Here is a 57,671-nt window from a genome sequence, read left to right on the forward strand (position 1 = left end):
CTGTGGATTTATCTCATCCAGAGGAAAGCATTTCCAAGCAGTTCGGCGTTATTCCTACTCAATCGGAGGATCACTATGATCAGTGAAAACGTGGTGGACCTGTCGCGGCTCCAGTTCGCGATCACCGCCTTCTACCATTTTCTGTTCGTGCCTTTAACCCTGGGGCTGGCGTTTCTGCTCGCTATCATGGAGTCGGCTTATGTGATGACCGGCAAGCAGGTCTACCAGGACATGGTCAAGTTCTGGGGCAAGCTGTTCGGCATCAATTTCGCGCTCGGCGTGACCACTGGTCTCACCATGGAGTTCCAGTTCGGCACTAACTGGGCCTATTACTCTCATTATGTGGGCGACATTTTTGGCGCGCCGCTGGCCATTGAGGGGCTGATGGCGTTCTTTCTGGAGTCCACCTTCATCGGCCTGTTTTTCTTCGGCTGGGACCGCCTCAGCAAAGTTCAGCATCTGGCGGTCACCTGGCTGGTGGCGATCGGCTCTAATCTGTCCGCGTTGTGGATTCTCATCGCCAATGGCTGGATGCAAAACCCAGTCGGCGCCGAATTCAATTATCAGACCATGCGCATGGAAATGGTCAGCTTCAGCGAACTGATTTTCAATCCTGTGGCGCAGGTGAAGTTCGTGCACACGGTCTCCGCCGGTTATGTCACTGGCGCCATGTTCGTGCTAGGCATTTCCTCTTATTACCTGCTCAAGCAACGCGACCTCCCCTTCGCGAGACGCTCATTCGCCATCGCCGCCAGCTTTGGCTTCGCCTCTATTTTGTCCGTCATTGTGCTTGGCGATGAGTCAGGTTATGAGTTGGGCGATGTGCAGCGCACCAAGCTCGCGGCTATCGAAGCAGAATGGGAAACGGTTGAACCGCCGGCGGCTTTTACGCTTTTCGGCATTCCCGACAGCGAAAACATGAAGACGGATTACGCGCTCAAAGTGCCCGGCGCCCTGGGCTTGATCGCTACACGCTCCATTGATGAAGAAGTCACGGGCATCAAGGATCTGATCGCCGAGCATGAGCAACGTATTCGTCGCGGCATGCAGGCCTATGCGCTGCTGCAAAAACTCAAAGGCGGCGACCAGTCTGCGGAAACGCTGTCGACCTTCGACGCCCTGAAAAAAGACTTGGGCTATGGGCTGCTGCTGAAAAAATACACGGACAAGGTAGTGGATGCGAATGACATGCAGATCAAGCAGGCGGCGCACGGCACCATTCCCTCCGTGGGCCCCATGTTCTGGACGTTCCGCATCATGGTCGGCCTGGGGTTCGCCATGCTGATCCTGATCGGACTGGCGTTCTATCACAGCTCCCGTCATAACGTGGAACGTCAGCGCTGGCTGCTGAAGGCGCTGTTATTCGCCATTCCCCTGCCCTGGATCGCGTCTGAGATGGGCTGGTTCGTCGCCGAGTTCGGGCGCCAACCTTGGTCCATCGGCGAGGTGCTGCCGACGTATTTGTCCGCGTCAACCCGCTCAGCGACGGATTTATACATGAGCCTGGCCGGCTTCATCGGGTTCTACACCCTGTTGCTGGTGGCGGAGATGTACCTGATGTTTCGCTATGCGCGCCTGGGTCCCTCCAGTTTGCACACAGGGCGTTACGACCTCGAACAGCCGGCCGCCTCCGCAGCCGCCCACGCCTAAGCCCTTACGGATATCAGGAGTCACAGTATGTTTGATTATGAAACGCTGAAAATGATCTGGTGGGTGCTGGTCGGCGTGTTGCTGATTGGCTTCGCGGTGACCGACGGTTTCGATATGGGCGTGGGCGCGCTGTTACGCATCATCGGCAAAAACGACAACGAGCGGCGGGTGCTGCTGAATACCGTCGGCCCGCACTGGGATGGCAATCAAGTCTGGTTCATCACCGCCGGCGGCGCCATTTTCGCGGCTTGGCCGGTGGTTTACGCGGTCGCCTTTTCCGGTCTGTACTGGGCGTTACTGCTGGTGTTGTTCGCCATGTTCTTCCGTCCGGTGGGCTTCGAGTATCGCTCCAAAATGGACGATCCGCGCTGGCGCAACGCCTGGGATTGGGGACTGACCGCCGGCGGCGCTGTGCCCGCACTGGTGTTCGGCGTCGCCTTCGGCAATCTGTTTCTGGGAACGCCGTTCCAATTGGATGAGTTGATGCGCTCCGAATACACCGGCTCGTTCTGGGCGTTGCTGAATCCATTCGCGCTTCTGTGCGGGGTCGTCAGTCTGAGTATGCTGGCCATGCACGGCGCCGCGTATCTGCAAATGCGCACTGACGGGGAGCTGCGTCACCGCGCCAGCGGTTACACGCGCCTGCTGGCTTTGGTGGTGGCGGCCTGTTTCACCCTGGCGGGAGTCTGGTTGTACTTCGGCATTGAAGGATACGTCATCACCGCCAGCGCAGATGTCGGCGCCGCCATGACGCCTCTGCAGAAGTCCGTCGAATTGCAGGATGGCGCATGGCTGGCCAACTACAGCAAATATCCACTCACCCTGGCGGCGCCGATTCTGGCCTACGCAGGCTTGCTGCTGACGCTAGTCATGACCGCCGCCCAGCGCAGTGGACTGGCCTTTGTGGGAAGCTCCCTGGCGCTGACCGGCATCATCTGCACCGCCGGCTTCAGTCTGTTTCCCTTTGTGATGCCCTCCAACTTGACGCCAAGCCACAGCCTGACGCTGTGGGACGTCACATCCAGCGAGAAAACCCTGAACATCATGTTCTGGGTGGCGATGATTTTCGTGCCGATCGTGCTGTCCTACACCCTCTGGGGCTACTACAAGATGTGGGGGCGACTAAACACGGACTTTATCGAGAGCAATAAACACGGCGTGTATTGAACCTGCGATAGCGATTTGAAACGTCTTTTACGATTAGAGGAGAACCGGATATGTGGTATTTCACCTGGATTCTGGGCGTACTGTTGGCGTGCTCATTTGGGCTGATCAACGCCCTGTGGCTGGAAGTCACCGAGAACTTCGACCGCGAACCCGACATCAAGGATTAACCCATGAGCCATCCCGTCGACTACCTGGCCTACGGGCCGCTTTACGCCGGCTGGGCGCGGGGCCTGTCATTGCTGAGCGCCCTGGCGCTGGCCGCCATGGCGTTCGCCGCACCGCAGCTCATCGCCGCCAGCTCCGCGGAACTCAAACACGGCCTGCTGACGCTATGCCTGTGGGGCGTCAGCGCCGGCTTCGTCCACGGCGTCGGCTACGTACCGCGCCTGACGATCTGGCGCTGGACGCTGGGCCCCTACGTAGGCTGGCCGGTGATGGCGTTATGCGTGTATTTGTGGGTGATGTGAGCGTTTGGGCGTTCTTGCAGAGAGAAGCAGAAAAAGCCTGCGCAGGCGGGCTTTCCTCATGCGGAGGACTTACAGAAAAGCGTCGCCCCTTGTGGAGTCCCAATAGGCAACTTCGGACGCCTCAAACTTTCCCCACAAGGACCTTTATCCATGGGCTTTTTTGTATTCCAACTCGTTATCAAATAAAGGCGTCAGCTGAATAAATCGCACCCGCTTGGGAAGTCCCTCTTGTATCGGCGAAATAATATCGTCGCCATTTGAGAACATAAATGTCTTCGCCGTGGTTCCCTTCCACAATCAATAGGTCAGAGTCGTCGTATCGCCGCTGTTTGGAATGTCCCTGCTTCCATTGCCATGCAGAGCAGTTTCCGCCAACGCTTCAGCGATACTATCCACCTCAGGAGTCAGCCCGATGAAAAACTCACAGCCTTTATTCTGCGCGCCCAATACATTGCTTGCGCCTAGCGTCGCATAGATCGTAACGCCTTCATTCGTCTGTGATTCATCCCACTTCAACACAAAAATTTCTATTCCCTCGGGCGTCACATACTTCGCCTTCCTTGCTGGCTCCCCAAACCTGAAGTAATAGTAATCGGCAACCGTAGCCATATTTCATCCGCCAATTGAAAGATTCATTCACCTTCACCTGAACTCCCGCTGATTCTCGCACAAATAAACTATCGGTTTTGTGGAAATCGGCGAGGTACGAAGGCGCTCCACTCTACCACGAATGCCAGCATTTTCACCGTCAGCTACTTTGGAGCAACAGTAAAAAGCCCGCACAAGGCGGGCTATTCAGTTCTGAGTCCGCCTCCGGTTAAAGGGGCGGACTGGGTTGGTGCAGGTTAGAAGTTACACACCAGGGTCCAGCTGCCGTCGCTGCCTGGGGTGGATTGGGTCCACCAGCCTGCGCGGTAGACGACCTTGTTGTGGGACATCAGGTCGCCGGAGCCGGCGTGGCTGGGATTGCCCTGCCAATCGCTCTGGGTCCAGTTGGGATAGACGTTCACTTTGCTGGGATCGACGTTGGCGTCGGCGCATGAGCCGCCGTCGTTACCGCCATCATCGCCGCCGTTGTCTCCGCCATCGCCATTATCGCCGCCGTCCAGAGAGCCTGCGGGCAGTTCCGGATGCTCTTGTTTCAGGGCGAAGGTGGCGCCGCCGATTTTCACTCTCCAGCTGGAAGGCGTCGCCATCGGCAGATGGTAGTTAAGCGTGATGTCCATGCTCTCACCGTCCGCCAGGGCCTGATAGTTTTTCAGGGTGAACGCCACTTTGTGGTGATCGTTCTCCAGGCCGCCGATGTTGTTGCCGGAGCTGTTAGCGCCACTGGCGATGACTTTCAGACCCACGCCGCTCTGATCGCTGATGGTGTCAGGGATCGCCGTAGGCACGTTGAACTCAAAGGTGGTTCCACCTGGGATGGTCTGCCCTGAGTTGTTGGTGATCTTCAGTTTGGGATTGATCGGATAGTTCTGATCGCCCAATTTGAAGCCGCTGATGCTGTACTTGATGTCCAGACTGGTCGCCGGCACATCGGAGCCGACCTGATCACCGTAGGGCGTTGCGTTTTTGAACGCGTCATAGAACTGCGTAGTCAGGGTGTCGCCCATGAAGTACTCGCCCTTGTCCGCGTTCCAGTCGTAGTCGCCGGCCAGTTCCCAGAACATGACGCCGCCAATGCCGTTATCGACCACGTAACTGGCCTTAACGCCAATGGACTCTTCATCTTCGATGGACAGGAACACGCGTTTTTCCGCATTCCACAACCAGGGCGCCACCGCCGTCGCGTCATAGTGACGGCTGTAGGAGCCGGTCAGCACATCGGTAGGATCGTTAGCCGGGTCAAGACCGTAGTCCGCGATGTAGCTGCCCGCCACACCTTCCGCCAGGTTCTTGGCGTGCCACAGCGGGTTGGAGCCGGCGCCCATCTCATTGCCCTGCTTATCCAGGTCGTGCCAGATGTTGTCGATGCCCACGGCGCCGTGGCCGCAGTCATTCTTATCGCCGGAACCAGTGCCGGGAGGACAGTTGTTCTGATCCGGCGCGGAAGCGGTTCCCCACAGACCGTTATCGCCGCCGTTCACGCCCTGCCAGCCGCGGGTGTAATAGGGCACGCCAATATTGATGCGGCCCGCCTGCATGGTTCCACGGAAATACTTGTAGGCCCAGTCGGTATTGAGATAACCAATGCGTTGATACTGAGAGGTGTTGTAGTAGTTCCAGGCTTTCAACTCCACGTCTTCGCCGGTGTCATACAACGCCGCGTTGGGACCGACGAACTGATTCCAGGCGCCATGCAGGTCGTAGGTCATGATGTTGACGTAGTCCAGATACGGCGTGATCTGCATCACTTCCATGCCACGCAACAGGTATCCCGAAGAAGGCGAAGCGATGGTCAGCATGTAGTGCTTGCCGTCTTCCGCCGAAGCCGCGTCCAGCTTCTCACGCAGGGTTTTCATCAGCTCCACGTAGGACGCCATCAAACCGGCGCGACGGGCGTTGGCGATGGAGAAATCATCCGGGTTGCCGGCGTCATTCATGCTGGTGGGATATTCATAGTCAATATCCACCCCATCAAAGTCATAGGAGCGCAGGAACGCCACCACCGAATCGGCGAAGGTGTTGATGCCCTGATGGTTGATGCTGTTATCCGCGTTGGTGGTCATGGTGTAGAAACCGCCGCTGTCGACGCGCTTGCCGTCATCGTCGAAATAGCCGCCGGTTTCCGCCCAACCGCCAACGGAGATCAGGGTTTTCACGTTCGGGTACTGCTTCTTGAACTTGTTGAGCAGGTTGAAATGGCCCTTGTAAGAATAGCTTGGATCCATTTCGGCGCCTTCCACCCCATCCCAGGTGAGACCGGTGGCGGCGTTTTCCGGGTTATTCACATTGCCCACGGAAATCTTGTTGTTTCCATCCACATGAGCGAACGCATAGTTAATATGAGTCAGCTTCTCCCAGGGAATATCACTGGCCAGATAGGACGGCGCGCCATTCTTGCCGGTGCGCCAGGACGTGAAGTAACCGATGATGCGGCGGGGATGATCCGCGCCCATTTTTTCACGGCCGTTTTCGTCGTAGATGCTACAGTACGGCACATCGACGCCTGGGGTCTGATACAGGCCTTCCGGACGGCAGTCTTCACCGCCGGGATCGGTTCCGCCATTCACTTTGATGGCGACTGCTGGAGCCATGCCGCTCAGACCTTTGTCGTCAATCGCCTTGGCGGCGATGCGATGCGCGCCGGGCTTGGCTTTCCAGTCCATTTCATAAGGCGCTGCGTCGTCCTCGCCAATCAGGGCGTTGTCCACATAGAACTCCACCTTGCTGACGGAGCCGTCCGCATCCGCAGCGTCGACGCTGATATTGACGTTGTCATCCGCATTGAATTCTTCATCCGCCTTGGGAGAAGTGACGCTGGCCGTAGGAGCCTGATTATCCGGCGGCGTATCGTCGTCAGAGACTTTGATGCTGGCTTTGCCGGAGGTCGCGTCCGCATTGTCGTCATCCACTGCGGTGGCGCTGACGGTGTGGTCGCCCAACTCCGCCTTCCACTCTACGGAATAAGGCGCGCTGTCGTCTTCGCCGACCACTTTGTCATCCACCATAAAGGTGACTTTGGCGACGGAGCCATCCTCATCGGACGCTTGCGCGGATAGCACAACATTGTCGCCGACGGCGTATTCAGAGCCGGAGGTTGGAGCAGTCAGAGTCACGCTGGGCGGTTTGTTATCGACAGGACCACCGTCATCGCATTGACCCAAAGGCTTCCATTCCTGCCAGTCGCCGGAATGAGTTTCAGGATCGGCGCCCTGCGACCAATAGGCCGCCTCATAGGCGCTGTTTTTGTGCTTCACTTTCGCGCCGCCGGTGTATACGGCGCCGCTGTCCCAGTCGGAAAGTCCCGCGCAATCATAGGCGAACGCCGATTGGCTGAGGGCTCCCGCCGCAATCAAGGTGGCGGTCAGCAATTTCATTTTCATAATTTATAGTCCTTTTGCGGTCGCGGGCTTCATTGTCCCGCTGTTTGTTGTTTTTCATCAGTCACGACGGTGACGTCGAAAAAGTTCTCCACGCAGCGGCGATAGTCGCCTTGCGCCAGCGCGAAGTACGGGGTCTGATAGCCGACCAGCTTGCAGGCGAAAGATTTGCCTTCGGGCATGTCCGGGTAGTAACCCCAATCCTGATCCCAGTACACCTGCAATGCGCCGGAGCCTTGGGTATCGAAGCTTTTCTGATCTTTACATCCCAACTCTTCGTTGGCGCCGATGGCGACATTGAGCGCCTGGGCGTGGTTGCGGTAATAGTCGATGCGATTGACGGATTGCGGCTTCTCGTAGCCGTGGCCGCATTCGATGCCGCCATTGATGATATTGGTGGTGGCGCCGAAGCCGGGTTTGATGCCCAGTTGCGCATCGTGAGCGTTAGGCGTCCAGGTTCCGTCCACCACGTGCAACATGCTGGGTTTCGGAGACGCGGGATAGACAAAGAAAAACACGGCGGAAGCCAGGTTCAGCCAAGTGTCGGCGACTTTTTCCGGATCGTTCAACAACACGCTCACATCGCCATACATGGCCTGTGAAAAAGGGCCATAGTTGTAGTTGTAACTGAGCTGCTTGGCGCCGCGGCCAAAATACTTCAGATAGTCGCCACTGGCGTCTTTACCGCAAGGCCAGGTTTTGCCCTGCCAGGTGTCCGGACTGCATTCCGCGTTGTAACCGCATCCCGCGTTGTTCGCGTCACACCCGGCTTCTCTGACGAACACCAGGCCCTGACGCCACTGGGGAATGGAGGAATTGCCATCATGGCCGCCAGTTTCCTGCGTGAAGTGAGCGAACATGGTCGCCAGGGATTTACGGCAGATGGCGTCGCTGTCGCGGCCGTCATCATAGGTGGCGCAGAATCCCTTGAACTTACCGACGGCTCTCAGAAAGCGGGTGTAGGTGTAGGACTCATGACGCTGCGGGAAGGTCTCTTCGAACTGTGCTGAAGACATGATGCTCTCCACCCGCTTGACGTTCGCCGGATTAGACGCGGCGCCGGGAACGATGGCTTCGACTTGAGCGTTATCCAGGGTTTTGACGGAGTCTTTGACTTTGTTGAAGAGCGGCGTATCAGTGAGATTGGCTTCCGCAGCGTCCAGGGCAGAGGCTTTCATGCTGTAGCCGCCGCCCGGCAGAGGTTGCGGCAAATCACTGGCGCTGTCGTCGCCATCTCCCGGATTATCGCCGCCATCGCCGGGGCTGTCGCCACCACTGCAGGAGGCGTCGCACGGTCCTACTTGCTTCCAGGGGCCCCACTCTCCCGAGGCGGTGGGATCATCTCCCTGCGTCCAGTAGCGGGCCTGAAAAATCGTACTGGCGGTGTGCGCTTGCTCGCCGCCCTGATAAACGGCGTTGCTTTTCCACTCCGGCACAGCAGCCATGACCACTGCGCTGGATAGACAGAAAACAGAGGCTAATATCCCCATTCCGAATCTAAATTGAGTACGCATAGTTATTTCCTTGAGGCAAAACGTCCCGGTGTTTACGGGACTCCTTATTGGATTTTTGTAATAAGCGGCCCAAGCCGGTTTACTGGGCTGCGCCTTGTAGGCCTCGTTAGGGCTATATTGGACCGCCTATACCGTACCACTTATATCAATGGACCTACCTATCACATGAGATTACTTATTATTGGTATCTCAATGGTATATATTAGTACACGAATTGGTATCATCCAGAAAGGTATTTTTTCTATGCAATTTGGCGGATGAAGTGAGTGGCCGCCAAGGCCGAAAGGCAACACGCAACAGTTTGTTTTATTTGGTTTTAGCTTAGAGTAGGCGTTAATTTTCTGAGGGCGTCCAGCAGGAAAAACAAAGCGACAGGCATAAGAGGCCCCGCCTCTTATGCTTTTTTATTCTGAATAATGACACCTGAAACGCGGTGGAAAGGGTTTTTAGCTCGTCCGCGGCGGCCATGAGCATATCCTGCTTCTGCACCCCATGGGTCAGATAGCTGCTTTACCCGCCAGCACGACCATGTAGGTGAGATCGTCCGCTTGCCGGTACTCGCGTAGAGACTCGGAAATAATCACATAAGCCAGTATTAACAGGCAGGCGGCGGGCGCGACACCTGTAAGACAAGCTTTTGAAAGAAGTTGAGTTTCATGAGCAACTCCGTCCGTTGGGAAGGATATCCGTCAGGTCCATAGGCTGACGCGCGAGCGCTTAAAGCGTCCGCAACGTCTTTAACAATAGACTATCCGCTACGCTCATGCGGTTATTCAGCGCAAAAACGCAGGCAGCAACCATTTCTATTCAGCTTTCGTTAAGGCAGTGAAGATTACATTCCCCGCCCTAGCGGGCAGGAACATTCCTTTTTTCATTGGCAGAAGTGAACACGTCCGCAATTAGGCTTATATAACCGCTCTTGATTTTCAGCAGGAAGAAAATATGTCTGAACCATTTATACCAACAACCCGCAAAGCCTTACTGGCAATCTCGATGATAGCGCTATCCAGCTATTCCATTGCTGATCCCACCCCAGCCAAAGATCTTTTAAATAATGAAGCGATGAATACTCTGAACGGCGTTTTGGGTCGAGGTAAAGTATTAAAAACAGGAGAGCTAAAAGAGGTTTGCTTCAGCGGAGACCTGGTCGTACATGATATTAACGGAATCAAACAGCGTCCTATCCGCAAGTTGGACTTCACGCTACTCGATAAGGCGCCTGAAGAATTATTTCAAGCATCGATAGGCGAACTTCTTGGCGCAGATGAATCACAAGAAGAAATCAAGCAGTTCCTGGAGTTTATACATCCAACGCCCACCAGTCTGACATTCCTGGCGAGCGCAGAATATAACTCTAGCTGGATAAAACTAGAGGTTAATAGTTCATCGCCCAAGATTAATGAAATTGGCGAGCAGGCTCTGTTGCAGTCCAATGATGAGTTTGTGAACCACTGCGGCGATAACCTGATAAACTATGCAAAGCTCGGCGGTCGCTTCTACTTTGCAGTGCGTTTGGACTTTCCCAATCAAGAAATGGCGACTCATGCCAAAGCAAGTTCACCAGGGAATTATAGCTTTGTTGATTCTGACTATTTAAAAGGCTGGATAGACCAACAGACAACAGAACTCAGCCCTAATATAAATATCACCACAAGTGTTCTGCAACGAGGCGGAGACAAAGAACTACTTGCAGAAGTAGAGAATCTATTAAAAGAGTCAAACGACTGCCTGGTTAATGGCAGCAATACTAATAAGTGTCATGCACTGATTAATACCGCAGAGGAGTATGTCAAAGCCGGCGCATTGGATACTTTTCAAATGAAGCCAATTGTTACAGAAATTGACTCTGACCATTATTATAGATTTCCAGTCAATATTAAAATTGGAGGCAGCCTTCCAGAATATGACTTATATACAGCCCGTAGTAAACTAGCGACCAGCTGGAAAAAACAATTTGAATATAAGACGGCCCTCAGCGCTTTGCTTTATCAAAATATTGACGAGATAGTCAACGAGCACTGGGAAAGTTACTTTCAGGACTATGATCAGGCGCTAAGTGACGTCAACCATAATATAAACATGTTGAATGAAGCCATCTTGATATGCAAGGCAGCACAGGAAGCTTGCTACGCTTCATCCACCAACACTATCGCCAATCTCATACCTGTATCGTTGCCGTTAAAGCCTGCTTCCGTCTATCCAGGCACAGTTTACATTGGCGATACCCATCCAATGGAGCTGAGCTGCCAGGCTCCCACAGGCTCCGTGATCACAGGGTTTGGAGCGAGAGTTAGAAACGATAACGTAAGAGGAATAAAAATAGCTTACCGAACCATAAATGCTGACAATACTCTTGGCAAGACGCACTACAAACAATGTGGCTCAGGAGTAGAGCTTTTTGCTGAAGTTCCTGAAGGCAATGTATTAACAGGTTTAGGAGTAGGGGCTCATAGAGATAATCTTACCTCCATCAAGTTATACCAGTCTCGATGGAACTCTGAACGCAGAATTCTCAACTTCAACGGGGAAGCCGCCTTTGGCCGAGTCTATCATTCAGAGAAGGCGATCATCCCACACAATCTCCCGACCCCTAACAATTTCGTACAATCCTCTAGTGCTGCGATCTCCTATATCGGCCTAAAAGTCACTAATGACAACATCTCTGGTCTGCGTTTGGGGTATAACTGGATGGAATAGATTCATTCACATCACACTAACGCTGACGCAATAAACTTTGTTTTGTCATTGCGGTGGGAATTTAAAGGCAAGTCAGCGAGCGGCGCACCTGCCAGGCCATTAGTTCGCTGACGCCGTAACCAGCGTTCCTGCCGTTGCAGCATCTCCCGGTATTGCGCCGGGGGCATGCCGGTCCAGCGTTGGAATGCGCGGCTCAAGGCGCTTTGTTCGGAGAAACCGACCTGCACAGCGATCGCGGCGAGGTCGAGTTTGGTGGTCTGCATGAGCGCCAGGGTCTGCATGAACTTGCGGCGGTCCAACAGCATGCGGAAACTGGCGTGCTCGCTTTTCAGCTGTTTACCCAGTTCAACGGGCTCCATGCCTAGACGTGACGCCACCATTTCCATACTGGGAAACAGTTCTCCTGGCAGGTCCGCCAGCACCCGATTAACCTGAGCGGAGACATTGCGGGAGCCCGGCCCGAGCATTTTCAGCAAACGCTCCTTCAGCGCTTCGAAGACCAGTGTGTCGCCAACACACAAGGTATCACGATTAACGCCTTGCAGCGAAAAGCGCACCGAGTCCACCGGGCTATGAAAACTCACCCGGCAGCCCAGCTCTTTCTCATACTGCACCGGGTCGCCGACCGGCGCATGCTTGAAGGTGACCAGGGTCGCTGGCGCCTTGATGCCGGAGATGCGGCTGCCCAGGGCCTTCCAGCAACTGATGAACGCTTCCACCAGATGGTCCAGCATGAGTTTGCGCGGCCAGTTGTCTTTGAAAACGCAAGTGACGGCGTCTTCCTCCACCACCAGTTGCAGCTCTCCGATGGAGCTGACCGCCCGTTGCGCTTTACGCAAGACGGACAATGCCTCCTCCACGGAAGGCGCGGAGCTGACAATATAACCCAGAATGGAATAGGTCGAGGCGTCGATTTCCGCCCCGAACCTCAACCCCATGTAGGGATCGCGGGTTTCCGACAGCGCCCGTGCGGTGAGCTCGTTGAGCATGCGCGCGGGAACCCAGCAACGTTCGTCCAACAACTCCCTCAGCCCCTTCACCGCGTCCACCAGCGCCTGCTCATCAAGCCGGCTCTCTCGTAGATAAGCGAGATATGAAAATACGAAGCTACAGTGAATAGATGGCTCAACACCCTGTTTTACGAACGACATAGACACTTCCTTACAACAACTAAAACTCGATTACGTCCTTATGATCACGCGTGATGGCAGGCGACGCGACGTTGGCCGTCCGCTACCTCGCGCAGTTCCGGTTTGGTCTCTTCGCAAACCTGCGTCGCCATGGGACAACGGGTGACGAAGGGACATCCCGCCGGGGGATTGATTGGCGACGGCAAATCCCCTTCCAGCAACAGCACGTCCTTGCCGCGCTCCAGTTCCGGGTCTGGAATCGGCACCGCGGAGATCAGCGCTTTGCTGTAGGGATGCAGCGGCTCCCGATACAGATCGCGGCTGTTCGCCACCTCCATGACATGTCCCAGATACAACACCATCACCCGATCGCTGATGTACTTCACCAGATTAAGGTCGTGGGCGATGAATATCAGCGACAGCCCCAGTTCCCGCTGCAGCTTTTTCAGCAAATTGACGATCTGCGCCTGAATGGAGACGTCCAGAGCGGACACCGGTTCGTCACAGATGATCAGATCCGGCTCCAGCACCAGGGCGCGGGCGATGCCCACACGCTGACATTGTCCGCCTGAGAATTCATGAGGATAACGGTTGACTTGATTGGCGTGCAGGCCGACCGTCTCCATGATGCTAACCACTTTCGCTTCCCGTTCTGCGGAAGACATATCCGGATAATGGGTCTTCAGCGGTTCGGCGATAATCTCTCCCACGGTCATGCGCGGGGACAGCGAGGCGATGGGGTCCTGAAACACCATCTGCAGCTTCTGGCGGCGCTTGCGCAACTGTGAGGGCGAGAGTCCGAGCATGTCTTCTCCCTGCCACACCACTTTGCCCTGCACGTTCTGCAGCATGCCGAGAATCGCCCGCGCCAGGGTGGACTTGCCGCAACCGGATTCCCCCACAATGCCGAGGATTTCCCCGGGGTACAGGTCGAAACTGATGTGGTTCACCGCCTTCAGTTGCAACGCCTCTCCCCGCCACGGCCAGACGCCGCTGCGCGGCAAGTCGAAGCGGACGCAGAGATCCTGAACGCTTAATATCGGGTTGGCGCTGCTCATTGGGCGGCTCCTCTCATCATGTCGGCATTACCTTTGTTCTTATCTTGCAACATCTTCATAACACATCTCCGCGCACGCCGGCCTCCAGCTCCAGACGCGCCCCGGCGGCGGGCGGCTCCTTTCTGACCGGCGGCGTCCAGGGCTTGTGGCAGGCCCGCAAACGCGATCCTGACAATGCCTCCAGCGCAGGCGCGCGCGCCTCGCACTGTTCGCCCGCATCGCAGCAACGCTCCGCAAACGGGCATCCCGTTGGCGGATTCAGCAGATTCGGAGGATTGCCGGGAATGGAGTAAAGCTCGTCGCCTTCGTCATCCGGTCTGGGAATCGCTTTCAACAGTCCCTGGGTATAGGGGTGGGACGGCGTTTTGAAAATATCCAATGTAGAGCCGTATTCCATCATACGCCCACCATACATGATCATGGTGTGATCACAGGCGCCGGCGACAATGCCCAGGTCATGGGTGATCAGAACGATCGAAATGCTGAGTTCCCGCTGTAGTTCTTTCAATAAATGCATAATCTGGGCCTGAACTGTCACGTCCAACGCCGTGGTCGGTTCATCCGCGATCAACATCTGTGGATTACACAGCAACGACATGGCGATCATCACCCGCTGCCGCATGCCCCCTGAGAACTCGTGGGGATACATGTTCACCCGCTCCCGCGCCTGGGGGATGCGCACGGCGTCCAGCATACGAATGGCTTCGTTGAGCGCGTCTTTTTTCGACATCCCTTTATGGTGCATCAGCACCTCGGACAATTGATCGCTGACCCGCATGAAGGGGTTCAACGAAGTCATCGGGTCCTGAAAGATAATACCGATTTCTTTCGAACGGATGCGATTCAGCTCCTGCTCGCTCAGGCCAATCAGCTCGCGCCCGTTGAACCTGATGCTGCCGGACACATGGGCGTTGCTGGCCAGCAGCCCGAGAATGGCGAACACGCTCTGGCTCTTGCCGGAACCGGACTCGCCGACGATGCCCAGAGTAGCGCCTTTCTCGACGCTGTAACTCAGCCCGCTGACCGCCTTGACCGATCCTTCGGGAGTGCTGAAGGACACACTTAGATTTTCTACTTGCAACAATGTCATAACCTTCGCCTCAATTACCCTTGGGATCCAATGCGTCGCGCAACCCGTCGCCGATGAAGTTAAAGCAGAACAGCGTGGCGATCAGCAGCGTCATGGGAAACGCCAGCATCCAGGGGGTGCTGCGCATGTTATCGGCGCCTTCCGAAATCAACGCGCCCCAGGAGGTCTGCGGCTCAGAAACTCCCAGGCCGAGGAAGGAAATGAATGATTCAAACATGATCATTTCCGGCACCAGCAGCGCGGCGTAAACGATAACCACGCCCAGCAGATTGGGAATGACATGTCGCAGAATGATCACCATGGGATGCACGCCCACGGTGAAGGCGGCTTCAATAAATTCCTTGCGCTTCAAGCTCAAGGTCTGGCCGCGCACGATACGCGCCATGTTCAGCCAGCTCACCGCTCCGATGGCGACGAACATCAGCAGCACATTACGCCCAAAAATCGCCATCAACACGATGACCAGGAACATAAACGGAAACGCGCTGAGCACGTCCACCAACCGCATCATCAGGCTGTCGACTTTACCGCCGACAAACCCGGACACCGCGCCGTACAGAGCGCCGATGACCACCGCCACAAACGCGCCGAGCACGCCGATCATCAACGAGATCCGGCTGCCCTGCACGGCTCTCTGATACAGGTCGCGCCCCACATGATCGAGGCCGAAGTAATGCCCGTTTTCCAAATTGGGCTTCCCCTGTTCGTAAATATTGCTCAGACGTTCCCAATCAATGGTCTCGTTGCTCCAATCTGAGGCATAGTGCCCAAAAAGTGAGAACGCCAGCAGCAACCCCAGCACGCCCAGGCTGACTAACGCCGCCTTGTTGCGCGCGAAGCGTCTGGCCGCGTCCGCCCACAGACTGCGGCCTTTGTATTTGCCCATGTTGGCGGCCATCGCCGCCACGCCTTTGTCTTTGCCCATCAACAGCATGATTCGTATTCCTTGTTATCCGATTCGCTAGGTTCGCCGCTATCAGTAGCGGATGCGCGGGTCGAGCACGGTGTAGAGAATGTCCACTAACGCGTTGAAGAAAATGGTCAACGCGCCCACCAAAATGGTGACGCCGAGAATCAGGGAATAGTCGCGATTGATCGCGCCGTTGACGAAGTGCTGGCCGATGCCGCCAGTGGAGAATACTTTATCCACCACCACGGAACCGGTCACGATCCCAACGAACGCCGGCCCTAAATAGGATATGACCGGAATCATGGCGGGCTTGAGGGCGTGGCGCAGAATAATATGAGTGCGCGGCAGGCCTTTGGCGCGGGCGCGTTGAATGAAAGTACTGTTGAGGGTTTCGATCATACTGCCGCGTGTAATCCTGGCGACTTGCGCCACATAGGAGGTGGCCATGGCGACGATGGGTAGAATCAGATACTCAATGCGTCCTCCTTCCCAACCGCCGGCGGGCAGCCATTTCAGGTATACCGCAAAGATCACGACGCACAGGGGCGCCAGCACGAAGTTGGGCAGCATGACCCCGGACATGGCGAAGGTCATGCCCGCGTAATCGGGCCATCGGTTCTGATTGAGCGCCGCCACCACGCCGATGCCGACGCCAAGCACCACCACGATCACGAATGAGAGCACCCCGATATAGGCGGACCTGGGAAAGCTCGACGAAATCAGTTCATTAACCGTGTGGTCTTTGTATTTGAAAGAAGGGCCCAAATCCCCTTGAATCAGATCGCCAAGATAATAGAGGTACTGTTTCCACAGTGGCTGGTCTAAATGGTATTTGGCTTCGATGTTTTTCATCACCGCTTCCGGGACCTTGCGTTCATTGGTGAAAGGTCCGCCGGGTGCGGCGTGCATCAATGTAAATGAAATAGTGACGAGTATCAGCAGCGTAGGAATCGCCACCAACAATCTTCTGATGATGAAACTCAGCATGTTTTTATTTTCCCACTAGAGTAGAGCCGCCTGCGCGCGCAGGCGGCTAAAACTGACCTATTGCGCCTTGATGTACATATCTTTGGCGTAAGCGATGTCCAGAGGATTATTAGTGGCGTATCCGCCGAGCTGAGGGCTGACCATACGCAGGCCGCGGTAGAAGTAGATGGGGGCGACGGGCATTTCTTCGCTGAGGATCTGCTCCGCTTTCTCGTAGAAAGGCGCGGGATCCGTGGAGTTACGCGCGTCGGCGAGCAGTTTGTCGAACTCTGCATTGCTCCACTTACCGTCGTTGTTGCCGCTGTTGGACAACATCAGGGTCAGGAAGGTGGAGGCTTCGTTATAGTCGCCGTTCCAGCCGTAGCGGGCCACTTTAAAGTTACCGGCGGCTTTTTCGGTCAAGAAGGTTTTCCATTCCATGTTGGTGGGCGTCACAATCGCGCCCAGCTTCTCTTTCCACATCTGGCTGATGGCCACAGCGATGGATTTATGGCCTTCGCTGGTGTTGTACACCAGGTCGAACACAAGGGGGTTGTCTTTGTTATAGCCGGCTTCGTTCAGCAGACGGATTGCCTCGGCGTCTCTTTCCGCCTGGGTCATTTTGCTGATTTCAGGCGCGACGTAATGGAAGCCGTTCACTTCTGGAGGCGTAATGCTGTATGCGGGAGTCTGTCCGCCTTTGGTGATGTATTTGACAATGATGTCGCGATCGATAGCGTAGCTCAGCGCTTTGCGCACGCGCACGTCGTCGAAGGGTTTTTCCTGCAGATTGAACTGATACATGTAGGTGGCCAGCTTCGGCACGGAAATCAGCTCATCGTTCATGTCTTTCTTGATACGCTCCATCTGGGAAACCGGCACCGTGTTGGTGTGGTGCATTTCGCCGGCTTCAAAGCGCTGCATTTCGGCGACGGTGTCGTCGATGGGCAAGTACACCACTTCGTTGACGATGGTGTCCGCATTGCCCCAGTAATAGTCATTACGGACGGCGACCATTTTTTCGCCGACACTCCACTCTTTCAGCTTGTAGGCGCCGTTGGAGACGATGTTGCCGGGTTTGGTCCAGTCGCCTTTGTATTTTTCCACAGCTCTCTGCGGAGAGGGGAAGGTGGTGTAATGGGACACCATGATGGGCAGGTAGGTCACCGGCACTTCCAGAGACACTTGCAGGGTGTAATCGTCCAGCGCTTTCACACCCAGTTCGGTAATCGGTTTTTCGCCGTTGACGATGGCGGTGCTATTGGCGACGCCGGCGACTTCCATGTAGTACGCGTAGTTGGAGCCGACTTCAGGATTAACCGCGCGTCTCCAGGAATAGACGAAATCATTCGCGGTGACGGGCTCGCCATCGCTCCATTTGGCGTTCTGACGCAACTTGAAGGTCCAGGTCTTGAAGTCTTCACTGGCGCTCCAGCTCTCCGCCACCCCTGGCAGCAACTGGCCATCGGGGCCGCTGCTGGTCAGGCCCTCAAACAGATCATTGACGATGGCGCCGCCAACGCTGTCATCCACCAACTGAGGATCTATGGAGCCCGGCTCCGAACCATTACCCCTTACCAGCACTTGCTCCGCGGACAGCGGCTCTCCCGAGACCGGGTGCATTCGCGTCGACTTGCTCCCGGGTTGCTTCGCTCCTGACGTGGTCTCCATCTGGCTGACTTGGGCGGCTTCCGCTTTTGGCGTGACGGAAACAGTCTCATCACCGGAACCGCCGCATCCCGACAAGGTAAAGGCGGCGGCCAACATGGTCGCGCCGGCTAACAGGTGTAATGTTTTCATAGATACTCGCAAACTCCTTAGCTGGTTATTTTGTTCCTGAACGGTTGGCTATATCGCGCATCGCCACGCAGCACGCCATCGGCCCCCTGCTCACACAGGGAGAACCAACGGCGAATGGTCTGAAGGCGTACGTATAGCCGTTCCTGAATGGACGATGACTCAGATATGTCGGGTGAATGTTTTCAACAAGAAGAAAAGCAGATTCAGAGACTTCATGACTTCCCGTCCTGAAGCGCCTCTTTTTCTTTGGCGAGAACATCCCTTTTTTTGTGATCGATCCAATCGGTCACCAGTCCATCCAAAACATTTAACGGAACAGCTCCGTCACGCAATACAATATCATGGTACTCGCGAATGTCGAATTTCTCACCTAATTCCTGCTTTGCTTTTTCCCTGAGCGCCTGGAATTTGAGCATGCCGATCTTGTACGCAGTGGCCTGCCCGGGCATGACGATGTAACGCTCTATGGACCGGACCACGTCGCCACGGGCGTTAGGCGTGTTCTCCGCCAGATAGTCGATCGCCTGCTCCCGGGTCCAGTGCTTGGCGTGAATGCCGGTGTCGACCACTAGACGGCAGGCCCGCCACAGTTCCATGGACAAGCGTCCAAAATCCGCATAAGGGTCTTTATAGAACCCCATCTCTTTAGGCAGCAGTTCGGAATACAGCCCCCAGCCTTCGATATAGGCGGTGTAATCGCCAAACTTACGGAAGGTCGGTAACTGGTCCAGCTCCTGGGAGATGGAAATCTGCATGTGGTGACCGGGAATGCCCTCGTGATAAGCCAGCGCGTCCATTTCATAAATGGGCATTTCGCTCATCTTGTGGAGGTTGGCGTAATAGAGACCCGGACGATCCCCTTCCAGAGCCGGCGCTTCATAAAACGCCTTGCCCGCCTCCTGCTCCCGGAACGGCTCCACGGCTTTGACCTTCAGGTCCGCCTTAGGCAGAGTCAGGAACAGTTTGGGCAGGTTGGCTTTCATGTCGTCAATCAGCGCCGTGGCCTTCTGCAGGTACGCCTGTTTGCCCTCTTCCGTTTCAGGATAATAGAACTGCTTGTCCTCACGCATGAAGGTGAAAAACGCCCGCAGGTCGCCTTTGAATTTCACCTGCCGCATGATGGCGCGCATGTCATCGTGGATGCGAGCGACTTCCCTGAGCCCCAACTGATGAATCTCCTCCGCGCTCATATCCGTGGTGGTGATACGGCGCAGGGCGTTAGCGTAAAACGCATCGCCATCGGGGAATTTCCAGGCCCCGGCTTTGTCATCCGCGCGCTTTTCCAGGTCAGCCAGATAGGCGATCAGTTTTTCGTAGGCCGGTTTCACGGAAGTCAGCAGCGCTTTATTCGCTTCCGCGACCAGAGCCGCCTTGCGCGCATCGGGAATGTCCGTCGCAGCGACTTTCGCAGAGAAGTCCGCCAATAGCGCGCTGTCTTCCTCACCGCCAAAAGGCTTGCCGGTAATGATGTTGCGGCTGGACTGAATCACTTTAGGGAACACAAAACGCGGCGGAATCACGCCTTCGTCCGCCCGCAACGCCAACTGGTCAATAAGTTGATCGAACAGTGCGGGAATGCGGTTGAGGCGGCTGATGTAGGCTTCCGCATCCTTGACGTCGTCAATGCTGTGCTGATTGATCAACAGAGAAGGCGTGTCGGAATGGGTCCCGAACATCTGGTTGACCGGGTAGTCGTAGTGACGCCAGCGGTAATCTTCAATCTGAGCTTCCAGTTGCTGTTGCATCAACTGATAACTCAATTGGTTGGACGGGTTGAGGCGCGAGGGGTCCAGCGCCAGCAGATCCTGCAGATCCGCCTTGGCGATGCGCAGCGACTCTTCAGAGAACGCTTCGCTCATGTCGTCCCATTTGTCATAGTCAGTTTTGATGCCCAGATAAGACTGGAAGGTGGGACTGCGCGACACCCAGCCTTTAAAAATACGGTCGAACAAGGCTTCCGCCTGTTGATCCGACGCTTCTGTCTGCGCCATCGCAGTTACGCTCCCTGTCTCCGCAGCCCAGGCCGCATTTGTGACAATGCCGCCGCCCAGGCTCAAGGAGGACAGCAGCACGCAGGAATACAGTTTTAACTTCGCTTTATACATCCGTTGGTTTCCATTCACTCACACAGTCCCCGTCCCATTACGGCATGGCCGGGGCGCTCGTTGCTCTTATCGTCCCGAAGCCGGCCACCTTGCGCAGGTTATCGCCATTTCGAGAACGGCTACTCGCCGCGGCGTCCTTTTTACAGTTGCACATACTCGCCGGACAACTGCTTCCAATACTGCTTTTTATCCAGATATGCAAGCAACAACTCCTTGAGCACATAGGCGTCTGATCATATTTCTTGAGCTCGTCATGCTCAGCCAATAACGATCATTTAAATCGGCGATAAACTGGGATAATTATTGGGAAAAGCACGGTACTGAAGGCGTATAAAACGCAGTAGAATCCGCCCCGTGAACCAATCACGAGCGTTATCACTGGAAAGTCTTACATTAAAAGGAAGTATCTTATGTCTATCAAAAAGCATTTGACCAAAATGTTGGCCGCCCCACTGGCGTTCTGCGCCACCACCGCCTCCGCGGAGGTCGCTTACTTCGAATTCACCGACGTCAAACCAGAGCAGACGTTTGTCATCCAGCTGACGGACAAAGCGAAAATTCAACAGGCGCGGGACATTCTGGCTAACGGTCAGGAGGACTTTTATCACGTCATGGGCTATGTCACGCCCTCTCCGGCCCCTTACAACCCCAAATGGCAATATCACTTGGATACAGACACCATCAGCTTCTTCGAGTTTGCAGTGGAAGTGTGCGACGCCTCCATGCAATACGTGCAAGAACACCTGAACGAAGTTGGCGGCGCCTTTCTACCCGGCAATATCTGGTGCCCCTGGAGTTCAAAGCTGGTGAGAGAAGTCGGCTCTCCAACTCAGGAATAACCTGACCCATCCATTCAATGCAAAGGCCCGAGTTTGATGCGGGCCTTCGCTAATGCCTCATCTCCCCTCTTATTTCTCTGTCGTCACATGCCTGCAATAAGCCCGGCCATGATTCAGCTATAGTTAAAGATATTAAAAGAACGTCGCACTACCCCTTTTGCACCCCATGCTCTATTGGCTTCGTCTATTTTTATTGCTGGCTTGCGCCGCCACCGTGAGGGCGGAAGCAGACCAGCAGGTGATTCTGGCCAATGGGGAGTGGGAGCCTTTTCTTTCCGAACGTCTGCCTCACTATGGCTTCGCCTCCCATCTGGTCACGGAAGCGTTCGCCGCCGTGGGCGTGCAGGTGGAGTACCAGTTCTACCCTTGGGCGCGCGCCGAAGCGATGGTGGAAAGGGGGCAAATCGACGGGTCGCTGCTTTGGACGCAAACCCCGCACAGGAGTGAATTCGCCTATTTCAGCGATGTGGTGGCCACTCAGGATGAAGTGCTGTTCCACCTGCGCAGCCTTCCCTTGGAGCCGGAATCGCCAACCGACCTGCGTGGCGAGTCTATCGCCGTGCCCTTGGGGTCCAAGCTTGGCGTTTGGAGAGAGGTAGTGGAGTCTGGACAGGTCACGCTGGTCGGAGTGCGCGACATCGAAGTGGGAATGCATATGTTGTTGCGACAACGGGTAGACGCCTTCCCTCTCGCCAGAGCCGTAGGGTACGGCGCATTGCGTAAACACTTTTCGCCCCAGGAGCAGGCGCTCATCACTCACTCGGCCACAGTGTTCGATCGCCATGAATATCGACTCATGCTCTCCCGCAAGCGGCCGATGAACGCCAGACTTATCCTCCAGTTCAACGAAGGATTGCGGCGCCTACGCGAAAGCGGCCGGTATCAGGCAATGGAAGACGCCTATTATCGCGGTGACTATGACGCGCCTGATTCGTCAACGCAAAACGATAAGGACTGAATAACTCAGAAAATTGCTTAGGCGTAGTTCAACCGAGCGCCATCAGGCGCGAGGAAAACGCCGCATAAAGCGCCTGTCGATAGCGTCTTTCCAACGCCATACCCATCCGCCCGCCAGACTGATGCATCCTCGTGCGCCCACCGCATCGCGCCCGCCGCAAGCCAGTAAACTCAAAAAGCGCCGCTGTGGCTGATACGCCCGCATCGGCAGACCTCGTAGCAGACGATGCAGATTATCAAGTAAGAATGGGGCCTGGCGCACTGCATATACGCCCGCCCTGGGCGTGGGGGAAGCGTCAATCCAGGCGCAATCCCCGACGGCGAACACCTCAGGAAAGGCAATGCTTTGCAGACTGGGGGCAACGCGAATAAAACCCTCGGAGGTTAAAGGCAACTCCGTCTCGGTTAACCATGACGCCGCTTTACCTTGCGTACACCAGAACACATGGTCCGCCGGCAACGTTCGCCCGGCCTTATCCACCAGGCTCTCTGACGTCACTTCCGCGACCTCGAAGTCGGCTTGCGTCATCACGCCATAGCGATCAAAACGGCGTTGCAACCAGCGCCGCATACTCCGTGGGTAATCCGCCACCGGTTCGCTGCGCGCAGCCAAGGTCACACGATGGGCGACAGGGACCGACTGCAACGCGTGGGCGATAGCGAACGCCAATTCCACTCCGCCTGCGCCGCCACCCACCACAACGATATTCCGCTGCTCCTGATCGACGCACAGGCCTTCATAGACCTCGCGCCAGCGGGGCCAAAAATCGGCGATAGGTTTAACAGGAATCGCATAGTCAGACGCTCCCGGCGTGCTCAAATCCGGAACGGCGCCAATATTGAGAGACAGATAGTCGTAGAGCAGCGCTTCTCCGCTTTCCAGAAACGCCATGCGCCGTGAACAGTCCAGCGCTTTCACCCGCCCCTCGACAAAATCCACTCCCGACTGACGGCACAAAGCCAGCAAATCAATATGCGCCTCTGCATACTGATAATGCCCCGCCACCAGCCCAGGCAACATGCCTGAATAAGGACTCAGCGGCCGCTCGGAAACCAGAACCACCCGCACATTAGGCAAAGGATCATGGGCCAGCCCCAGCAACAGCAACGCATGGGTATGCCCGCCGCCAAGGAGAAGTAAAGTGAGCGTACCGGAAGGTTCAGCCATCACAGGATATCGTCCGCAAGTCAATGAAATATTGCGCTCGTTATCCCTGAATAATAGCTGGTCAGCAACCCGAAATACGCAGTAATCTTGAAACGCCTATGCAGTATTTTGGCGTTGTGAGCTACTTTTCTTCTATTCATAGTGGAGGCTTATCGTTATGACGGCTCGCTTATTCTGGCGCTTGGCGGCACTGTTCTGCATCCTCATTACGCCCTATGCGACGGCGGGCGACCTACCCGGCGCAGAGGATCATCCCATGGTGTCCCGTTACGCTGGCGCGGAAATCATCAAATACGAAAAACAGGCTTTCACTGAAGTATCCCTGGCGCAGACGCCGATCCAACAACGGGGCGGCAAGGACAAAAATCCCGGCGCTTTTCTGGAGTTGGAGGGGAAATTAACTCGTGTGGCTTACCGTATCCCCGAAGGACGCAGCACGCTGGAAGTCTCCCGTAATTATGAGGAAGCGCTGACCGGCGCGGGTTTCGAGATCCTGTTCAGCTGCAAGAATGAAGAGTGCGGTGGTAAACCCGCCGGGCGTCCATTCAACGAAATCGTGACGCCGAAGGACCTCACCGTAAAAATGATGTTTCACGAAAAGGATCAACGCTACTTACTGGCGCGCCTGACCCGGGAAGATCAAACCGTGCATGTGGCGGTGTATATCACCAAGGCCTACTCCATTGGCGGACAGGATAAAAACCGGGTGTTCGTGAATACGCAGGTGGTGGAATCCGCTCCCATGCAGTCAGGCATGGTGATAGTGGACGCAGAAGCCATGGCGAAAGGTCTGGACGCGGAGGGGCATATCGCGTTGTATGGCGTCTATTTCGACACCGACAAAGCGGATATCAAACCGGAATCCGAGGAAACCCTGGCGGAAATCGCCAAGCTTATGAAGTCTCAGCCGTCTCTGAAGGTGTTAATTGTCGGCCACACCGATAACGCCGGCGCGCTTGATTACAACCGCAGTCTTTCCGAACGCCGCGCCAAAGCTGTGATGGATGCGCTGGTGAGTCAATACAAGATTGGCGCCGAGCGCATGACCGCTTTGGGCGTGGGTATGGCGGCCCCAGTCGCCTCCAACGAAAGTGAAGCAGGCAAAGCCAAGAACCGTCGGGTTGAATTGGTGAAAAGGTAGTCTGAACTGGTCGTCTTGGCAGCCGCTCAATAACGGACTTTGGCATCGCCAAACACGACCTTTTCTTCTCTCCAGTCTATATGTACTCCGTTCGCCCTGAGCCTGTCGAAGGGCTTCCCAGAGAGCTAATCCATAGGCGATGGCCTTTAATCAACATCCGGGAAGTCGGCTTTTTTCCTGAGTCGCCATGGAAGGCCCTTCGACAGGCTCAGGGCGAACGGAGGAGATGAGGACAGACTCTGGGTGAACGGGGGAAATGAGGTCAAGCTCAGGGCAAGCGGGGAAATGAGGACAGGGAAATTCAGAATGCCTGATAAATCAGGTGGATTTCCCCATCCATAGCGCACGGTAGATAATCGATCAGGCGTTACCTAACAAAGCATCAGACGATCAAAGCCAATCCCGAAACCAATCCCTTGTTTGTAGGCCCCGCCGCCCACGACCTGTTTCTGCGCTCCCAACTTGGGCACAGAGATTTCGAAGCCGTCCTCCATGTAATAACTCAAGCCGCGCTTCACGGCGCTAAATACTTCATATTCCGGGGTTTGCAGCGACACCATCTTCTCCGCCAGATCGATCAGCTCTTGCCGAACGGTTGGCGTACTGGGATTAATGACTTCTACGCCAAATTGAAAGAACTCCCGATAGCGCCCTTCCTGCGGCTGTTCGTAACGCCAGCAGCGCTCAAAATACCAAAGCCGCACATTCTTTCTGCGCTTGAAGTGCTTATCCGCCACCAGTTGTACGGTGGCAGTCCCTTCTGGACGTAGACATAAAGAACGACCTTTCTTATCCGGAAACACATACATCTGCCCCAGTATCTCCTCGCCGGCTTTGTCCACATAAACTTGAGACGGCTCAATGGAAGGCAGAATCACCTCTTCAAAACCACTCGCTTCCGCCAGCGTGATCATCTGATTCAGCAACGCCCTACGCTTCTTCGCCGTCTCGCCGCTGATAATGCGTACGCCTTTGGCCATACCTTCAATTTTGTATTCCATAATGGATTCCCATTCACTGATTTAAAAACAATAAAAAAGCCCTCGCAGCAACGCTGGGAGGGCTTTCTCAGTGAACGGGCTTAACTTTCAACCAAGCAATAGCTCTCCCAGCCGACGATGCGACAGTGAATGCAGATGCTTTGGATGAAGGTTGAAAGTAATCATGCTGGACATTATGCGTCCGAACAGAAGGATGTCAACCCGCCAGGCTGACGCCATGCGTCGGAGCAAAAAAGCAAAGAAAAGACGGCGCCTCACAGACAGGATCGCCGCCTCGGTTCTCACTTAATCGAGTCGTGTTTTAATCAGTCGCTATTCAACGCGTTGCGCCGCAGCGATAAAGAACATCGGTCGCTCTAATTCAACTTTCAGTTCTGGACATTCCTCGATTTGCTCCGCACTGGGACGCCATTCTTCCAGATGCTTCAGGGTGAAGCCGGCATTAATCAGCATCATCAGATACGTACCCAAAGTGCGGTGTTGTTTGACCACGCCATCCGCCAGCCAATCAGTGGTTCGTGGTCCTTCCACCAGATACTGGTTGATAGGCCAGAGTGTGTTTTTGTGCTGGTCTTCCGCCCAACCCGGTCGCCTGGGCGCTGTATAGATCGGATGCTCCGCGGAGAAAATCAGCCAACCACCCGGTTTCAGACTCTTATACGCCTGCTCGAACAAACCTTGCAGATTGGCGATGTAATGCAGCGTCAGCGAGCTGTAGACCAGATCGAAGCTGTTCTCAGGCAGGGTCAGCGTCTCCAGATCCTCGCGAACGTACTGAATATGAGCGTCAGACGTCATCTCTTCCGCCTTGGACAGCATGTTTTGAGAGACGTCGACACCCAGCACGCTGGCTGCGGACTGCTCCCGCGCCCACCGGCAGAACCAGCCAAATCCGCAGCCTAAATCGGCCACATTGGCGTTGTCCAACGGCGGCATCAGCGCTCTGATGGAAGCCCATTCCGGCGCTCCATCCAGCCCTTTCAGGGACCGTGGCAATTGGCTGTAGCCCTCAAAGAATGAGTCGGTGTCGTAAATATTTTGTGTCATGAGTGTGTACTCCGTTTGAGAATGCCGGCAACGAACGGGATACAACTTCCTACAGGCGTGACGAAGCCCCGTCCGTTGATACGGCGGGGCTGATTTCGCAATTACGCGAACTTAGAGTTGCTCACGAATTACGGACGCCCCACCAGGAACGCCCTCAATTCGCGAAACAATATGAATATCGATATAAATCATCGCGTGATTATTTCAGGGGATAAATATAGCGTCAATGTCATTCTGCGTTCGCTCCGCCCCAACCGAATCATTCCATTAGGGGCGGAGAAAGCGGATGGGCTTTACATCCGCTCCAGGGTTTCAATGCCCAGCAGATCCAAGCCTTGTTTCAGGGTCTTGGCGATGAGCAATGACAGCATCAGACGCGAGCTACGTACAGGTTCTTCGGCCGTCAAAATCGGACAGGCTTCATAAAAGCTTGCAAACTCTTTGGACAAATCATAGAGATAGCCACACAAAATGTGCGGACAGCCTTCAGACGCCACAGAGTGCAGTATTTCATTGAACTGCAACAACCTGACCGCCAGCGCACGCTCGATGGGCTCCACCAGTTGCAGGTCGCCCTCAAAGGTCAGATTACCGACTTCGCCTCTCTTGAAGACATTCACTACCCGGCTGTATGCGTACTGCACGTATGGCGCAGTGTTGCCTTCCAGGCTGAGCATGGCGTCGAAGCTGAAGATATAATCGCTGGTGCGGTTCTTGGACAGATCCGCATACTTCACCGCCGCCATACCGACGACGTGAGCAATGCGATTAAGCTCTTCTTCCGGCATTTCCGGATTCTTTTCTTTCACGACGGCGTATGCCCGACCTTGCGCTTCGGTTAGCAGATCCGCCAATTTGACGGTGCCGCCGTCCCGAGTCTTGAAGGGCTTGCCGTCCGTGCCCAGAACCATGCCGAACGCCATATGCTCCAGGGACATATCCGGGCTGACGAAGCCCGCCCTGCGACCGGCCGCATAGACCTGATTCAAGTGCAATGACTGCCGCGCATCGACGAAATAAAGCACCCGATTCGCCTTCAGAACCCGCTCTCTGTAGCGCAAAGCCGCCAGGTCCGTGGTGGCGTACAGGTAACCGCCGTCAGACTTCTTCACGATCAGCGGCAACGTCTCATCGTCTTTGCCTTTGAACTCGTCCATGAAGACGCACTCAGCGCCATCGCTGTTGGTCAGCAGGCCTTTCTCGCGCAGATCATCGATTACATTCGGCAGATCTTCGTTATAAGCGCTTTCCGGCATCACGTCCGCCCGCGTCAGGCTCACGTTCAGCCGCTCATATACGTCTTCGCAATGCTGCAGAGAGACATCAATGAAGGTCTTCCACAGCGATAGACATTCCTGATCGCCGGACTGCAGCTTCACGACATACTGACGCGCGCTATCTTTGAATTCAGGATCTTCGTCAAAACACTTCTTGGCCTGACGATAGAAGTTTTCCAGATCAGCCAGCTCCATAGACAGAGTCTGCTGGTTCTCCGCCTTCAACTTGTTCATGTAAGCCAGCAACATGCCGAACTGGGTGCCCCAGTCGCCCACGTGGTTCTGACGAATCACCCGATGGCCCAGGAACTCCAGAGTTCTGACAACGGCGTCGCCGATGATGGTGGAGCGCAGATGGCCAACGTGCATTTCTTTCGCGAGGTTAGGCGCGGAGTAATCCACTACGACGGTCTGTTTGGGGCTGTCCAGAGGAATGGTCAGGCGCGGATCAGCCAGCACTTGGCGCAGGCTCTGACTCATCCAGTCTGTACTCAGGAAAATATTGATAAAACCAGGGCCGGCGATTTCGACTTTCTCGGCCATGTCGCCCAGATCCAGAACGTCCAGGACTTTGGTGGCCAATTCGCGCGGGTTCATTTTCAGCGCTTTGGCGACGCCCATCACGCCATTGGCCTGATAGTCGCCGAATTGAGGCTTGCCGGACGGCTTCACGATCGCCGGAGAGCCTTCTGGAGCGCCCGCCGCATGCAGCGCTGCGCTGATTTTTTGTTCAAGCAATTGTTGCAGATTCATAGGAAGATCTTCGTTACTCACAGCAACGGGAGTCCGCCGCTGAAACTGATGGAAATGGCGGCCATGATACCGCAGTATCCGGTCAAGGAAAAATCCGCAGTTATCCGGGTAAGACTAAATGTCATGAATTGAAGGGAACGCCCGGTGCGGCAGGGCGCCGAGCGTGGATAAGAAATTAAGACAATGGCTTATTCGGTCTCACGGGGTTCGTATATGCGAATTACGGTCGAGTATGTAACATCAGAGCCATAACGTGATTCAAACTCTTTATTAACTGCCTCAGCCAAACCTTCATAGCTGATATGGCCAAACAAAGATTCCACTTTATACGGCGAACGAGACTCTAATCGAATATTTTCCGCGCCCTCCAAGCCACACTTCCATGGGTTGCTCAAGTCTTCCTGCTTTAATTTGTGCAGTATCTGGACGGCCGGACCATTTAGCAGAAAACCGTTTTTCTCGGATATATGAGTTATTGCCACTTTACCCTCTCCTACCGACGTTATCACAAAGGGCGCATCTATAGTGGGATAGAAGTGATAGCCGTTAGCGCCAGCATATAGTGCGCCTTTTTCATCCATACAAAAATCAATATCTTTAACGTAGACAGACTCGCCAAGTTTCAGTTCAGGAAACAGCGAAACCCTATCCAGATGTATAAAGCTATACTCAACATTATTTTCGACTTGGAACTGTGCGGATGCAGTAGTGGATATTGCTAAAAGTAGCCCTGCTAGTGTTTTGGTCATACTGACTTCTCCTTTTTAATAAATATTCCTCACCTGTCCAGGTGAAGGTGGATCATACCCACTATTAGATATTTTTCATACTAATCAATTACCTGAACTGAAAATCATAATTACCAAAACGACAAAACAGGCTTGTCAGGCGTCCTGTATTCCTATACTTTCGCCTCACTCGTCGCATTGCTTTATATACAAGCGCAAGGACCATTTTTATTTGTACAGAAAGGAGTCTGACCTGCCTTTTTTACGCCTGTTATATGTTCTGGAACACATGCTTTTTATTGCTGAGATATATCGTCAATAGATTTCGATTGGCGGAGTATTTCCTATCTCGATTGATTTTCAACCAAGGAGTTGTTGAATGAAGTACTCACCTTTGTGTTTGTTGTTTCCCTTAGTCTTGTTGACGGCCTGCGGTGGAGGTGGAGGCGGTGGATCGAATGACTCCCCGCCACCCGCCAGCGCCTACCAAGATTGCGATCTTTCAGGTTATAAAACACTGTCGGGCAATGGATACCCAGCTAATTATTTCTCCGGCCACTCTTACTCGCAAAAGTCTTGGTCGAATGGGGACTTCGACTGGTACCCTCTGCAACTCAACATTGTAGAAGAATCCACTACGTTCGGGCATGGCCTCAACACGAGCGAGCAGACGTCAGACGTTTGTCAGGCAGTGGCGACGAAACTGCTGGGCAAATTCCTTCAACCCAGCCAGAGTCTACAGAGACAACTCGAAGTAGAGCTATTCTTCGAGGGGTTTAATTATGAAACCACTTTATCCAGCACCGATGTGGAGGATAAAAAAATCTCAGCAATACAACCCAGGCTGGCGCTGCATTTAGACCTGCTCAAAAAAGAGTCTATTGATGAATATCTGGTGCTGGAATCCGAATCGTTGAACGCCTCAGCGCCGGTATGTAAGAAGCCTTTCACCGTATTGACGGAGTGGAGAGAAGGCAGTGAGCCTAACGTTGATAGAAAGACTGAAACTTATGGCGCTGACGGCAAAGTGTATACGCTTACTCATGCCGCCAAGTTTACCGGCGACGCCTGCACTTTTGATATTTCCGGGCGAATCGCGGTTGATGGTAGAGAGGAGCCTGTAGCCATACAAGCATCCGCAGAGCTGGAAAAGAAAGTCAGTGAATCGGGTTATGATCGGGGCTACACACTTCATATTCACAGTATGAAAATATACTGAACCTCATATCCCCAATTCATGCAGATGATGGCCGACTTGTATCGGCCATCGTCTTGTTACTGATCAAATCAACGAATCACCAGATAAAAGGCGCCGCCGCCCCGCTGCACCAGAAGGAGCAATTTGGTCTCTCCGGCGTCCACCACTTTTTGCAGGTCGCTTACGGAATTTACCCGGCGATTATTAGCGCCGATGATGACATCGCCAGGACGCAGACCGCTATAGGCGGCGTTTGAGTTGGGCGCCAATCCTATCACCACTACGCCTGAGCCGTCTGGATTATCTTCAAACGAGGCGCCTTCCAGCAGCTTGTGGATACGGGTCTCGCCTGCAATGCTGTTAGGCGGCTCCTGCAATGTCACTTTCACGACCTCTTCATCGCCCTCACGCAAAATAGTCACACGCAGCTTGTCGCCGATTTTGCGCTGGCCGATCTGACTGCGCAGATGGCCTGCGCTACGCGTGGGCTTGTCGTCAATGGCGATGATGATATCTCCCGTCTTCAAACCGCCCTTCTCCGCCTCAGACCCTTTGGCGACACTGGTGATCAGAACACCACGCTGGCCGTTACGCAGCTTGAAGGCCTGACGCAAATCCGGCGTGATGTCCTGAATCCCCACGCCCAGTTGCCCGCGTTTTACTTCGCCGTGCTCAATGATCTGGTCGATGCTGGCCTTGGCCATGTTAATAGGAATGGCGAATCCGATGCCGACATTGCCTCCGGTCGGCGCCAGGATAGCTGTATTAATGCCAATCAATTCGCCGCGCAGGTTAACCAGCGCGCCGCCGGAGTTGCCGGGGTTGATGGAGGCGTCGGTCTGAATAAAGTCTTCGTAACCTTCAATGCCCAGTCCTGTGCGTCCCAATGCGCTGACGACGCCGGTGGTGACGGTTTGGCCCAGTCCGAAGGGGTTGCCGATTGCGACCACGAAATCCCCGACCTCCAGCCTGTCCGAGTCCGCCATCTTCACCTCGCTCAGATCATCCGCCTCAATTTTCAGAACGGCGATATCGGCGTCAGGGTCGCCTCCCAGCACTTCCGCCTTCAGGGTACGGCCATCCGTCAACGATACATGCACCTCATCCGCCCCTTTGATGACGTGGTAGTTGGTGACCACCGTGCCATTATCTTTATCGACGATGACCCCGGAACCGGCGCTTTGCTGGCGACGTTGCTCGCGAGGCCGCCGGTTGTCTGGAATATTGAAGAAATGACGAAAGAAAGGATCTTGCATTAAAGGGCTGTAGGATTCCTGCCTGGCGTAGGTCGCGATGTTGACGACAGCGGGGTTCACTTCCTTGAGCATGGGCGCCAAGGTGGGCAAGGGCTGCCCCTGTGAGTCGGCCAGTGGCAGCGCGGCGGCGCTGGAGGCCGCCCAGCCGACGCAGGCTGCCAGTACACATAATCTCAATCCACTCAGGGTTTTACCCATCAACATGTATCTTTCCTCCGCTGGGCGCAGACGGGCCGACGACGAACGCATGCCTCACGACCTGACAGCGCGTTTGAAAATGTCCTTAGTTATAACGTCCTATGAGATGGGAGCGGTTTTGTCATAAATCCGGGTTAGATTTACAATCGCGGCTCTCTGTCACGTATGCTTCCATAACCTGCCCAACGCGGATATTACCAGAGTATGAAATTTTCTAAATCAGCGCCTAATGGACTGAATACTATTACCTTTTGCTGCGCCTTGACGCTGGGCGTCAACGCCCTGCCCGCTCAGGCCCAGTTGCAAGAAAAAGATCAGGATGAAACTGAAACCTGCGTGTTCAAAGCGCTGACCCAGGGCCCTGGCGATATGACCATCGATGAGCTGAAAAGCCGTTGCGGTATAGAGATTCCGAAAATTCCTGAAGACGCCAGCCCCACAGTGAAAAATGGAGAAAGCGTTATCGCCGAACGCATTATGCGGGAGCAGCTTTCCAGCAACAGCCGCAGTGTGATCACCCCGCACCTGCGTAACTACCTGATGCCGGTGTCCTATCTGAAAAACCCTAACAGCGAACCGTTACGCGAGGCTTACGACCTTGGGGAAGATGCGGAACTGGACAACCTGGAGGCGAAGTTTCAAATCAGCCTGAAAGTGCCTCTGGCGCAAGGAACTTTCATCGACTCGGACGCCATATTTTTCGGCGTGACCCTCAAGTCCTTCTGGCAAGTGTACAACCACGATTATTCCGCGCCATTTCGGGAGACCAATTACGAGCCGGAAGTTTTCTGGATTGCGCCGGTGGATTGGACCTTTTCCACCGCTGATTTCAGTCTGCTGGCGGTTGGCTTCAGCCACCAGTCCAATGGCCGCTCGCAACCACTGTCGCGGAGCTGGAATCGCATCTACGCCAACTTCATCTGGGAGCATAACCGCTTCGTTTTCAGTCTGAAGCCCTGGTGGAGGATTCCAGAGGACCAGAAAAAGGACAGACTTGATCCTAAAGGCGACGACAATCCCGATATCGACGACTACATGGGGCACTTCGAATTCACCACCGCCTACCGTTGGGATAACTACGAAGCCAGTCTCATGCTGCGCAACAATCTGCGCGAAGATAACAAAGGCGCGGTGGAGCTAGGGTTTACCTTCCCATTATGGAAGCGGCTGCGTGGTTACGTGCAGTACTTCAATGGCTACGGCGAAAACCTGATGGACTATAACGCGTCAGTGGAGCGCATCGGCATCGGCGTGTTACTGACGGATCTGCTCTGACCACACGCTCCGCAGCATTCCGTCAATTGGCGAGCAGGCGGTCGAACATCTTTTCCAGTTCCGCCTGCCGGTCATAATGGGAAATCTGGTATTGGGGCTCCAGAGCGCTCGACAAGTCCTCGCCATAACGAGCCAGGCCACGTAGTGACTCCAGAGCGTTCTGCGCCTCTGCAAGAGAGGCGTTGTCCTGCAAACCGGCCTGCGTCAGCGCAGCGGCGCTCTCTCCCGGGGAGGGGACGAGCAAACGCCATTCGCCTCGGCTGTATGGCGCTATCGGTTCTCCCCGCCACAATCCTGGCGCGTCCAGGCCGAACGCCAGCAGTCGCAGCCAGCCCTGCTCCGGCGCAAAGACGCGCAGCCCCCTCGGAGACAGACGCCAGGGGCTTTGATTATCCACTTGCACCACCAGCTCGCCCTGTCCGATAACTTCATCGTACAGACGCTTATCCACGCTGATATGCGTGCGTCCACCCACCATCAACTGGCGCACGGAGCTGATATCGATAAATTTATGCAGGCCCAGCAGGTTGTAAGCAGGATAGGTGACAGCGACAACACCTGTTTTGAGGCCACGCCAGCGCGGCGTCTCCGCCGCCTTGCCCAGCAAGCCGATCAGGCCAAGGATCACCGCGAATGCAATAAAAAACTGCGTGGTGCGACGGCCGTACAGATTGGGAAAAATCACGCCGACTGCGCAAAATACAGCGAACGCCAGCCACCATAAAATCGCCGTCGGCGTCACCCAGCCGAATGGCAGCGCCAATACGCCAATCGCCGCCAGGATGGCGACGCCGGCGAAGACAAAACGTCGGGAACGAAGGTGAGAGGTAAGCGTTTTTTTAACGTCGGGGCGTACGACCCGCACCGCCCGGTTCATCGCTTTAGGTTCGGCAACGACGCCATTGCCGGCCTTAAAAGGCGATGGCTGCGGTTGCGGCTTTGGTTTAGGGGAGGATTTTTTCAGTTGCAGGTTCCAGAACTTATGCTCCAGCCCCTGTCTGCACAGGCTATCGACAATTCCCTGGTTAATGGCGTCGTGAATCCCGCTGTCTTTGTCCGGCCCATCTGGCGCATCAAGCAGCACCACGCCCAAGCGCTCCTGCAACTGTTCGCCCAATTTGCGCCAGACTGATTCCACCTGCGCCATCGCCGTCTGCAACTCTTCCGAATCCGCCGCCCGGTTGTTGCTCATCGCCCTGCCGATCAGCTCATTCTGCAAGCGCGTCCAAAACGCCCGCCAGGCCGACGGCGACAGGATGTCATCCACCGTTCCCCGGGACTTTATAAATTCTTCGATCTGCGCTTTTTCCATTCCGTCGTAATCCGCCGTCACCTATCGTTTGTTCGGCACAAGGTCTCGTTGATCTTAGTCGCGCTGCAATCAGAGCGCATGGATTTAAAGGGTTCCGCCGGACAGCGTCGGGGACGGAGTTTTCTTATCGGCTCGATTGGCGGAATCATCCGGGGCGGCGTCAGGAGTCATGCCCCCGGCCATCAGCACCCGGCGCAGGCTGTTCACTGACTGCTCCGCCTGCGCCAGCGCCCCTTTCGCGTATTTCTGCAACCAATGACGGAACAGACGCTCCTGCTCCGCTTTACGCTGTGCGGAAAAAGCGTCTTTTTGACCTTTATCCCGGCTCAGCCGGTCATAGTATTGCTCCATCGCCAGTAAATTATCGGCGATCTCTTTCTCGACCTGCTCGTGCGCCTCTTCAATTTTGCCCCGCAACTTGCCTTTCGCCGCCGTGGCGTCGTGCAGGTCCAGCAATGCTTCCGTTTGCGCCAGTTTGTTGAGCAGGTAGCCATCGTACTCCTGTACGCACTCCAACCGCTCACGCAGTTCTTCTTCGCCTGATTCCGCGAACGCCAGCAGATATTCTTCACAGCCGAAGGCATCCGGCGACTTCACGCCAAAGCGCTCCGTTTGCTGCAGCAGATAGTCATACTGCGCCTGTAAACGCAGCGCTTCATTGGTTTCATCCCGCCACACGCGCCGATACAGCGCCTGCTCCCACTGCAGCTTCTGCGCCCGCGCCTGTTTATCCAGTTCAGCCACCCTTCTGCTGTGAGCGACGTCTTCCCGCGCCATATCAGAACGCACTCGCAGCGCCTGTTGGGTCAGGGCGTCGCGACGCCCTGGCTCCAGCATGGGATCCAACAGGCCAGCGTCAAAGCTGGCGAGAATCGCCTTGAGCTTGTCCCGATACACAATGGGCGTATGCGTGCTTTTATAGACATCCAGCTTTTCGCGGATAGGAGATAGAGATAAGTGATGCGCTCTGGCGATGACGTCGAGCTGGCTGAACACACGTGTCTCCAGCGCTCTAATTTCTTCAAATGGATAGAATTCGGCAGCCCAGCGGCGCAAACCGGACAAGTCCCAATTCATCTTGGCGATACGCACGCGGGTCGGTTTGAAGCCTTTGCGCACCACGCCTTTGGCCTGTTCTTCCGTCAACCACAGACGACCGTCTTCGCCAGGCGTCCAAAGCAGATTGCTCCAGTTGAGCTGATGAGGCAGCGATAGAGACCAGTCGCCTCCGCCCGGTTTCGCCATGCCCGGGTCCACATCAAGACAAACCGGTTGTTTGAACGCATTGCTGGGTCCGCAAAGATAGACAGTCATGTCATAAGGCAGGATAGTGGCGGCGACCTCCGGCGGTATGCTGTCGCCCTGAATGCCGGCGCCCAGCTCGGCGTCCACCAGCCCGGGCTGCGCCTTCCACTTGATGGAACCGCTTACGGCGGGACCGCTCAACAACGGATACAACTCCCAGCGCAGGGAATACGTCATGGGGCGCAAGCCGTCTTTGTCTTGGTGTTCCCCGGAGATCTCGCCTTTATGGCCATAGGGAGAAACAGAAGGCGCCGCCGCCAGGGGCGCAGTGAACATAAGTAGGATAAGCGCCGACCACCAATGTTTATTCAAAGCGCCAACCATGAAAAATTCTCATTGCCATTCCTGTTGATGACCCGATTTACACGTTACATCCATTTGCTCGGTCTTCCCCTGACCGTCAAGCGAACAGCGATCTCTTAACGGTGGGCTTCAGCCGGTGTGTGATTGTGCATAATCCTAAAAAAATAGTAATCCCGCCTTGCACTTAGGCCGAATGCCCGAGCTGGAGTCGACGACGCCCTCCCTCAGTTTATACCTCTATTTACTGACTATATTGCCAAAATGCGGAATTGAACAGATAATGGCCTCCGATTTACGGCGACCGAACGGTTTCCATGCCGATTTCCCGGTCGTCGCCCAAGCAGATTTATCTATCAAACCATCCAGAGTTAGCGCTGGTTGTTGTGCACGGAGTGTGTGGCAATGAGTGTGGACAACCCCTGTTTGTCCTGTGGCGCCTGTTGCGCCAGTTTTCGTGTGTCTTTTTATTGGGCAGAGGCGGATGCCGAGTCCGGCGGTGTAGTGCCGCTGGAGTTCACGGAGAAGCTGAATCCCTGGCGTAGCGTGATGATTGGCACCAATCAGCCGCAACCCCGTTGTCGCGCGTTATGCGGCGATATTGGCGGCTATACGACCTGCTCCATTTACGAACAAAGGCCCACTCCCTGCCGGGAGTTCGAAGCCGGTTCAGAGGGCTGCCTGAAAGCCAGGGCGAAGCATGGCTTGCCTTTGGACTTTCCCGACTGGCGGGCGGCCTGACACTGGCGCCCGCACATCGTTTTCGAGTAGGGCCTTAGCGCAGTCGACCGGCGCAATCCGCGCACTCCCGCACTTGCACGCGTTTGGTGAATGCTGGCGGCGCGCCGCTATGAAAGGCGTCGCTTTCACTCAGCCTCCGGTAGACGGCCACATCGTAGATCAATGGGTATTGCTTCGCTGATGTCGCATAGCCAGCGCAGTCGCCATCGCTGCGAAAAACGCAAAACTCAAATTGATAGGCGCGCGGCCGCACCAGCTCCACCTTTTCCTTCAACAGGCAAACCCGATCGCTGTCGCTCAGGCTGCCGGTCACTGCATAGCTATTGCAGATTTCCGCGGTCCCGCCATACAGATACTCCACGCCATCCGCTCCAACAAAACGGCTGACTTCATTCACTCTGGCGAATATTAACTGCGAGCCCACGCCATTCGAAGATTTGGCGTGAAAGGTCACCACCGGCATATCCGGCGAATAGAAACGGTTCCGATAGATATCGCCCCAGTCCGACTGAGGGCCCAATTGCGCGGAAGCCAGCGCGGGAAACAGCGCCAGCATTAAGGACAGCAGTATTTTCATACAGGTTCTCCCCGGGGATTACGATGATCAACAGAGGAAACCGGCCCGGACGCGAGGCCCAGAGCCTTAACCACGTCTGCCGTGGTTAGACTCCGGTCAAAGAGGAAAGTTCATTGAAAGCGAATAATTTATCGCATTAAGGTCCTGTCAGGGAGTTTTGACGCCACAGCCTTTCAGGATGATGCGGATGAGGTTATCCGCGGCGAAGTCGAAATCCTTGGAGGTCAGCTTTTTGCGTCCCAGCACCGCTTCGATCTGGGTGCTGAAGTCCGCGTAATGCTGCGTTGCGCTCCAAATCAGGAAAATCAGGTGTTCCGGGGAAATGGGGTCGATTTTACCCTGATCGATCCAGGACTGGATCACCGCCGATTTTTCCCTGACCCATTGGCGGTTATTGGATTTCAGATATTTGCCCAGCGTAGGCGCCCCACTGATTATCTCCGTCGCGAAGATCTTGGAGGCCAGTGGATGGGTTTTCGCCAACATTACCTTGGAGCGGATATAACGTCCCAGGGCGTCCGCCGGACTGTCTTCCGGGCGGATGGCGTCAAAGGCGGAGTTCCAGAGTTCGACGATATCGCTCAATACCGCCAGATAAAGGTCGTGCTTGCTCTTGAAGTAATAGTGAACGTTAGCCTTGGGCAGCCCCGCGGTGTCTGCAATCTGCTGAACTGTCGCGCCTTTGAAACCGTGGCGGGCGAATTCAATTTCCGCCGCCCGCAGAATAAGCATTTCATTCTTTTGCCTGATACGGCCCGGATTCTCCACACGGTTTGTTTTCAATACCATAGTCGCCCTAACCATCCCCTGCTGCTTAATGGGTGAACAGTTCGCGGGCCGCCGCGACAACGGCGACGACGCCCACGGTTAACTCACTGAATTAACGTATTGTTCATGTTATGGCGTCAACTGCAAGCGGCTTGGCGCAAACGCAGCGCCGCAGCGGTATGTTCCGCGCGCAATCGAGCCATATCCACATCCACAAGAACACTGTTTTTGACGCGCCAGCGCCCGGCCACCATCACCGCGTCCGCCTGATGGGCGCCGCACAACACCAACGCCGCCAAAGGATCGCCAGCACCGGAAAAGCGGTTGTCATCCAGCTTGAACAGCGCCAGATCCGCCTGCTTGCCGACGCCAAGCACGCCCAGTTCAGGACGTTTGAGCAGCTTCGCCGAGCCCTTGGTGGCCAGGTCCAGCGCCCATTGATGAGTAATTTGGCCTGGCGCATAGCGTAAGCGCTGTATCAGCAGCGCCTGACGTACTTCCTGAATCATGTTGGAGCAATCGTTGGAGGCGGAGCCATCAACCGCCAATCCCACCGGGGCCCCGCGTTGTTGCAGGTCCAGCGTCTGGCATACGCCAGAGCCAAGCAGCATATTGGAGCTGGGGCAATGCGCCACGCCTACGCCGCGCCGCCCGAGTTCGTCCATTTCTTCGTTGGTGAAGTGAATGCCGTGGGCCAGCCAGACGCCTTCGTGCATCCAGCCCACTTCAGCCAGATACTCCACCGGCCGCACCCCATATACCCGAATGCAGAAGTCATTTTCATCCTCGGTTTCCGCCAGATGGGTGTGCAGCAAAACGCCTTCCCGGGAGGCCAGATGATTGGTTTCCTGCATGAGTTCACGAGTCACGGAGAAAGGCGAGCAAGGGGCCAGGGCGATCTGCAGCATGGAGCCGTCATTAGCGTCATGGTAGGCGCGGATCAGGCGCAGACTGTCATCCAGGATCGATTGCTCGTCCTGCACCACGGACTGAGGCGGCAGGCCGCCGTCTTTTTCACCCAGACTCATGGAGCCCCGCGTCAATACTGCGCGGATGCCCATCTTGCGCACTGCTTCCGCCTGAATATCGATAGCGTTGTCGATCTGCATGGGAAACAGATAGTGATGATCCGCCGCCGTGGTGCAGCCTGACAATAAGAGTTCCGCTGACGCCATCTCCGTGGCCAGCCGCACCATGTCCGCATCCAAATGCGCCCATACTTTGTACAGGCTCTGCAGCCAGGGGAACAAGGGCTTGTTCAAGGCGTCGGGCAGCGCCCGCGTCAAGGTCTGATAGAAATGATGATGGGTGTTGATCAAGCCCGGCAGCAATACATGCTGCGACGCGTCGAAGGTTTCGTCGTAAGGAGTAGAAGGCGCGCCGCCAGCGGCCACCAGCTCAACGATTTGCGAGCCGCGCGTCACCACGCCGCCGCCAGCGTCGCAGTCCGCTTCCTGGCCGTATATCGCCAGCGGATTCTTTATCCAGAGAGTCGTCATCAGATCACCCGTATTTTGATCGCCCTAAATACCAGGCGCCGGAAACACCGGCGCCGGGGCCATCATAAGTTAAAGCAGGACGGGCGCCTACTTGGGAAGCTCTCCTTCCACGCCTTCCACATACCAGTTCAGGGAGAGCAGATCTTTATCGCTCATCACTTCGCCAGCGGGGACTTTGATCGCGCCGCTTTGATCTTTGACTGGTCCCTGGAACGGATGCAGTTTGCCGTCGATAATCGCCTGCTTGCGCTCTTCAACCAGTTTGACGACATCCTCTGGAATCGCCGAATTCAAGGGTGCCAACGCCGTCGCGCCGCTCGCCAGACCGCCCCAGAAGTCGGTTGAAGCCCAGGAGCCGTCCATCACAGACTTCACTTTCTCCAGATAGACCGGCCCCCAGTTGTGGGTCGCCGCAGTCAGATGAGCGTCTTTGCCGTACAGAGACATATCGGAGTGATAGCCGAACGCATACACGCCTTTGGCCTGCGCCGCCTGGATAGGTCCTGGGGAATCCGTGTGCTGATTAATGATGTCTGCACCCTGCAGAATCAGGGTTTCCGCGGCTTCCCGCTCTTTCGCCGGATCGTACCAGGAACTGACCCACACCACTTTCACCACCGCTTTCGGATTGACGCTGCGCAGGCCTTGCGTGAAGGCGTCAATGCCGCGCACCACTTCAGGAATGGGGAAAGAGCCGACATAGCCGATGATATTGGACTTGGTCATCTTGCCGGCGATAACGCCGGTCAGGTAACGGCCTTCATAAATACGGTCGAAGTAAGTGCCTACATTCTTCGCACGTTTGTAACCGCTGGCGTGTTCAAATTTAACTTTGGGAAACTGCTTGGCCACTTTCAGGGTTGGATTCATGTAGCCGAAGGAAGTCGTGAAGATCAGATCGTTACCGGACTTGGCCAACTGACGAATCACGCGCTCTGCGTCCGCGCCTTCCGCCACACTCTCGACATAGGTGGTTTTCACTTTGTCGCCGAGTTGTTCTTCAACGTATTTGCGCGCATTGTCGTGGGAGTAAGTCCAACCCGCATCGCCTGTGGGTCCGACATAGACAAAACCGACCTTGACTGGTTCTGCGGCGGACACCGACTGCGCCGACATAAACAGCGCCAGAGCCACGCCTGCGACTTTGGCGAAGCGCTGCGCCAACGATTTTTTTTCTTGCTTCATACAATGTAACCCCTTCAGCAGGATAGTTTTTGAGTTATCCGCAGCTCCTTGCGCATCGCCAGACCCAGGCCTTCCGGGCCTGACGCGTAATCCGTCAATCTTTAGTCCACCGGGTGAAACGGTTTGCCCAGCGATACCGGGGCATAGAGTTTCACCCTGGCTTTATCCGAGGACAGCATCACCAGCACCACGATGGTCGCCAGGTACGGCATAATCGCCAACAAATTCGGCGATACCGAAAAGCCCAGTCCCTGCGCCACCAGATGCATAATGCTGAAAGCGCCGAACAAGTAGGCCCCCAGCAATACCCTCTCGGCTTTCCAACTGGCGAACACCACCAGCGCCAGCGCAATCCAGCCGCGCCCGGCGGTCATGTTCTCCGCCCATAGCGGGGTGTAGGCCAGCGATAAGTAGGCCCCCGCCAATCCCGCCATAGCGCCGCCGAACATGACCGCCAGATAGCGAATCCTGAACACAGGCAGCCCCGTGGCCTTGGCGGATTCGGGCGATTCGCCCACCGCTTTCAGCGCCAGTCCGGCATGGGATCGATTCAAAAACAGGTAAACGCCGACAAAGAGCCCGAATGAAAGATAGACCAGTGGATCATGGCTGAACAGAATGCGACCAACGAAAGGAATGTCAGAAAGCAACGGAATATGCCAGGGCTCAACGCCAACCAACGGCGTGCCCACATAGTCGCTGCCGACAAAGGCGCTGAGGCCGGTTCCAAAGATAGTCAAAGCCAGCCCCGTGGCGACCTGATTGGCGCTTAGGTTCAGCGCGATAAAACCGAATAGCAGCGACATCATCAGCCCCGCCGCCATGGCGAAGGTGACGCCCAACCACAGGTTTCCGGTTTCCAATGCAGCGATGAAGCCAATCACCGCTCCCATCAGCATCATGCCTTCTTGGCCCAGATTGAGCACGCCGGACTTTTCACACACCAGTTCGCCCAACGCGACAAGAATCAGCGGTGTGCCCGTGCGAACGGTGGCGTACAGAATGTTGACTATCAGATCATAATCCATGACGACGCCCCGTTATTGTGAAGGAGTGGAGAGATTTGCGTCAGCGCCGTTCACCAGGGCCGCCGACGACGGCTTGCGCGTGGCGCTGAAACGCGGACTCAGGCGGATGCGATAGCCGATCAGTACATCGCAGGCCAACAGGAAAAACAGCAACATGCCTTGAAACAGGCCTGTCAGCGCCAAGGGCAGATTCAGTTCAATCTGCACCAGCTCGCCGCCGATGTAGATCAGCGCCATCAACATGCTCGCCAGGAGAATGCCCACCGGATGCAAACGTCCCAGAAAGGCGACGATAATCGCCGCGTAGCCATAGCCCGGCGATACCTGCGGCACCAGTTGCCCTATCGGCCCCGTCACCTCGCACACACCAGCCAGTCCGGCCAGAGCGCCGCTCAACAACAGCGCCAGCCACACCAGACGACGCTCCTTGAATCCGGCAAAGTGAGCCGCGCGGGAATCCAGCCCCAGCACTTTGATTTGAAACCCGACGAAGGTCTTGCTCAGCAACACCCACACCACCACCAGGGCGAACAACGCGAACAGGATGCCGATGTGCATGCGACTGTCTTCCAGCAATAAAGGCAGCGTCACGGCTTCCGTAAACATGGCGGACTCGGGAAAATTAAAGCCGCCGGGATCTTTCAGAGGCCCATGTACGCTGAACAGAAGCAAGTTCAGGGCAATGTAGTTGAGCATGATAGTGGTGAGTATTTCGTTGGTGTTGAAATGGGTTTTCAACAGTGCGGGAATCGCCGCCCACGCCATGCCCGCCAGCGCGCCCACTACCAACGCCAGCGGCAGAGCAAATGCGGAATCGCTTTCCAGAAACTGCAGCGCCATGGCGCCGCCGACCAGCGCGCCAAGCAAAAGCTGTCCTTCCGCGCCAATATTCCAGACCTTGCCCCGATAACATACGGCCAAACCCAGGGCGCACAGCATAATCGGCGCGGCTTTTACGCCCAACTCGGTCCAGCCGTACAAGTCCGACACTGGCGCTATAAAAAAGGTATAAAGCGTTTGCAGCGGATCTTTATCCAACGCCCAAAATAAGATGGAGCCGGTAATCAGCGTCAAAGCCCCCGCTAATATGGGAGAGAGATACGCCATCCAGCGGGAGTCGTCTACGCGACGCTCCAGTTTAAAAATCATTGCCCGGCCCCCTTCGCTAACCAGTCTGCTTCGTTATGCACTCTCATCCATCAGGCCCCCACCGCTTGTTTCGGCGAGGATTGCGACGACTCCAGAAAGTCGCCGCCCATCCAGCCGCCTACTTCTGCGATGGTCGTCTCCCTGGTCTCTTTAATCGGAGAGATCTTACCCACGTACAGGGCGCATATGCGATCGCTGATGGCGAACAGCTCGTCCAGGTCTTCCGACACCACCAGAATAGCAGCGCCACGGTCGCGTAGTTCGATCAACGCTTTGTGAATCGCCAGCGCGGCGCCCACATCCACGCCCCAGGTCGGGTGCGCTGCGATCAGGAGCTTAGGGTTCTGCAGGATTTCGCGGCCAATGATGAACTTTTGCAGATTGCCCCCGGAGAGGCATTTAGCATGCGTTTCCGTATTGGGCGCTTTGACGTTGAAGCGGGTGCGCACGGTTTCAGCGAATTTGCGCACCGCCGGCATGCTGATCAGGCCGGCTTTGGTCAGTCCCTGGAAATAGCCGGTCAACAGTCCGTTTTCTTTCAGGCTCATATCCGGCACCGCGCCGCGGCCCAACCGCTCTTCCGGTACAAAGCCCACTCCCAGTTTGCGGCGCTGTCCCGACGCCAACGCCGCCACCGGCTGCGCCAGCAGGCGAATCGCTGCGGGGGAATCCAGAACCACCGTCTCCCCGCTCAGCGCCGCCAGCAGCTCTTCCTGTCCGTTGCCGGCCACGCCCGCCACACCGAGAATTTCACCGGCTTTCACGGTGAAGCTGAGGGACTCCAGGTTGACGCCAAAAGGATCATCCGTCTTCACTGACAGATTCTCTACAATTAAATAGTCTTCGCCGCCGGTCGTCTTTTCATGCTCTGCATGCACTGGCGTATCGTCCCCCACCATCAGGCGAGCGATACTGTGATTGGTCTCTTCCGCTGGCGCACAATGACCACTGACTCTGCCCGCCCGCAAAATGGTGGCGCTATCGCACAGGGCGCGCACTTCATTCAGCTTGTGGCTTATAAATAGAATGCTGCAGCCTTCCTGGGACAGTTGCCGCAGCGTGGCGAATAATTGATCGACTTCTTGAGGCGTTAACACTGACGTCGGCTCATCCAGGATCAGCAGCTTGATATCCTGCAGCAGACAGCGCACGATCTCGACCCGCTGACGCTCGCCGATAGATAAGGTATGCACCAGCCGGTCCGGATTCAGCGCCATGCCGTATTTGCTGGAAACGTCACTGATACGGCGGGATAAAGCGGCGCGGTCGCGCACCTGATCTTTGGGTAGACTGAGAGAAATGTTCTCGGCGACCGTAAGCGTCTCGAATAAAGAGAAGTGTTGGAACACCATGCCGATGCCCAATCTGCGCGCCGCGCCTGGATCAGCGATCTCCACTGGCTCGCCTTCCCAGTAAATGACGCCGGCGTCAGGCCAGGTAACCCCGTAGATAATTTTCATCAAAGTGCTTTTGCCGGCCCCATTCTCGCCAAGCAGGGCGTGCACTTCGCCAGGACGGATATTGAGATGTGCGCGATCATTAGCCAGGCAGCCAGGATACTGCTTGGTGATTCCCTGTAGCTGCAGCCGGTAGTCCTTACTCGGCGGAGGAAGATCAATATCGATAGTCATGCGCTGCCAAGCCTCTTTGGAATATTTCTGCTGTTTTTATTCTGGTCCGGCTCCGGGGTTTGACGTCGGCCCAGGTCAAACAGGGGCCGCATCATCAACATAAACCCCGGCAATTTCAACCGCCCGAACACCGCTATTTCAGTGGGTTCAGACCGCCTTATGCCGGTTTGCGTTCATTCCGAATGCAAATTTTTGGCCAACTGGTCAGTTTTTTATTTATTGACCAGTTGATCAACTTTGGCAAAACATTTGCTAACCTTACATCGACGTTAAATTCCGCCTAATGTTCGATCAGATCTGACTTGAACTATAGGTTGACCGGAATTGTATGTAAATAATAACCTGACCATGTAGACAAGTTTTTTAAAGGGCGTAAGCTATAAGGACAGGCGTGAAAAACGAGCGGCTGTCTGCGCATGAAACTAAGCGGCGACATGCGGACGTTATAACAAAAAATTTTTAGTAAGCTGTAATAAAAAGACCAAGGTACGCCACGGTGATTCGATTTTTACTGAACGACGACGCCTTAGAGCTCGATAATTTTGACCCGGATTTGACCATTTTAGAGTTCTTGCGCACCAATAAGGGGCTGACCGGAACCAAAGAGGGCTGCGCCTCCGGCGACTGCGGAGCCTGCACCGCGGTGATCGCCACAGAGGAAAACGGCGCATTAGCCTACCGCTCCATTAATACCTGCATTACCTTCCTGGGCGGGTTGCACGGCAAACAGCTCATTACCGTTGAATATCTTAACCGGCGCGGCGCCCTGCACCCGGTGCAACAGGCCATGGTGGACCAGCACGGCTCCCAGTGCGGTTTCTGCACGCCGGGTTTCGTTATGTCCCTGTACGCCTTATATCAGCATAAACAGCAAAAGGCGGATGCGCGCCCCTGCTCACGTCAGGAAGGAGAGGCTTATCTGGCCGGCAATCTGTGTCGCTGCACCGGCTATCGACCAATTCTGGACGCCGCCCGCCAAGCCACCTCGCCGGAACAACTGACGCAAATCAAAGAAGATGAAGCCGCCATCTGCGCCAAGTTGGTCGCCATCAAAGCGCAAGGGCCCGGCTCCGTCACTCGCGACGACCAAGGCGCCGCCAAACACTTCCAGCTGCCAACCTCACTGGATCAACTCGCCCAGTTTTATGACGCAGCGCCAAACTCCCGTCTGCTGGCCGGCGGCACTGATCTGGCGCTGGAGGTCACCCAGCAGTTGAAGCAGCTCGACAACATTATTTATGTCGGCGCGGTCACTGAAATGGCCACGTTGACCATGACCGAAGACACTCTGGAAATCGGCGCCGCGGTCACTTACGAGCGCGCCATGTCCGCGCTGGCGCAGGAATACCCAGACATGGAGCCCTTCCTGGAGCGCCTGGGCTCGATGCAAGTGCGCAACCAGGGCACCCTTGGCGGCAATATCGGCAATGCATCCCCTATCGGCGACATGCCGCCGGTTCTGCTGGCGTTGAACGCCGTTTTAACCTTGCGCAAAGGCGCACACAGCCGCCGCCTGCCGCTGGATCAGTTTTTCCTGGATTACAAGAAAACCGCCTTGCAGCCCGGCGAGTTCATCGCTTCCATCAGTATTCCCCGCGCCCGTCCGGACGCCAGCCTGCATCTGTATAAAGTCAGCAAGCGCCTGGAGGATGACATTTCCGCCGTGTGTCTGGCCTGTTATCTCAAGATAGAGAACGGCTCAGTGACGGACATCCGACTTGGCGTCGGCGGTATGGCGGCGATACCCAAACGCGCCACGCTTACCGAACAGGCGATGTTGCAACAACCCTGGACGCCAGACACTATCCAAGCGGCCCAGACGGAGATCATGCAGGAGTTTTCACCTTTGAGCGATGTCCGCGCCAGCGCCGATTACCGGCGCAAAGTGGCTGCTAATCTGTTGCAGCGGTTGTATATTGAAAGCGCCGATGGGGCGGTGGCGACGAGGGTATTTCACTATGCGTGATCTGTTGAACAAACTCGGCAAACCACTTGAGGTCAAGCTGGATGGCGGCGCCATGGCGCAACCTCAGGCGCCGACGACTCAAGGCTCTCCCAAGGCCGGCCGTGACGCCAAGCATGACAGCGCCCACAAGCATGTGGCCGGCGCCGCTCAATATATCGACGACCGTTTTCCTCACGCGGGACAATTGTATGGCTGCGTAGGCAAAAGCCCACACGCCCACGCCCGCGTCATTTCCATGAATCTGGACAAAGTCCGCGCCGCGCCGGGCGTGTTGTGCGTGATTACCGCCGATGACATACCCGGTCATCTGGATATCGGTCCGGTATTTCCCGGCGATATGTTGCTGGTCAAAGATAAAGTGGAATTCGTCGGTCAGCCGCTATTCGCCGTCGCGGCGGAAAGTCATGACGCTGCGCGCCGCGCGGTGAAACTGGCGGAAGTAGAATATGAAGTCCTGCCAGCGACGCTCACTATTGAAGACGCCCTGCAACAACAACTGTTTGTGCGTCCGCCTCATCAGATGCGTCTGGGCGAGCCGGAGACAGCGCTCGCCAACGCCCCCAATCGCCTGCGCGGCGACATAGAGGTAGGCGGTCAGGAGCATTTCTATCTGGAAGGGCAGATTTCCCTGGCGATCCCGGAAGAAGACGGCGGCATGCATATCTTCGCTTCCAGCCAGCACCCTTCGGAAGTGCAAAAGCTGGTGGCGGAAGTACTCGATGTTCCCTTCAACCGCATCACCGTCGACGTGCGTCGGATGGGCGGCGGTTTCGGCGGCAAAGAGACTCAGGCCGCGCCCTGGGCCTGTCTGGCTGCGGTGCTGGCGCGAAAAAGCGGCCGGCCAGTGAAGTTCCGCCTCAGTCGCAGCGACGACATGGAAATGACCGGCAAGCGCCATCACTTCCATAATCATTTTGACGTGGGCTTTGACGACGAGGGGCGTATATTAGGCGCCGACATTACCGTCAATGGACTGTGCGGCTATTCGCCGGACCTGTCCGACGCCATCGTCGACCGCGCCATGTTTCACGCCGATAACGCCTACTTCCTTGCTAACGCCAACATTATCGGCAACCGCTGCAAGACGCATACAGTTTCCAATACCGCATTTCGCGGCTTCGGTGGACCACAAGGCATGATGGCGGCGGAAGCCATGATTGAGGCGATCGCCCGACGCGTCGGCAAAGATCCGGTGGAAGTGCGTCTGTTGAACTATTACCGGGAAGATCATGAGCGCTATGACTTCAAACAAGGCGGCCATGACGTCACGCCCTACCATCAAAAAGTAGAGCAGAACCTGATTCCGCTGATGACTCGCAAGCTCATGGCGGATGCGGACTACCACGCCCGCAAGGCGGCCATTCGCGCTTTCAACGCGTCCAGCCCAATCTTGAAAAAAGGGCTGGCGCTGACGCCGGTGAAATTCGGCATCTCCTTCACCGTGCAGCACCTTAATCAGGCTGGCGCGCTGATTCATATTTACACCGACGGCAGCATTCACCTGAACCACGGCGGGACGGAAATGGGTCAGGGCCTGTACACCAAAGTGGCGCAGATCGTCGCTCAAGAGTTTCAGGTTGATGTGGACAACATCGTCGTCTCCGCCGCCCGTACGGACAAAGTGCCCAATACCTCGCCAACGGCCGCGTCTTCCGGCACGGACCTGAATGGTAAAGCGGCGCAAAACGCCGCGCAGACCATCAAGGGCAGACTGATCGAATTCGCCTGCGAGCACTATCAGGTGACGCCTGAGCAGGTTTACTTCGCAGACAATAATGTCCATGTGGGAGAAAAAGCGTACCCATTCGCCGAGTTTATCCAACAGGCTTACATGGGCCGCGTGTCCCTGTCCGCCACCGGCTTCTATAAAACGCCGAAAATCCATTACGACCGCGAGACTGCGTCCGGACGCCCTTTCTTTTACTTCGCCAATGGCGTCGCCGCTTCGGAAGTAATCGTCGACACCTTGACCGGGGAATATAAGGTGCTGCGGGCGGATATTCTGCATGACGTGGGTAAATCACTGAATCCCGCCATCGACATTGGCCAGATCGAGGGCGGTTTTATCCAGGGCATGGGCTGGCTCACCACCGAGGAAGTCTGCTGGGACGCCAATGGCCGGCTGCTCAGCAACAGTCCGGCGAACTACAAGATTCCCACGCTGGGCGACCTGCCGGAAGTGCTGAATGTGGAATTATTGCCGAACGAACCCAATCGCGAAGAAACCATTTATCATTCCAAAGCGGTGGGCGAGCCGCCGTTCATGTTGGCGATCTCTGTCTGGTGCGCCCTGAAAGACGCCATTTCCAGCCTGACGGATTACCGTATTGATCCGCCGCTGCACACGCCCTCCACACCTGAGAAAGTGCTGGCGGCGGTGGAGGCGACCTTGAGCGCCGCCAAGGGAGAGTAAGCCATGTATAAAGAGCAATGGTTCGAAGTCACCCAGCGGCTCAGCCGCGCCGGGCAGCCTTTCGTACTGATTACTCTGATCGGCGCGCGCGGCTCCACGCCCCGGGACAGTGGAACCAAAATGGTGGTGTCCGCCGACGCCACCTTCGACACCATTGGTGGCGGCCATCTGGAGTTCAAAGCCACCGCTATGGCGCGGGAGATGCTGGCCAGGCAGGATTATAGCCAGCACATGGAGCACTTTCCTCTGGGCGCCAGCCTGGGCCAGTGTTGCGGCGGCAGCGCTACCGTCCTGTTCGAAGCCTTTGCCCCCTGCCCCACGCAGATCGCCTTGTTCGGCGCCGGCCATGTCGCCAAAGCGCTGGTGACGGTACTGGCGGAGCTGCCGGTGCAAGTCACCTGGATCGACGCCCGGGAAGAGCTGTTTCCTGAAACGCTTCCCGCCAACACCCATAAACGGGTGGACGCCTATCCCTGCGATGTGATCGACGATCTGCCGGATAACCTCTATTACCTGATTCTGACCCATAATCATCAGCTGGATTACGAGCTGGCGGAAAAGATCCTGCGCCAGGACCGCTTCGCGTATTTGGGACTGATCGGCTCCGCCACAAAATGGGCGCGTTTCCGCCAGCGTTTTGACTATCGCGGCGTGGCGTCCAGTCAGGTTGAGCGCGTGAGCTGTCCGGTGGGCCTGTCCGCCGTCCCCGGCAAGCAGCCGATGGAAGTGGCGGTGTCCATCGCCGCCGAGCTGATCGGCTTGTATCACACCTCCGCAAAGCCCACGCAGCAAGGCGTGGCCTGGAAGGACATCAAAAGCTGGGCCGCCGACCAGAAGACTGAGCCGCGCGACGCCAGCGACACGGACTCTTCAACGTCAACGCAAACATCCTCAGGAGAGACTTTATGAGTGGCGTCGCCATTCGCAGCCGCCGTGTGATCACCGATCAGGGCATGCAGCCCGCCACAGTGCTGATCGCCGGCGGAAAAATCGTGGAAGTGCAGCCTTATGATATGTCGATAGACGCCGACTACGAGTTGGTGGATGTCGGCAATGACGTAGTGATGCCCGGTCTGGTGGACACTCACGTGCATATTAACGAACCCGGCCGCACGGAATGGGAAGGCTTCAATACCGCCACTCAAGCCGCCGCAGCGGGAGGCATCACCACCCTGGTGGACATGCCGCTGAACTGCATCCCGGTCACCACCACCGCTGACGCCTTTCGTATCAAGCTGGAGGCCGTGTCTGACAAACTCTGGGTCGACTGCGGCTTCTGGGGCGGCGTCGTGCCAGAGAATATCGATGAGTTGCCTGCGCTGCTGGACGCAGGCGTGCTGGGTGTAAAGTCGTTTCTGATCGACTCTGGAATCGATGAGTTTCCGCCAGTGACGGAGAGCGACGTCAAGCGGGCCATGCCGATATTGGCGCGCTACGGCGTCCCCTATCTGATTCACGCAGAACTGGACAAAGAGCACAGCCCGCCGCCCGCAATCGGCCATAGCTATCAGAGCTTCCTCGCTTCGCGTCCCAAAGCCTGGGAAAACGACGCTATCGACCTGATGATCAACGCCGCCCGCGATTTCAAGGCGCAAGGAGTGGACTGCAAGGTGCATATCGTGCACCTGTCTTCCGCCGAGGCGCTGGCCGCCATCGGCGCCGCCAAGGCGTCGGGACTGTCTTTCACCGTGGAAACCTGTCCCCACTACCTGACCCTGTTCGCTGAAGCCATCCCTGACGGCAAAACGCTGTTCAAATGCTGCCCGCCCATTCGCGAGAACGATAACCGCGAACACTTATGGCGAGCGCTGGAGCAGCGACTGATCGACTTTGTGGTGTCCGACCACTCTCCCTGCACGCCACAACTGAAAGAAATCGACAGCGGCGACATCGAAAAAGCCTGGGGCGGCATTTCCGCTCTCCAGTTCAGCCTGCCGTTGGTATGGCATGAAGCTCACCAACGCGGCCTGTCGCTGCCCTTTATTTCCCGCCTGATGAGTTGGGAAACCGCCCGTTTCGCAGGCTTATCCCATCGCAAAGGCCGCCTGGCGCCGGGTTATGACGCGGACGTGCTGGTGTTTGACGATCATCAGGCGGTCACCGTCAGCAAGGACATGATCAACCACCGCCACAAAATTACGCCTTATGAAGGCATGCAGACCACTGGCGTTATCCGCCAGACTTGGCTGCGTGGCCAATGCGTTTACAAGGACGACCAATTTATCGGCGTCGCCAAAGGTCAGCCGTTGCTGAGAGAAAGCCAAGCAGGCTGAACGCGGACGCCATGAACAACAAACAACAACGATTAACCTCCACACTTATTTTGGAATTCTCTGTATGAGTCACGCCATCGACTTTGAACTGCCCTACCCGGGCGCCCTGAACTTGGCGGCCGAGCGCCTGGGAACCCAGGTATTGTCTTGTAGCGACGACTTTTTCGCCTCCAAGGACAACCTGATCAAATCCGGACGCGGCGTTTTCATCGCCGACAAATACACGGATAACGGCAAATGGATGGATGGCTGGGAGTCACGGCGTCGCCGCGACGGTGGTTACGACTGGTGCACGTTGCGCCTGGGCGCACCCGGCCGCATTGATTTTATCGACGCCGACACCAATCACTTCCGCGGCAACGCGCCGGCGTCAGTGTCTCTGGACGCCTGTTACTGTCTGGGCGAGCCAGACGCCAGCACGCAGTGGACGGAAATCCTGCCAAAGACCAACGTCAACGCTCACAGCCAGAACCTGATCAAGGTAGACAGCGCCGAAAACTGGACCCACGTACGCTTGAATATTTACCCCGACGGCGGCGTGGCGCGGTTGCGAGTGTACGGCTATCCCCAGGTGGACTGGTCACGCACCCTGCCCGGGGAGCTGGTGGATCTGGCCGCTATCGCCAACGGCGGTCGCGCGCTGTTGTGCAGCGATATGTTCTTCAGCGACATGCAAAACCTGCTGATGCCCGGACGCGGCGTCAATATGGGCGACGGCTGGGAAACCAAACGGCGTCGCGGCCCAGGCTACGACTGGCTGATCATGCGTCTGGCGGCGCCGGGAGCCTTGCAGAAAGTGATCGTCGACACCTGCCACTTCAAAGGCAACTATCCTGACCGCTTTTCTCTGGAAGGCGCCGTAGCGGCGGACCCGAACACCACGGACGCAGACAGCCTGAAAGCCCTGGACTGGCAAGCCATCATTCCAGAAACCAAGCTGCATGCGCACCGCGAACACCTGTTTATGGACGAAATCCTGGACAAAGCCACCGCGTTCACTCACCTGCGCCTGAATATTTATCCTGATGGCGGCGTCAGCCGTCTGCGCGTGTTGGGGTATCCCAAATGAGCCAGATGACGCTAGAACAACTCAACACCCTGCCGGAGCAGACGGCGCAGGCGACGTTTCTGACCTGCTGCAGTAGCGAAGCCTGGGCGCGAGGCATGACGACGGCGCGTCCATTCGCCAATCAGGCGGCTGTATACGAAACCGCCGACCGCATCTGGGCGGGATTAACTGAGCAGGATTATCTGGAAGCCTTCGCCGGCCATCCCAAGATCGGCGACGTTAATTCTCTACGCGCCAAGTACGCTCAGACCAAAGCCCTGGCCGCCGGCGAGCAGTCCGGCGTCAACAGCGCCGACGAGGACACCCTGCAGCGCCTGGCCACTGGGAATCAGGCTTATGAAGACAAATTCGGCTTTATTTTCATTGTCTGCGCCACCGGTAAAAGTGCGGCGGAAATGCTGTCGCTGCTGGAGGCGAGACTCCCCAACGCGCGTAGCGAGGAAGTTATAAACGCTGCGGAAGAACAACGCAAAATCACCCGCATCCGCTTGGAGAAACTGTTATGAGCCAGATCACCACCCATGTACTGGACACCGCCCAGGGCAAGCCCGCCGCTGGCGTTCCTATTCGCTTCTTTGCTTTTGTTGACGACGATTGGGAGCAGATCGGCGGCGGCGAGACCAACGCTGACGGCCGTCTGCCCAGTCTGCTGGATGAAAGCGCGGTATTGCCGGCGGGTCGCTATCTGATGGCCTTCGACACCGCCGCCTACTTCAAGAAGCTCACGCACACGCCGGGTTATCGCGGCCCTGAGACCTGCTTCTACCCCTATGTGGACGTCGTGTTTGAAATCAGCGGCGACGGCGAGCACTACCATATTCCTCTTTTGCTCTCGCCCTATGGCTATTCCACTTACCGGGGCAGCTGAGATGTCCGCGCGTCGCTTACGTCCCCAAGCGCTGACTCGTGAAGCTTTCGCGCCTTATGGCGAGGTCATCATCGCCGACGCCGGCAGCGAGCATTTCACCATTAACTACGGGCAAACGGAGCGCTACCACCAACTGGCGACGGTGGATGTGGCAGACTCCGACGGCGCGCCCATTATCAGCCTGTTCCGTTCTACTCCGTTATCGCAGCCGGTCACTATCCGCATCATGGAGCGGCACCCGCTGGGAAGTCAGGCGTTCTACCCATTGAGCCCCCGCCCTTATTTGGTGGTGGTGGCGCCGCCAGGAGATTTCGATGCGGAGAAAGTAGAAGCCTTTCTGGCGCAACCAGGTCAAGGCGTGAATTACCACAAAGGCGTCTGGCATCACTATTGTCTGGCGCTGGATGACGTCAGCGACTTCCTGGTCGTGGATCGTAAAGGTCCGGGCAATAACTGCGATGAAATAGAATTGCCCGGCGCGCCCTGGACAATTGACTTATAATCCGTTGATTTTGATACAAAATGAGGAACCCTGACACGCCATGACAAGCTCCATCAGCGCCCATCGCGGCCCGCTTTTCCATATGATCGCCGATCCAGCGGAAGTGGGTGAAGAAGCCAGTTATCAGTACTGGGAAGACGGCCTGCTTGTCGTCGCAGACGGCAAAATAACCGCCGCCGGAGCCTACAGCGACCTGCTCCCGACGCTTCCCGACGGCGCAGTGATCGAGATTCATCCCGACAGCCTGATCGTTCCGGGGTTTATCGACACCCATATTCACTATCCACAAACCGAGATGATCGGCGCCTTCGGCAAACAATTGCTGGAGTGGCTGAATACCTACACCTTCCCCACTGAGCGCGACTTTCAGGACCCGCAACATGCGCGCAGAGTGGCGCGTGTATTTCTGGACGAACTGCTGAAAAACGGCACGACCACGGCGCTGGTGTTCGGCACCGTGCACCCGGAATCGGTGGATATGTTTTTCGAAGAAGCGCTGGCGCGCGATCTGCGCATGATCTGCGGCAAGGTCATGATGGACCGCAATGCGCCGGACTATCTTTGTGATACCGCGGAAAGCAGCTATCTGGACAGTAAGGCTCTGCTGGAGAAGTGGCACGGCAAAGGTCGCTTGCTCTACGCCGTGACGCCGCGTTTCGCTCCCACCAGCACGCCGGAACAGTTGGCGGCGGCGGGCCGTTTGCGAGAGGAATATCCAGACGCTTACATGCACACACACTTGTCGGAAAACCCCGCCGAGTGCGACTGGGTGAAAGAACTGTTCCCACAGTGCGCCAACTATCTGGACGTCTATGACCATTACGGCCTGCTCAGCAAACGCGCCGTCTTGGCTCATGGCATTCATCTGTGCGAAGAGGAATGGAAACGGCTGCACAGCTCAGATTCCGCGCTGGCGTTCTGTCCCACTTCCAACCTGTTCCTCGGCAGTGGTCTGTTCGCGCTGGAAGAAGCCGAGCGACACAAGGTCAAAGTAGGTCTGGGCACGGACGTAGGCGGCGGCACCAGTTTCTCCCTGCTGCAAACCTTAAACGAGGCTTACAAAGTCATGCAGCTGCGCGGGCATGCGCTGACGCCGTTCAAGAGCTTCTATCTGGCCACGCTGGGCGGCGCCAGAGCACTGGAGCTGGATCACGTCCTGGGCGGTTTCACTGCCGGTAAGGAAGCGGACTTCGTGGTGCTGGATAAACGCGCCACGCCGCTGCTGCAACTGCGCATGGAAAACTGCCGCAGTCTGGCGGAGCAGCTGTTCGCCTTCAGCATACTGGGAGACGACCGCGCCATACGCGCGACCTACGCGGCTGGACGCTGCGTTCATAAGAAGCAATAACACGGCCTGACCTGTGCAGGTCCGCCGGATTAAATAACAAAAACGCTGGAAGCCGCGGACGCGGCTTCATTGACCAATAACAATTAGACTCTGCTTTGAGGTCAGAATGGACCCGTATTACATCGACTGGATTAATCTTTTCATCCGCTGGTTTCACGTTATCGCAGGCGTGGCGTGGATCGGCGCCTCCTTTTACTTTGTCTGGCTGGACAACTCCCTGCAGGACCCGCCGGACTGGAAAAAAGAAAAGGGCATCAAAGGCGATTTATGGGCCATTCATGGCGGCGGCTTTTATGAAGTCGCCAAGTACCGCCTGGCGCCGGAAAAAATGCCGGCCACGCTGCACTGGTTCAAATGGGAGGCGTACACCACCTGGTTGACCGGATTCATGCTACTGTCCCTGATGTACTACTTCGGGGCGGAGACCTACCTGATCGATAAATCTGTGATGGAGCTTAGCCAGTGGCAGGCTATCGGCATCGGCGTCGGCCTGCTGGTTGCGGGCTGGGCGCTGTACGACGGCTTATGCCGCTCTCCCCTGTCCCGTAATGGCTACGTCTTCGGCGGCCTGTTATTGGGGCTCGCCATTCTGGCCAGCTGGGGTCTGACCCAGGTCTTCAGCGCCCGCGGAGCCTATATTCATGTGGGCGCCCTGATGGGAACGCTGATGGCGGGGAACGTGTTGATGATCATCATTCCTTCCCAAAAAGCGCTGGTGAACGCCGTCAAGGCCGGCGCTGCGCCCGATCCCAAACTGGGTGAAAACGCCAAATTGCGCTCCACCCATAACAACTACATGACGCTGCCGCTGATCTTCATCATGATCAGCAACCACTATCCCATGACCTACGGCCACGAGTGGAACTGGGCCATTCTGTCGGCGCTGGTCGTGATCACCGCCTTTGCACGTCATTATTTCAACCTCAAACACAGAGGCGTAAAACAACCTGCTATTCTGGTGATAGCCATGTTGATGTTCATCGGTTTGGCGATGACCGTCAAAAGTACTGGCGAAGCGGAAAGCGCAGGTTCTCAGCAAGCCGACGGCGCTGTGGATAAGGTCGGCTTCATGCAGGCGGCGGCGATTATTCACAACCGTTGCGCCAGTTGTCATGCAGCCAAGCCAACCCAGGCCGGATTTGCGGAGGCGCCTGCCGGCGTACTTCTGGACACAACCAGCAGTGTTATGCGATACCTCCAGCAGATTCAACAGGTTGCAGTGGATTCCAACTACATGCCTCTTGGTAACCTGACCAACATGACCGATGAAGAGCGCCAGCAGTTGGGCGCCTGGATCAAACAGGGCGGCGGAACCGAATAAGTCCGGCGGCGTTTTTTATCCAAAGGAGAATGTTCCTGGGTAAAAAACGCGGTTAGCATATGCAACCTTTTATATGCCTCAGCGATCCCGGGCGGGGTCGCGGGCCAGCCTGAAAGTGACGTAAGCAGACTATGAGCGACAGTAGATACCATCAAACCATCTTTATTTCGTGGGAAGAACTTCATCGGGATACGCGGATGTTATGCCGCAAACTGATCGATATGGGCCGCTGGAAAGGCATTATCGCCATTACCCGCGGAGGGCTGATTCCCGCTGGCATCATCGCCCGCGAGCTCGGCATTCGCTACATCGACACCGTTTGCGCCGTCAGCTATGAAGAGCAAAAGCAATCCGATGACGTCAATGTCATCAAGAGCTTTGACGCTTCCGCCATTGGCGATGGAGAAGGTTATTTGCTGGTGGACGATCTGGTGGATACGGGCAAAACCGCGAAAGTGGTGCGTAACCTGATTCCCAACGCCTTTTTCGCCACGCTTTACGCCAAACCGCTGGGTCGGCCCTTTGTGGACCTGTGCATCAAAGAAGTGTCTCAGGAAACCTGGATGCGTTTTCCCTGGGATATGGAGCTGAACTACTCAACTCCGCTGGTGGACCGGCTCTAAGAGCCGGCCTTTCCCAAGTAGAAAGAGCGAACCTTAGCTCTTCTGCTTGGTGCCGAAGATGCGGTCGCCGGCGTCGCCCAGACCAGGCAGGATATAACCTTTCTCATTGAGCCTTTCATCAATGGCGGCGGTGTAGATATGCACGTCAGGATGGGCTTTCTCCACTGCGGCGATGCCCTCCGGCGCCGCCACCAGCACTAATGCGCGGATTTCGGAGCAGCCCGCTTTCTTGAGCAGATCGATCGTGGAAATCATAGAGCCGCCAGTCGCCAGCATAGGATCGATAATCAACGCCAGGCGCTGATCCAGCTCTCCCACCAGCTTTTCCAGATAGGTTTTCGCTTCCAGGGTCTCTTCGTTGCGAACCTGGCCGACTACGCTGACTTTGGCCGCAGGAATCAGGGATAAAACCCCGTCC

Annotated in this window: 49 protein-coding genes (2 of these 49 only partly in view); 23 read left to right on the top strand and 26 right to left on the bottom strand. The window is 56.0% G+C overall.

Features of this window, described 5'->3' with window-relative positions:
• The 5 genes in view from cydP to O5O45_RS20645 are tightly spaced (at most 50 nt apart) and all read left to right on the top strand, a layout consistent with a single transcriptional unit that may run on beyond the window.
• Positions 1–86 carry the end of a cytochrome oxidase putative small subunit CydP gene (gene cydP, locus O5O45_RS20625; RefSeq protein WP_305901227.1) on the top strand. It extends 112 nt beyond the left edge of the window, so 86 of the gene's 198 nt are visible here — the last part of the coding sequence; its start codon lies off the left edge, out of view; it ends in the stop codon at positions 84–86.
• Positions 76–1,650: a cytochrome ubiquinol oxidase subunit I gene (locus O5O45_RS20630; protein ID WP_305901228.1), complete on the top strand. Its 1,575-nt coding sequence runs from the start codon at positions 76–78 to the stop codon at positions 1,648–1,650. Before cydP ends, O5O45_RS20630 begins: the two co-directional genes overlap by 11 nt.
• A gap of 27 nt (positions 1,651–1,677) precedes the next feature.
• Positions 1,678–2,817, top strand: a complete 1,140-nt coding sequence (gene cydB / locus O5O45_RS20635) for a cytochrome d ubiquinol oxidase subunit II (protein WP_305901229.1) — start codon at positions 1,678–1,680, stop codon at positions 2,815–2,817.
• 50 nt (positions 2,818–2,867) lie between these two features.
• Positions 2,868–2,984 (top strand): cytochrome bd-I oxidase subunit CydX, encoded by a 117-nt coding sequence (cydX, locus tag O5O45_RS20640; protein ID WP_127973338.1) that lies wholly within the window; start codon positions 2,868–2,870, stop codon positions 2,982–2,984.
• Between the two features lie 3 nt (positions 2,985–2,987).
• Positions 2,988–3,284, top strand: coding sequence for a cyd operon YbgE family protein (locus O5O45_RS20645; protein ID WP_305901230.1), 297 nt, complete (start codon positions 2,988–2,990; stop codon positions 3,282–3,284).
• Between the two features lie 297 nt (positions 3,285–3,581).
• Here the strand turns inward: O5O45_RS20645 and O5O45_RS20650 are convergent, their stop codons facing one another.
• From O5O45_RS20650 to O5O45_RS20660, 3 genes are all read right to left on the bottom strand, one after another.
• A complete protein-coding gene (locus tag O5O45_RS20650) occupies positions 3,582–3,893 on the bottom strand; it encodes a hypothetical protein (RefSeq protein WP_305901231.1) in 312 nt (103 codons plus the stop codon).
• Between the two features lie 236 nt (positions 3,894–4,129).
• The gene (locus O5O45_RS20655; RefSeq protein ID WP_305901232.1) at positions 4,130–7,270 is read right to left on the bottom strand and encodes a chitinase C-terminal domain-containing protein; all 3,141 of its coding nucleotides are present in this window, start codon (positions 7,268–7,270) and stop codon (positions 4,130–4,132) included.
• Positions 7,271–7,299: 29 nt separating this feature from the next.
• Positions 7,300–8,781 carry a glycoside hydrolase family 19 protein gene (locus O5O45_RS20660; RefSeq protein WP_305901233.1) on the bottom strand — a complete coding sequence of 494 codons (1,482 nt, stop codon included), beginning with the start codon at positions 8,779–8,781 and terminating at the stop codon, positions 7,300–7,302.
• Positions 8,782–9,723: 942 nt separating this feature from the next.
• On the opposite strand from O5O45_RS20660, the gene O5O45_RS20665 reads away from it, so the two are divergent.
• Positions 9,724–11,478, top strand: a complete 1,755-nt coding sequence (locus O5O45_RS20665; protein WP_305901234.1) for a hypothetical protein — start codon at positions 9,724–9,726, stop codon at positions 11,476–11,478.
• An 11-nt stretch (positions 11,479–11,489) separates the two neighbouring features.
• Here the strand turns inward: O5O45_RS20665 and O5O45_RS20670 are convergent, their stop codons facing one another.
• The 7 genes from O5O45_RS20670 to O5O45_RS20700 form a co-directional block, all read right to left on the bottom strand.
• Positions 11,490–12,629, bottom strand: a complete 1,140-nt coding sequence (locus O5O45_RS20670; RefSeq protein WP_305901235.1) for an AraC family transcriptional regulator — start codon at positions 12,627–12,629, stop codon at positions 11,490–11,492.
• Positions 12,630–12,673: 44 nt separating this feature from the next.
• The gene (locus O5O45_RS20675; RefSeq protein ID WP_305901236.1) at positions 12,674–13,666 is read right to left on the bottom strand and encodes an ABC transporter ATP-binding protein; all 993 of its coding nucleotides are present in this window, start codon (positions 13,664–13,666) and stop codon (positions 12,674–12,676) included.
• A gap of 55 nt (positions 13,667–13,721) precedes the next feature.
• A complete protein-coding gene (locus O5O45_RS20680) occupies positions 13,722–14,756 on the bottom strand; it encodes an oligopeptide/dipeptide ABC transporter ATP-binding protein (protein ID WP_305901237.1) in 1,035 nt (344 codons plus the stop codon).
• Positions 14,757–14,766: 10 nt separating this feature from the next.
• Positions 14,767–15,690, bottom strand: a complete 924-nt coding sequence (locus O5O45_RS20685; protein WP_305901238.1) for an ABC transporter permease subunit — start codon at positions 15,688–15,690, stop codon at positions 14,767–14,769.
• Positions 15,691–15,732: 42 nt separating this feature from the next.
• Entirely contained in the window at positions 15,733–16,653 is a 921-nt protein-coding gene (gene oppB / locus O5O45_RS20690) for an oligopeptide ABC transporter permease OppB (protein ID WP_305901239.1), read from the bottom strand.
• A gap of 57 nt (positions 16,654–16,710) precedes the next feature.
• Positions 16,711–18,432 (bottom strand): peptide ABC transporter substrate-binding protein, encoded by a 1,722-nt coding sequence (locus O5O45_RS20695; RefSeq protein ID WP_305901240.1) that lies wholly within the window; start codon positions 18,430–18,432, stop codon positions 16,711–16,713.
• A gap of 212 nt (positions 18,433–18,644) precedes the next feature.
• Positions 18,645–20,537 (bottom strand): DUF885 domain-containing protein, encoded by a 1,893-nt coding sequence (locus O5O45_RS20700; protein ID WP_305901241.1) that lies wholly within the window; start codon positions 20,535–20,537, stop codon positions 18,645–18,647.
• Between the two features lie 410 nt (positions 20,538–20,947).
• On the opposite strand from O5O45_RS20700, the gene O5O45_RS20705 reads away from it, so the two are divergent.
• Together O5O45_RS20705 and O5O45_RS20710 are read left to right on the top strand one after the other, a co-directional pair.
• On the top strand, positions 20,948–21,376 hold the full coding sequence (locus O5O45_RS20705; protein ID WP_305901242.1) for a BP74-related protein: 429 nt from the start codon (positions 20,948–20,950) through the stop codon (positions 21,374–21,376).
• Between the two features lie 166 nt (positions 21,377–21,542).
• Positions 21,543–22,334, top strand: coding sequence for a substrate-binding periplasmic protein (locus O5O45_RS20710; protein WP_305901243.1), 792 nt, complete (start codon positions 21,543–21,545; stop codon positions 22,332–22,334).
• 42 nt (positions 22,335–22,376) lie between these two features.
• Here O5O45_RS20710 and O5O45_RS20715 read toward each other — a convergent pair whose 3' ends face one another.
• Complete coding sequence (locus O5O45_RS20715) at positions 22,377–23,501, bottom strand: FAD-dependent oxidoreductase (RefSeq protein WP_305901244.1); 1,125 nt, start codon at positions 23,499–23,501, stop codon at positions 22,377–22,379.
• A gap of 157 nt (positions 23,502–23,658) precedes the next feature.
• On the opposite strand from O5O45_RS20715, the gene O5O45_RS20720 reads away from it, so the two are divergent.
• Entirely contained in the window at positions 23,659–24,642 is a 984-nt protein-coding gene (locus tag O5O45_RS20720; protein WP_305901245.1) for an OmpA family protein, read from the top strand.
• 371 nt (positions 24,643–25,013) lie between these two features.
• Here the strand turns inward: O5O45_RS20720 and O5O45_RS20725 are convergent, their stop codons facing one another.
• From O5O45_RS20725 to O5O45_RS20740, 4 genes are all read right to left on the bottom strand, one after another.
• On the bottom strand, positions 25,014–25,643 hold the full coding sequence (locus tag O5O45_RS20725; protein WP_305901246.1) for an ATP phosphoribosyltransferase regulatory subunit: 630 nt from the start codon (positions 25,641–25,643) through the stop codon (positions 25,014–25,016).
• A 312-nt stretch (positions 25,644–25,955) separates the two neighbouring features.
• Positions 25,956–26,690, bottom strand: coding sequence for a class I SAM-dependent methyltransferase (locus tag O5O45_RS20730; protein ID WP_305901247.1), 735 nt, complete (start codon positions 26,688–26,690; stop codon positions 25,956–25,958).
• Between the two features lie 293 nt (positions 26,691–26,983).
• Positions 26,984–28,720, bottom strand: a complete 1,737-nt coding sequence (gene argS, locus O5O45_RS20735) for an arginine--tRNA ligase (protein WP_305901248.1) — start codon at positions 28,718–28,720, stop codon at positions 26,984–26,986.
• Positions 28,721–28,908: 188 nt separating this feature from the next.
• Positions 28,909–29,469 carry a hypothetical protein gene (locus O5O45_RS20740; protein WP_305901249.1) on the bottom strand — a complete coding sequence of 187 codons (561 nt, stop codon included), beginning with the start codon at positions 29,467–29,469 and terminating at the stop codon, positions 28,909–28,911.
• Between the two features lie 358 nt (positions 29,470–29,827).
• Here O5O45_RS20740 and O5O45_RS20745 point away from each other — a divergent pair, with 358 nt between their 5' ends.
• Entirely contained in the window at positions 29,828–30,667 is an 840-nt protein-coding gene (locus tag O5O45_RS20745; protein ID WP_305901250.1) for a hypothetical protein, read from the top strand.
• Positions 30,668–30,735: 68 nt separating this feature from the next.
• On the opposite strand, the gene O5O45_RS20750 is transcribed toward O5O45_RS20745, so the two are convergent.
• Positions 30,736–32,106 carry a DegQ family serine endoprotease gene (locus O5O45_RS20750; protein WP_305901251.1) on the bottom strand — a complete coding sequence of 457 codons (1,371 nt, stop codon included), beginning with the start codon at positions 32,104–32,106 and terminating at the stop codon, positions 30,736–30,738.
• 198 nt (positions 32,107–32,304) lie between these two features.
• Between O5O45_RS20750 and O5O45_RS20755 the strand changes: the two genes are divergently transcribed.
• The gene (locus tag O5O45_RS20755; protein ID WP_305901252.1) at positions 32,305–33,375 is read left to right on the top strand and encodes a phospholipase A; all 1,071 of its coding nucleotides are present in this window, start codon (positions 32,305–32,307) and stop codon (positions 33,373–33,375) included.
• Positions 33,376–33,397: 22 nt separating this feature from the next.
• On the opposite strand, the gene O5O45_RS20760 is transcribed toward O5O45_RS20755, so the two are convergent.
• Both O5O45_RS20760 and O5O45_RS20765 read right to left on the bottom strand, forming a co-directional pair.
• Positions 33,398–34,687 (bottom strand): hypothetical protein, encoded by a 1,290-nt coding sequence (locus tag O5O45_RS20760; RefSeq protein WP_305901253.1) that lies wholly within the window; start codon positions 34,685–34,687, stop codon positions 33,398–33,400.
• Between the two features lie 84 nt (positions 34,688–34,771).
• Positions 34,772–36,316, bottom strand: a complete 1,545-nt coding sequence (locus O5O45_RS20765; RefSeq protein ID WP_305901254.1) for a hypothetical protein — start codon at positions 36,314–36,316, stop codon at positions 34,772–34,774.
• Positions 36,317–36,697: 381 nt separating this feature from the next.
• On the opposite strand from O5O45_RS20765, the gene O5O45_RS20770 reads away from it, so the two are divergent.
• A complete protein-coding gene (locus O5O45_RS20770) occupies positions 36,698–37,033 on the top strand; it encodes a YkgJ family cysteine cluster protein (protein WP_305901255.1) in 336 nt (111 codons plus the stop codon).
• 34 nt (positions 37,034–37,067) lie between these two features.
• On the opposite strand, the gene O5O45_RS20775 is transcribed toward O5O45_RS20770, so the two are convergent.
• The 7 genes from O5O45_RS20775 to O5O45_RS20805 form a co-directional block, all read right to left on the bottom strand.
• Positions 37,068–37,610: a hypothetical protein gene (locus O5O45_RS20775; protein ID WP_305901256.1), complete on the bottom strand. Its 543-nt coding sequence runs from the start codon at positions 37,608–37,610 to the stop codon at positions 37,068–37,070.
• A 147-nt stretch (positions 37,611–37,757) separates the two neighbouring features.
• Positions 37,758–38,399, bottom strand: coding sequence for a TetR/AcrR family transcriptional regulator (locus O5O45_RS20780; protein ID WP_011395061.1), 642 nt, complete (start codon positions 38,397–38,399; stop codon positions 37,758–37,760).
• Between the two features lie 116 nt (positions 38,400–38,515).
• Positions 38,516–39,877: an 8-oxoguanine deaminase gene (locus O5O45_RS20785; RefSeq protein WP_305901257.1), complete on the bottom strand. Its 1,362-nt coding sequence runs from the start codon at positions 39,875–39,877 to the stop codon at positions 38,516–38,518.
• 87 nt (positions 39,878–39,964) lie between these two features.
• A complete protein-coding gene (locus O5O45_RS20790) occupies positions 39,965–41,062 on the bottom strand; it encodes a BMP family ABC transporter substrate-binding protein (RefSeq protein ID WP_305901258.1) in 1,098 nt (365 codons plus the stop codon).
• A 101-nt stretch (positions 41,063–41,163) separates the two neighbouring features.
• Entirely contained in the window at positions 41,164–42,090 is a 927-nt protein-coding gene (locus O5O45_RS20795) for an ABC transporter permease (RefSeq protein WP_305901259.1), read from the bottom strand.
• 12 nt (positions 42,091–42,102) lie between these two features.
• Entirely contained in the window at positions 42,103–43,239 is a 1,137-nt protein-coding gene (locus O5O45_RS20800) for an ABC transporter permease (RefSeq protein WP_305901260.1), read from the bottom strand.
• Between the two features lie 50 nt (positions 43,240–43,289).
• Positions 43,290–44,870, bottom strand: coding sequence for an ABC transporter ATP-binding protein (locus tag O5O45_RS20805; RefSeq protein WP_305901261.1), 1,581 nt, complete (start codon positions 44,868–44,870; stop codon positions 43,290–43,292).
• 496 nt (positions 44,871–45,366) lie between these two features.
• On the opposite strand from O5O45_RS20805, the gene xdhA reads away from it, so the two are divergent.
• From xdhA to gpt, 11 genes are all read left to right on the top strand, one after another.
• Positions 45,367–46,836, top strand: coding sequence for a xanthine dehydrogenase small subunit (gene xdhA, locus O5O45_RS20810; protein WP_305901262.1), 1,470 nt, complete (start codon positions 45,367–45,369; stop codon positions 46,834–46,836).
• Positions 46,829–49,249: a xanthine dehydrogenase molybdopterin binding subunit gene (gene xdhB / locus O5O45_RS20815; RefSeq protein WP_305901263.1), complete on the top strand. Its 2,421-nt coding sequence runs from the start codon at positions 46,829–46,831 to the stop codon at positions 49,247–49,249. The genes xdhA and xdhB overlap by 8 nt, the downstream gene beginning before the upstream one ends.
• A 3-nt stretch (positions 49,250–49,252) precedes the next feature.
• The gene (gene xdhC, locus O5O45_RS20820; protein WP_305901264.1) at positions 49,253–50,158 is read left to right on the top strand and encodes a xanthine dehydrogenase accessory protein XdhC; all 906 of its coding nucleotides are present in this window, start codon (positions 49,253–49,255) and stop codon (positions 50,156–50,158) included.
• Positions 50,155–51,522, top strand: coding sequence for an allantoinase AllB (gene allB / locus O5O45_RS20825; protein WP_305901265.1), 1,368 nt, complete (start codon positions 50,155–50,157; stop codon positions 51,520–51,522). Before xdhC ends, allB begins: the two co-directional genes overlap by 4 nt.
• A gap of 64 nt (positions 51,523–51,586) precedes the next feature.
• Entirely contained in the window at positions 51,587–52,591 is a 1,005-nt protein-coding gene (gene alc, locus O5O45_RS20830; protein WP_305901266.1) for an allantoicase, read from the top strand.
• A complete protein-coding gene (gene uraD / locus O5O45_RS20835; protein ID WP_305901267.1) occupies positions 52,588–53,097 on the top strand; it encodes a 2-oxo-4-hydroxy-4-carboxy-5-ureidoimidazoline decarboxylase in 510 nt (169 codons plus the stop codon). Before alc ends, uraD begins: the two co-directional genes overlap by 4 nt.
• Positions 53,094–53,459, top strand: a complete 366-nt coding sequence (gene uraH / locus O5O45_RS20840; protein ID WP_305901268.1) for a hydroxyisourate hydrolase — start codon at positions 53,094–53,096, stop codon at positions 53,457–53,459. Before uraD ends, uraH begins: the two co-directional genes overlap by 4 nt.
• Before the next feature lies 1 nt (position 53,460).
• A complete protein-coding gene (locus tag O5O45_RS20845; protein ID WP_305901269.1) occupies positions 53,461–53,961 on the top strand; it encodes an ureidoglycolate lyase in 501 nt (166 codons plus the stop codon).
• Positions 53,962–54,001: 40 nt separating this feature from the next.
• Positions 54,002–55,309 carry a guanine deaminase gene (gene guaD / locus O5O45_RS20850; protein ID WP_305901270.1) on the top strand — a complete coding sequence of 436 codons (1,308 nt, stop codon included), beginning with the start codon at positions 54,002–54,004 and terminating at the stop codon, positions 55,307–55,309.
• A 106-nt stretch (positions 55,310–55,415) separates the two neighbouring features.
• Positions 55,416–56,630: a urate hydroxylase PuuD gene (locus O5O45_RS20855; protein ID WP_305901271.1), complete on the top strand. Its 1,215-nt coding sequence runs from the start codon at positions 55,416–55,418 to the stop codon at positions 56,628–56,630.
• A 131-nt stretch (positions 56,631–56,761) separates the two neighbouring features.
• Complete coding sequence (gene gpt, locus O5O45_RS20860; protein WP_305901272.1) at positions 56,762–57,253, top strand: xanthine phosphoribosyltransferase; 492 nt, start codon at positions 56,762–56,764, stop codon at positions 57,251–57,253.
• 33 nt (positions 57,254–57,286) lie between these two features.
• Here gpt and upp read toward each other — a convergent pair whose 3' ends face one another.
• Positions 57,287–57,671: the 3' portion of a uracil phosphoribosyltransferase gene (gene upp, locus O5O45_RS20865; RefSeq protein ID WP_011395043.1), read on the bottom strand. 251 nt of this gene lie beyond the right edge of the window; 385 of the gene's 636 nt are visible here — the last part of the coding sequence; its start codon lies beyond the right edge, outside the window — the gene reads right to left on this strand; the stop codon is at positions 57,287–57,289.

The organism is Hahella sp. HNIBRBA332 (assembly GCF_030719035.1).
Taxonomy (GTDB): Bacteria; Pseudomonadota; Gammaproteobacteria; order Pseudomonadales; family Oleiphilaceae; genus Hahella.

Bases quoted from the DNA above. Each gene is read 5' to 3' on its own strand.
- O5O45_RS20630 (WP_305901228.1), top strand. From the start codon at position 76: ATGATCAGTGAAAACGTGGTGGACCTGTCGCGGCTCCAGTTCGCGATC.
- cydB (WP_305901229.1), top strand. From the start codon at position 1,678: ATGTTTGATTATGAAACGCTGAAAATGATCTGGTGGGTGCTGGTCGGC.
- cydX (WP_127973338.1), top strand. From the start codon at position 2,868: ATGTGGTATTTCACCTGGATTCTGGGCGTACTGTTGGCGTGCTCATTT.
- O5O45_RS20645 (WP_305901230.1), top strand. From the start codon at position 2,988: ATGAGCCATCCCGTCGACTACCTGGCCTACGGGCCGCTTTACGCCGGC.
- O5O45_RS20650 (WP_305901231.1), bottom strand. From the start codon at position 3,893: ATGGCTACGGTTGCCGATTACTATTACTTCAGGTTTGGGGAGCCAGCA.
- O5O45_RS20655 (WP_305901232.1), bottom strand. From the start codon at position 7,270: ATGAAAATGAAATTGCTGACCGCCACCTTGATTGCGGCGGGAGCCCTC.
- O5O45_RS20660 (WP_305901233.1), bottom strand. From the start codon at position 8,781: ATGCGTACTCAATTTAGATTCGGAATGGGGATATTAGCCTCTGTTTTC.
- O5O45_RS20665 (WP_305901234.1), top strand. From the start codon at position 9,724: ATGTCTGAACCATTTATACCAACAACCCGCAAAGCCTTACTGGCAATC.
- O5O45_RS20670 (WP_305901235.1), bottom strand. From the start codon at position 12,629: ATGTCGTTCGTAAAACAGGGTGTTGAGCCATCTATTCACTGTAGCTTC.
- O5O45_RS20675 (WP_305901236.1), bottom strand. From the start codon at position 13,666: ATGAGCAGCGCCAACCCGATATTAAGCGTTCAGGATCTCTGCGTCCGC.
- O5O45_RS20680 (WP_305901237.1), bottom strand. From the start codon at position 14,756: ATGACATTGTTGCAAGTAGAAAATCTAAGTGTGTCCTTCAGCACTCCC.
- O5O45_RS20685 (WP_305901238.1), bottom strand. From the start codon at position 15,690: ATGCTGTTGATGGGCAAAGACAAAGGCGTGGCGGCGATGGCCGCCAAC.
- oppB (WP_305901239.1), bottom strand. From the start codon at position 16,653: ATGCTGAGTTTCATCATCAGAAGATTGTTGGTGGCGATTCCTACGCTG.
- O5O45_RS20695 (WP_305901240.1), bottom strand. From the start codon at position 18,432: ATGAAAACATTACACCTGTTAGCCGGCGCGACCATGTTGGCCGCCGCC.
- O5O45_RS20700 (WP_305901241.1), bottom strand. From the start codon at position 20,537: ATGTATAAAGCGAAGTTAAAACTGTATTCCTGCGTGCTGCTGTCCTCC.
- O5O45_RS20705 (WP_305901242.1), top strand. From the start codon at position 20,948: ATGTCTATCAAAAAGCATTTGACCAAAATGTTGGCCGCCCCACTGGCG.
- O5O45_RS20710 (WP_305901243.1), top strand. From the start codon at position 21,543: ATGCTCTATTGGCTTCGTCTATTTTTATTGCTGGCTTGCGCCGCCACC.
- O5O45_RS20715 (WP_305901244.1), bottom strand. From the start codon at position 23,501: ATGGCTGAACCTTCCGGTACGCTCACTTTACTTCTCCTTGGCGGCGGG.
- O5O45_RS20720 (WP_305901245.1), top strand. From the start codon at position 23,659: ATGACGGCTCGCTTATTCTGGCGCTTGGCGGCACTGTTCTGCATCCTC.
- O5O45_RS20725 (WP_305901246.1), bottom strand. From the start codon at position 25,643: ATGGAATACAAAATTGAAGGTATGGCCAAAGGCGTACGCATTATCAGC.
- O5O45_RS20730 (WP_305901247.1), bottom strand. From the start codon at position 26,690: ATGACACAAAATATTTACGACACCGACTCATTCTTTGAGGGCTACAGC.
- argS (WP_305901248.1), bottom strand. From the start codon at position 28,720: ATGAATCTGCAACAATTGCTTGAACAAAAAATCAGCGCAGCGCTGCAT.
- O5O45_RS20740 (WP_305901249.1), bottom strand. From the start codon at position 29,469: ATGACCAAAACACTAGCAGGGCTACTTTTAGCAATATCCACTACTGCA.
- O5O45_RS20745 (WP_305901250.1), top strand. From the start codon at position 29,828: ATGAAGTACTCACCTTTGTGTTTGTTGTTTCCCTTAGTCTTGTTGACG.
- O5O45_RS20750 (WP_305901251.1), bottom strand. From the start codon at position 32,106: ATGTTGATGGGTAAAACCCTGAGTGGATTGAGATTATGTGTACTGGCA.
- O5O45_RS20755 (WP_305901252.1), top strand. From the start codon at position 32,305: ATGAAATTTTCTAAATCAGCGCCTAATGGACTGAATACTATTACCTTT.
- O5O45_RS20760 (WP_305901253.1), bottom strand. From the start codon at position 34,687: ATGGAAAAAGCGCAGATCGAAGAATTTATAAAGTCCCGGGGAACGGTG.
- O5O45_RS20765 (WP_305901254.1), bottom strand. From the start codon at position 36,316: ATGGTTGGCGCTTTGAATAAACATTGGTGGTCGGCGCTTATCCTACTT.
- O5O45_RS20770 (WP_305901255.1), top strand. From the start codon at position 36,698: ATGAGTGTGGACAACCCCTGTTTGTCCTGTGGCGCCTGTTGCGCCAGT.
- O5O45_RS20775 (WP_305901256.1), bottom strand. From the start codon at position 37,610: ATGAAAATACTGCTGTCCTTAATGCTGGCGCTGTTTCCCGCGCTGGCT.
- O5O45_RS20780 (WP_011395061.1), bottom strand. From the start codon at position 38,399: ATGGTATTGAAAACAAACCGTGTGGAGAATCCGGGCCGTATCAGGCAA.
- O5O45_RS20785 (WP_305901257.1), bottom strand. From the start codon at position 39,877: ATGACGACTCTCTGGATAAAGAATCCGCTGGCGATATACGGCCAGGAA.
- O5O45_RS20790 (WP_305901258.1), bottom strand. From the start codon at position 41,062: ATGAAGCAAGAAAAAAAATCGTTGGCGCAGCGCTTCGCCAAAGTCGCA.
- O5O45_RS20795 (WP_305901259.1), bottom strand. From the start codon at position 42,090: ATGGATTATGATCTGATAGTCAACATTCTGTACGCCACCGTTCGCACG.
- O5O45_RS20800 (WP_305901260.1), bottom strand. From the start codon at position 43,239: ATGATTTTTAAACTGGAGCGTCGCGTAGACGACTCCCGCTGGATGGCG.
- O5O45_RS20805 (WP_305901261.1), bottom strand. From the start codon at position 44,870: ATGACTATCGATATTGATCTTCCTCCGCCGAGTAAGGACTACCGGCTG.
- xdhB (WP_305901263.1), top strand. From the start codon at position 46,829: ATGCGTGATCTGTTGAACAAACTCGGCAAACCACTTGAGGTCAAGCTG.
- xdhC (WP_305901264.1), top strand. From the start codon at position 49,253: ATGTATAAAGAGCAATGGTTCGAAGTCACCCAGCGGCTCAGCCGCGCC.
- allB (WP_305901265.1), top strand. From the start codon at position 50,155: ATGAGTGGCGTCGCCATTCGCAGCCGCCGTGTGATCACCGATCAGGGC.
- alc (WP_305901266.1), top strand. From the start codon at position 51,587: ATGAGTCACGCCATCGACTTTGAACTGCCCTACCCGGGCGCCCTGAAC.
- uraD (WP_305901267.1), top strand. From the start codon at position 52,588: ATGAGCCAGATGACGCTAGAACAACTCAACACCCTGCCGGAGCAGACG.
- uraH (WP_305901268.1), top strand. From the start codon at position 53,094: ATGAGCCAGATCACCACCCATGTACTGGACACCGCCCAGGGCAAGCCC.
- O5O45_RS20845 (WP_305901269.1), top strand. From the start codon at position 53,461: ATGTCCGCGCGTCGCTTACGTCCCCAAGCGCTGACTCGTGAAGCTTTC.
- guaD (WP_305901270.1), top strand. From the start codon at position 54,002: ATGACAAGCTCCATCAGCGCCCATCGCGGCCCGCTTTTCCATATGATC.
- O5O45_RS20855 (WP_305901271.1), top strand. From the start codon at position 55,416: ATGGACCCGTATTACATCGACTGGATTAATCTTTTCATCCGCTGGTTT.
- gpt (WP_305901272.1), top strand. From the start codon at position 56,762: ATGAGCGACAGTAGATACCATCAAACCATCTTTATTTCGTGGGAAGAA.